The following is a 57296-nucleotide window of genomic DNA, read 5'->3' on the forward strand; positions in this document are numbered from 1 at the left end:
TCCCGGCATAGAACATGGCCCAGCGAAGGCCGAAAGCAAAAATGAGCGAGGCGATCATCGGATGCAAACGCGCTTCGCGATGTGACCGCGCATCTCCCGAAACAGCAAGCGAGATCAGAGCAAAGACAAGAGGAAGCGCCCAGTCTGTGAGACGGCGATGCAACTCCGCCCGGTAACTTCCTGGTTTGGCTATGACATCTTTGTCGTCGGGGTCAGGACGCAACAGAAATGCCAAGTTGCGATCGCTTGCGCGCAGCGTCGCCGTACCCCGGTTCTGCGTAAGGTCCGACAGATCGAATGAATAGGAATCGAATTTGATGACGGAGACGTTGCCGTCGACTGTTTTGCGGTGAACCTCGCCATCATGCATGATGAGCGATGTTCCGGCAGCATCGACGGCTCCCTCGCGCGCGTAGTAGATAAGCTCGAACTGAGGATCGCGTTCATCGACGACAAATAGACCCTTCAGTATCCGGCCGGAAAGGCGTTCGGAGATCTGAACATAGAGGTTATCGTCGATGCGCCTGAAATTCTTCTCTTCAATCACTGTCGAGAGAAGATCCGCGTAGGCAGCGGCAATCATCTGCCTCGCGCCTGTTTTGGCCACGGGCTCGATAAAGTTGTCAGTCACAAAAGAAAAGGCGCTGATGACCGATGCGAGGATGAGGATTGGCCGAAAGAGAATGCTCCTCGGCGCGCCCGCAGCATCGATGACTGTCAGCTCCGAATCATTGTTCATCGTCGTCAGTGTTTGCGTGATGCCGATGACCAGAGCAAAGGGAAGAACGACGGGAATGATTGAAGGCAGGATGAGGGTCGCGAGCTTGGCAAAGGAGCCGATCGACTGACCACTATCTGTTACTAGGTTGATACGCTGAAGCACCTGGGTGGTCCAGATGATGGCCAGCACGGGCAGCAGCGCCACGAAGAACATCTGTCCTACGCGCCTGACGATATATGTCTCGAGTAGTCTCATGCCTGCCTTTGAACGCCCATAAGCATCGCCCTCATGTGCAACGCGAAAATCCTCTACGCTGTTTGGCTGGCATTTGCGATATTTCCTTGGTGAAATTTATGGGTTCTTCAATTTTTTTTGTCATGTGTGACCATTCTGTGAACAGCGCCCTGATGGGCCTCACATCCAGGCCGTACGTCACTTATCGCCGTTTTGAACACGGCGTGACTTGTACTTGCCGCTCAAACGCTGGATGAATGCGCTGAAGGATTTTCATCAATTCCTGAGCATGGAGACGTTATGCCCCGCAAACTCAATATAGCCTTTGTGACCTCTGCCAGCGCTGCAACGTCGGTTGCCATTTTGCTCAAAACCGTAGAAGCGGATTTGGCGTCCGGCGCTTTCGTTGTCGATCCAGCCAGTGTCATAGCAAGGGCTGGAGGAATTGCACGGTTCAAGGGTAAGGCCCTTTCGGCGCTTGATATTATCGCACCTCAAGGATCCGAAGCAGAACGAATCTTCGTTCTTGGCCTTGGCAAGCAGGCAGAGGTGACGCCGCATGACTGGTTGAAGGTGGGCGGCTTGGCCATGTCGAAAATCAAGTCCGCGACAAAAGCTACCGTGTTTCTCGATGTGCCCGGTTTGGAGCTATCGGCTGCGGCCGCTGCCGACTTTGCGCTTGGCATGTTGCTGCGAAGCTATGCATTCGACACCTACAAGACGAAAAAGAATGAAGACGAGGACAAGGCGGCTGATGAGGTCGTTGACATCCAAGTCGTGACGTCTGTTGCACAAGAGGCGAAGGCTGCCTTCTCCGATCGTCAAGCGGTCGCAGATGGTGTCGTGCTTGCACGCAACCTCGTCAACGAACCACCGAATGTGCTGGGACCGATTGAGTTTGCTGAAAAGGCGCAGGATCTGTCAAAGCTTGGAATGTTGGTTGAAATTCTCACCGAGAAGGAAATGGCAGACCTTGGCATGGGAGCGCTTCTCGGCGTCGCCCAAGGTTCGGTTCGACCGCCGCGCCTTGCAATCATGCAGTGGAATGGAGGCGCAAAAGATGAAAAGCCGCTCGCCTTTATCGGCAAGGGTGTGGTTTTCGACACTGGTGGTATTTCCATCAAGCCGGCCGCGGGCATGGAGGACATGAAGGGCGATATGGGCGGCGCGGCCGCCGTCATCGGCTTGATGCATGTTCTGGCAGCGCGCAAGGCAAAGGTGAACGCCGTGGGCATCATCGGTCTTGTCGAGAATATGCCGGACGGTAATGCGCAGCGGCCAGGCGACATCGTGCGCTCCATGTCCGGTCAGACGATTGAGATTATCAACACCGATGCCGAAGGTCGGCTCGTCCTTTGCGATGCCCTTTGGTATTGCAATGATCGCTTTGCGCCCAGGCTGATGATTGATCTTGCGACGCTGACGGGCGCGATCATGGTGGCGCTTGGAAGTCTACATGCCGGCCTGTTTTCCAACGATGACGAACTAGCAGCGCATTTGCTTTCGGCCGGTAGCGCCACAAATGAAAAGCTTTGGCGCATGCCGCTGAGCAGTGATTACGACAAGATGATCGACAGCAAGTTTGCCGATATGAAAAATACCGGAGGGCGATACGGTGGATCGATTACTGCCGCGCAGTTTCTGAAGCGCTTCGTAAAGGAAACGCCTTGGGCGCATTTGGACATCGCAGGTACGGCGATGGGCGCGCCGAATGACGAAATCAATCAATCCTGGGGTTCGGGCTTCGGCGTACGTCTCCTGGACGCCTTTGTTCGCGATAACTACGAGCGATGACAGAGATCCTTTTCTATCATCTGACCGAAAGTCGCGTCGAGGATGCGCTCCCGCCGCTCCTCGATAAGTCTGTGGCGCGCGGCTGGCGCGTCGCGGTACAAGTTAAGGAAACGGCGCGCCGCGATCTCCTCGATGCACATCTTTGGACATTCCGTGACGATAGCTTCCTGCCGCATGGGACGGATGAGGATGAATTGGCAGAGCACCAGCCTATTCTGATTACGGCCTCGTCCTCAAACCCGAACAAGGCCACGGTGCGGTTTGTTGTCGACGGAGCTGAGCCGCCGCCGCTGTCTGATTACGAGCGAATCGTCTTCATATTCGACGGCTACGATCAGGATCAGCTCGAAAAGGCCAGAATGCACTGGAAGAGCTTTAAGGCCGAAGGGCATTCGTTGACCTATTGGCAGCAAAGCCAGCACGGTCGATGGGAGCGCAAGGCCTGACGGCAAAACGCCTGCCAGCAAGCGCAGGCAGGCGTTTGTTTCGTATCGTTTTAAGACTTTTCACGACGCAACAGAATTGCGCCGTGCTATAAAACATCAGTCGATGAAGGCTTCGACAAACTTGCGGCGTCCCAGCATGAACGCGTCTGCAACATGGCGCAGAGGTGCAATGTCGACATCGGATTGGCCGGCGCGAACGATTTCGGCAAAACGCTTGTAGAGCGAGGGATATTCTGCTTCCGGCGCTTCAAAGGTAAGCTTGCCGTTGATCGAAAGCTTGGAGCCGCCTTCGGCAAGTTCCATGTTGCCCGCAGCGGTTTCGGCTATGATGTCCCAGCTTTGCTTTCCCGTCTGACGCCAGTCGAATTCGGCGTGAACAGGAACACCTTCGGCGTTTTTGAAATGCAGGTCGGCAGCAATTGGAGCGTCGCGATTTTCAGGAAACTCCAGCGTCGCACTCGTCAGGAAAATGGCCTTTGGGAGAATGTGAGTGATGATAGACAGCGCGTTGATGCCCGGGTCGAACACACCGAGGCCACCGGCTTGCCAGATCCAGTCTTGGTTCGGATGCCAGTGTCGAACGTCTTCCTTCCAGATTACATGAACGTTCTTGATCGTTGTCGAAGCGAGAAACTCTTTCGCAGCTTCCACGGCGGCAGCATAGCGTGAGTGCCAGCTGGCAAACAGGGATACGCCCTTTTCCTTGGCAAGCTTTTCAAGATCGGCGACTTCGCTGAGGGTTGCACCCGGTGGCTTTTCTAGGAAAACATGCTTGCCAGCGGAAAGCGCCTTGTAAGCGGCATCATAACGATATTGTGGCGGCATGCATAATGAGACAGCGTCGATCTCCGGCATGGCGGCCAGCATCTCGTCGATAGCTGTAAAGCTGCGAACGCCCTCAACCGTGCCGTGGCGGCTCGCAGTTGCCACAAGTTCGAAATCGCTGTTGGCGGCGATGGAAGGTAGGTGTTGATCGCGGACGATTTTGCCCACGCCCACGATGGCGAGTTTAATAGCTGGCATTGGAGGTTCCGTTCGGTGCTTCGCTCAAAAGTATGATTATTATGCTCGTTTTAGCAGAATGTCGTAAGCGGGCAAGTACACGAGCGACGGCGCCGATGTTCATCCTGTGCAAGATGCGTCACGAGGCGGCGATTTCCGAGGTTGGTCTCTTTTTGAACTTCAGCGTCACAACCTTGTATCCCTCTGATTCCAGCTTTGTCAGAAAGGTCGGTAAGAAGCCCGCAGTGCGCAAGTGAATATCATGCATCAAGACAATGCCCCGACCCTTTTTGCGAACCACGTCCATGGTGCGCTTCATGACGGCTGACGGTGACACGCGATAGTAATCCTTGCTGTCGATATCGACATCCATCACGATCATATCTCGCATTGTGACAGCAGCGCGCAGCTTCCGGCTGTCGGCGAGATACGGGAATCGAAAGAAATTGACGTCAGCGCCCGTTGCTTTAGTCACGGCCGCCTGACCTCGAACAACCTCGGCTAAAGCCGCATCGAAATTGAGTGCGGCCAGATTGGCGTGCTTAAAGGTGTGGCTGCCAATGGTGTTGCCGTCTCGCGCCACTTCCTTGGCAAGATCTGGATGCAGCGCTGCCATTTCCCCTACCATCATGAAGGCGCCCTTGACGCCGAATTCGTTCAGCGTAGCGAGAACCTTCTCGGTTCTTCCGGGAATAGGGCCATCGTCGAAGCTTAGGATCAGTTCCTTCTCTGCAAGTTTGATGTCGGCGATGGACGAAACCACAAGCGTTCTTCCCACAAGATGGTGTGACCGAGCTGGGTTCAAGCCGCCAGGTGCAGGCGCGTTCGCTTGTGATACGCCTTGGATCGCTCCCGTCTTAATAGAGCGGTCAGGTTCGGGATGTTTCACAGATTGGCATCCAGCAAGAAGAAGCGAAAGCAAAAAGCCGGAAAAAAGGGGAAGGCGGCGCATCGGGAGGGCTCAACAAATCAGTGTGAAAGGTTGAGCCAACCTTTCGAATTATGGTTAACGATCCGTTGATGCTGTGGTGCGAACCGTTAATTTCGTACAAATCACCAGTGCTATTTCACAGCAGGTGTGGCTATCCGGCCATGGCCTCTTCATATTCGCTTGAAAGCAACAGCCACTCTTCTTCTGCCGCAGTCAGTTTTGACTGCGCTTCTCCGCGTTGCTTGGCAATCTCTGCAGCTTTTGCCGGTGCTTTTTCATAGAGGAGCGGATCTGCAAGTTGTGCATCAAGCGTCTGAATCAGTTTCTCCAGCCGCGCAGTCAAGGCCTCGATTTCATTGATCTTTTTCTTGATCGGCGCAAGGGCCGTACGCTTTTCTGCATTGGCCTTGCGCAGCTCTGCCTTGGAGTTGGTGTCTTCGCTCTTGGGCGTGCTCTCGTCTTTCTTCTTTCCGGAAGAGACGATCAGTTCGCGATAATCTTCGATATCGCCGTCAAAGCTTGTGACGGTTCCATCTTTGACCAACCAGAGTCGGTCGACGGTTGCTTCGATCAGATGCCGATCGTGTGAAATGAGGATAACGGCGCCTTCATAATCGTTAAGAGCCTCGATCAAGGCGCGCCGGCTGTCGATGTCCAGATGGTTTGTCGGCTCGTCGAGGATGAGCAGGTTAGGGGCGTGAAATGCCGCCAGTCCCATGAGAAGACGCGCCTTTTCACCACCCGACAAATCCTTTGCGGCAGTCGACATCTTGTCGGTTCCCAGACCCATTTGCGCAACGCGCGAGCGCACTTGAGCCTCTGGTGCCTCGGTCATCAGCCGTCGGACATGATCGACCGGAGACTGCGATGGAATGAGGTCGTCCAATTGATGCTGCGCAAAGAAACCTATCTTCAGGCTGGGCGCAGTTTTGAGATTGCCGCTTTCAGGCGCAAGTCGGCCGGATATGAATTTCGCAAAGGTTGATTTGCCGTTACCATTTGAACCGAGAAGGGCAATCCGATCATCGTTGTCGATGCGCAGGTTCAACTGCCTCAGAATTGGTTTGCCTGGCGTATATCCGACGACGCCTTGTTCGACGGCAACGATGGGCGAGGCGGGCTGCTTTTCAGGCTTTGGAAACGTGATCGGCTGCACATGGTCTTCGACCACCGCCGAGACAGTCCCCATCCTCTCGAGTGCCTTGATGCGGCTTTGGGCCTGTCTTGCCTTGGAAGCCTTTGCTTTGAATCGATCGATAAAACTTTGCAGATGCTTTCGCGCGGCGTCGTTCTTCGCTTTCGCCTTCATCTGCAACTCATCGGCCTCGGCCTTCTGCCGTTCGAACTGATCGTAGCCACCACGATAAAAGGTGAGTTTCCGTTGATCGAGGTGAACGATCGCGTTGACGGCGTTGTTCAGGAGGTCTCGATCATGGCTGATGATGATGACGGTGTGCGGATAGCGGCGCACATAATCTTCAAGCCACAAAGTGCCTTCGAGGTCGAGATAGTTGGTTGGCTCATCGAGAAGAAGAAGATCGGGCTCGGCAAAAAGGACGGCTGCAAGCGCGACACGCATGCGCCACCCGCCGGAGAAGGACGACGCAGGCCGATGCTGTGCTGCTTCGTCAAACCCCAACCCAGCCAAAATGGCAGCGGCACGCGCTTCCGCAGAATGTGCATCGATGTCGACCAGCCGCATCTGGATTTCCGCGATCCGGTTTGGGTCCGTTGCCGTTTGCGCCTCTTTGAGGAGCGCCGAGCGTTCTTTGTCAGCAGACAGAACGATTTCGATCAGGGGCTGTTCGGTCCCGGGTGCCTCCTGTGCAACCTGACCAATTCTTGCTTGGCGCGGTAAGGTGATTGCCCCTGTTTCGGAAGCCAATTCACCCGTAATGATCCGAAACAGCGTCGACTTGCCTGCACCGTTGCGTCCGACAAGTCCGGCTTTTGTCCCGGCAGGCAAGAACACGCTCGCATTTTCGAGCAGCAGGCGTCCGGCGATGCGGGCGGAAATATCGGAAATCGTAATCATGGCGGCGTTTTTGGCGGAAACCGATGGACAAGGCAAGTGCCGCCACTGCTTTGCCGTATGTCCCCCGGAAAGTTTCGAAAAACCTGATAGGTTGATCACAAATCATCATTTGATTGCCGGTCCGCTTAGCTCTCTATTATGGCTATCAAAGGAGATCGTATGACGCGGACACTTTATTCTTTATGTGGCGCAAGCCGGGCCCGCTTGTTTTCCCCGCATTGCTGGAAGGTCGTCATGGCGCTGGCGCATAAGGGCCTTGATTTTGAGGAGGTCGCCTTGACCTTCACGGAAATTCCTGAGGTCGGGAAAGGCGCTTCCGCGACCGTGCCCTTTCTTAAGGATGGCGAAACCATCGTGTCGGATAGCTTTGCCATCGCCAGGTACCTTGACGAGATCTATCCCGACCGGCCGTCCCTCTTCAAAGGCGAGGGCGGGATTGCGCTTTCGCGCATGGTCGAGGGCTGGTCGCAAACGCAGCTCCATCCGGCCATCGCTCGCATCGCGCTTCTCGACATTCACGATATTCTAGATGAGCAGAACAAGGCCTACTTCCGCGCGAGCCGTGAAAAGTCCTTCGGCAAGCCGCTCGAGAGCGTCGTTGCAGACCGCGCGGCGGAAGAGGCTGCCTTTCCAGGAAGGCTCCAGCCTTTACGGCACATGTTGAAGTTCCAGAATTTTATCGGTGGAGATACCCCCCTTTTTGCGGACTATATCGTCTTTGGTGCTCTACAGTGGCTGAGGGTCACAAGCAGTCTCGAGTTCATGGCCAAAGATGATCCGGTCATGATCTGGTTTGATCGTTGCCTTGATCTGCATGATTGCCGAGGACGAGCCGTCAGCCTATCGTGAAATTCCCGTGACCCCCTTGTTTTCAGGCGTTCGGGCGGGTAAAGACCGCCCACTTTTGCTCTAAAACAAGGGATACTCACCCATGGCGATTGAACGCACTTTCTCGATGATCAAGCCGGACGCCACAAAGCGCAACCTGACGGGCGCCATCACCAAGATGCTCGAAGATGCCGGCCTTAAAGTCGTCGCTTCCAAGCGTGTATGGATGAGCAAGCGCGAAGCTGAAGGCTTCTACGCCGTTCACAAAGAGCGTCCTTTCTTTGGCGAGCTCGTTGAAACCATGACGTCTGGGCCGACCATTGTTCAGGTTTTGGAAGGCGAGAACGCGATCTTGAAGAACCGCGAGATCATGGGCGCGACCAATCCGGCACAGGCTGCTGAAGGCACGATCCGCAAGACGCACGCTCTGTCGATCGGTGAAAACTCTGTTCACGGTTCGGACGCGCCGGAAACGGCTGCTCAGGAAATCAAGTACTGGTTCTCCGACACCGAAATCGTCGGCTAACAGACATACAGCATCAGAAGATCGAGCCGGGGCTTTTGCTCCGGCTTTCTTTTTTGGATTTTCCATCGTTTTCACGATGCCGGACAGATATCCTTGCCATAGTCCGTCGTGCCGTCCGCTTTGAAGACATCGGGATTTCGGTCATACAACGGTCCTGCAATCAGTGGCTTGGCTGGTAATACTTTCTGCTGATCGACATCAGATACGACCTTGGTCGATAGCTCTTGCAAAACCTCGCCGGTCTGCATCAAGAGTCGGATTTTGACCGTGTAGGGGCGATCCTTTCGAATGCAATGCATCGGAGGGCTCTGGAGAACGATCTTATCGTTCCCTGGAAAAATCCTGTCTTGAAAGGTGACTGGGGCCCCGCCCATTGGATTTTCGAAGTCCGCTGCAACATCGGCCCCGTCGGGGATCGGTCCGGTCTTACGCAGTGTTACAAGATAGGTTGCGGTGGCCACGCGGTAGTTGAACACGAACAGATGGCCGCTGACCTCGACCATCTTCTCGGCGGGTCGCTGACAACCCGCGAGAAAAGCCAGACCTGCCATGATCAGGATCCCGAAAGGCTTCATGTCTCGTCCTCGCGATTACGACGATAATGGCGGCTGGCCTTGACGCGATTTCCGCAAACCGACATGTCGCACCATGTCCGGCTTTTGTTTTTGCTGCGATCTAGAAAAAGCCAGCCGCAATTCCCGCAAATTTTGATCCGTTCCGGTTCGTCGGTCGCCAAAAGCCGAAGTGTCGAGTGGACCGTCGCTCGGTCGAGAGAAGAGGCAGAGGCGTGTCGCAACACGACCGCTGAGGCTTCCAGCAGTTCGGATAGCTTCTGATCACAAGGCTCTGCGCTGGCTAGGCTGCGGAAATAGTCGTCGACGGCTTCGCGAAGCCGCAAGAATGCAGCCTTTCGACCGGCGGGCACAATCCCGATTCGGCCCAATCGCTCCTTCTCCGCGCAAAGCTCTGCGGCTGCCTGCGCGAAGTTCGCGAAGTTATCTTCGTCCTCGAATCGATCGATCCGTCGCTGAGGGTCGTGACGAAGCACGACGCTGTTGGCCACATCAAAGGCCAAGGCGCCGCCAGAAAAGCGATGTTGGTTCCAGGTGAAAGTCATCTAGATTATTATAACTGGTAAAATCAGTTTTGATAGTTAAAATGCTGGAGGAGGATACAATGCCCTATTTTCTTCAGCAGCTCGCGAATTCGTTGCCAGCGGCATCGTTGTACGCCGCTTTGGCGTTCGGCTATGCGCTGATATTTGGCATCACCCGCCGCGCCGATATCAGCTACGGCGCTCTTTATGCCTTTTCGGGCCAGGTTTTGCTGCTGTTTGCAAATTTCGCGTATAACGGCCTGTGGTTGGTCATGCCGGCGGCTCTTGCCTGCGGTTGTATTGCTGCACTGCTTTACGGAGCAGGCACCGCTTTGGTGAATGCCCGCCACGTCATGCGGCCGTTGTTCTCCCAGGCGGCCAACGGCGTACTCGTTGCCGCGTTGGGGATTGCTATCTTCTTGATGGAGATGGTGCGGCTCGCGGCCGATAGCCATTTGCTCTGGCTCCCGCCGCTTCTGGACACACAGATAGTCTTCTTTTCGGCAAATGACTTCCATGTCGTGCTCACTCAGATGCAACTCATCGAGACTGTCGGTTTTTGGGCCCTGGTCTGGATCGGCGCTGTTGCCCTAAAATACACAATCCTGGGCCGTGTGTGGCGGGCTGTGGCCGATGATCCCGATGCAGCCGCGCTCTGCGGGATCAATGCCGGGCGTGTTTTTGTGATCACTTACAGTCTTGCTGGCCTGATCGCTGCCTCTTGCGGCGTGCTCGCAACGCTTTATTACGGGACCATGGATTTTGGTGCCGGTCTCTTCTTCAGCCTTAAAATCCTGATGGTAGCGGCCGTCGGTGGCTATTCAAACCCTATGCGCTCCGCAATGGGGGCTGCTCTTCTCGGTGTGACCGAGACACTATGGGCGGCCTACGCCTCCTATCTCTGGCGCGACGCTGCAATATTTTCACTACTTGTTCTTCTGCTTGTCCTTAGCCGCAGAGAACGACTAAACCCTTAGGCATTGGACTGCCTGGACGCCAAAGCAGACGAAATCCCGTCTAGGGTTGTTGCCAGCGCCTCAATGCTGCATCATCGACGTCCTTTGCGCTGACCCACGCACCAGGACCGTCCGCGGCAGCATGTTCTTTCTTCCAGAAGGGAGCCTTCGTCTTCAGGAAATCCATGACGAAATTTGCTCCATCAAAAGCAGCCTGGCGGTGGGACGCTGCCGAAAGAACAAGAACGATATTGTCGCTCACTGCGATCGTTCCTGTCCGATGGATGATTGTGAGCCCGAGCAGGTCGAACCGCTCGGCTGCAAGATCGGCAATCTTCTTCAGCTCTGCTTCTGCCATGCCGGGATAGTGCTCAAGCTCAAGCGCCGTCAGACGTCCACCTTCATCGCGGCAGATGCCCGTAAAGCTCACGATCGCTCCGATGCTGCTTGTTGCTACGCGTATCCGTTCCATCTCGCCGGAAAGATCGAAGTCTTCAGTCTGAACGCGGATCGTTGCGGAGATGGACACGAACTTTTCTCTCACTCTCAACCAAATGACGGGAGGCGGTTCAAGGGTATAACATCGCCCCTTCGCACGCTTTATGATGGTAGTAGCGCATCTTAGCCACCGGTCATGGGCGGGAAAATGCCGATCTCTTTGGCCCTGCCGATCGCCTCGTGACGCTCTGCATGTTCTTGATCGAGAGCAACGCGAATGACGTCAGGGTAAAGGAGCGCTGCTTCGTATTCTTCACCTCGCGTTTTCAAGAAACCGAGCAAGTCTCCCACGGTCACCACCGTTTCAGGTAGCTCGATATCTTCCTCATGTTTCCCGATCCGCTCACGAACCCAGGAAAAATAGACGAGCCGGGTCATTCGTCATCCTCTACGATATGCTTCAGTCCTGCGCGGAAGTAGTCATAGCCGGTATAGATCGTCAAAATGGCGGCGACCCAAAGCAGCAGGATCCCAAGTTGGGTTGTGTAGGGCATGATTTCGTCGCCGGCGGGACCGGCAAGAAGAAACGCGATTGCGACCAACTGCACCGTGGTTTTCCATTTTGCGATGCGGGTAACAGGAACGCTCACCTTCAGTGCGGCCAGATATTCCCGCAGGCCAGATACCAAGATTTCTCGGCAAAGAATGGTGATCGCAGCCCATATCGACCAGCCTGCGATCGTCTGATCGGCCGCAACCAGAAGCAGGATCGAAGCGACCAAGAGCTTGTCTGCAATCGGATCGAGCATGCGCCCAATATTCGACGTTTGGTTCCAGATACGGGCGAGATAGCCGTCCAGAAAATCCGTGAGCGAGGCAATGACAAAGATCCAGAAGGCAACCCAGCGCGCCGTGTTGCTGATGGCAAGCTTACCTTCGATGAAGAAACAGATGACGATCGCCGGCACCGCCAATATGCGGCCATAGGTCAGTAAGTTCGGAATATTGTAAGCACGCGATGCCATGAAATCTTCTCTGAATTGATGCCGCTTTAATTGACGATTTCGAACCGAAACCGTCAACATGCTTTCCATTTTTCTGCTTCGTTTGCGTAGAATTTGCGACTGTTATCGCTTATTTCGCGGCATCCTCATGAAAATGATTGTAAACCTGCCGCGCGACCGCTTCAGAAATGCCTTCGACAGCCATCAAATCGGATAGTGCCGCACGCGAAACAGCCTTTGCGGTGCCGAAATGCTGAAGCAGGGCACGCTTTCGTGAGGGGCCGATGCCGCCGATTTCGTCCAGTGGATTCTTGATCATTTCTTTCTTGCGTCGTGCCCGGTGCGAGCCAATCGCAAATCGATGCGCTTCGTCCCGCAAGCGTTGAACAAAATAGAGAACGGGGTCGCGCGGCGGCAGCGAAAAGTCGCTTCGATGATCCATGAAGAATCGTTCGCGCCCCGCTTCGCGGTCAGCCCCTTTCGCAATGCCGATCGCCGTCACCACGTCGCGAATCCCAAGATCGTCCAAAATGGCGCGCACCGCCGTCATCTGTCCCTGACCGCCGTCGATCAGGATGACGTCCGGCCATGCAGGGAAGGGCAGGTCGCCCGCCTCGGCTATAGATGGGCGGGTTGATCGATCCGGGATACCCTCTTCTTTGATGAGACGGTTAAAGCGACGCGTCATCACCTCGCGCATCATCCCGAAGTCGTCGCCCGGCGTAATCTCCGTCGATTTGATGTTGAACTTGCGATATTGGTTCTTCATCAGGCCATCGGGACCCGCAACGACCATGCCGCCAACCGCATTCGTGCCCATGATATGCGAGTTGTCGTAAACCTCGATGCGCTGCGGCGTGAATGATAATCCGAAGGTTTCGCGAAAACCCTCTAGCAGTCTTGCTTGAGAGGCTGTTTCGGAAAGTTTGCGACCATGGGCCTCGCGCGCATTGGCGACAACGTGATCGACGAGATCGCGTTTCTCGCCCCGCTGGGGCACCAAAATGGCAACCTTGTGACCCGCTTTCTCGCCCAAAGCAGCCGATAGCAGGGCCATTTCCTCCACGGGCTCGGAAAGCAGAATTTGTCGTGGAACGGGCTTGTCGTCATAGAACTGCGCGAGAAAAGCGTTGAGGACTTCGGCGCCACTCAATTGCGGATCTGCCTTGGGAAAGTAGGCGCGGTTGCCCCAATTCTGTCCTGTGCGGAAAAAGAAGACCTGGATACAGGATACGCCACCCTCATGATGAATGGCAAAGACATCCGCTTCATCCACGCCGGCAGGATTGATCCCCTGATGGCTTTGCACATGCGAGAGTGCCGCAAGCCGGTCGCGATAGATTGCGGCGCGCTCGAAGTCGAGTTCCTCTGAGGCAAGGTTCATCGCCGTTGCGATATCGGCTTTCACCTTTTGGCTCTTGCCGGACAGGAAATCCTTCGCCTCGTTCACGAGCCGCGCATAATCGGCATCAGAGATTTCATGCGTGCAGGGTCCAGAGCATCGCTTGATCTGATAAAGAAGGCAGGGGCGGGTGCGCGTTTCGAAGACGCTGTCGGTGCATGTCCGAATCAAAAAGGCACGTTGCAGCGAATTGATGGTGCGACCGACTGCGCCCGCTGAGGCGAAGGGACCGAAATAATCGCCTTTGCGCGCCCGCGCGCCCCGATGCTTAAAGATCGCAGGTGCCCTATGGTCGCCGGTGATCATGATATAGGGAAATGACTTATCGTCACGCAGCAGAACATTGTAGCGAGGGCGCAACCGTTTGATCAGGTTCGCCTCGAGAAGCAAAGCCTCCGTCTCGGTCCGAGTCGTCACGAATTCCATATGCGTGGTCAAGCGCACCATCTGCGCCAGACGGTTCGAGTGGACCCTGCCCAAGGCATAGCTCGACACCCGCTTTTTGAGATTGCGCGCCTTGCCGACATATAGAACATCGCCGGCTGCGTTAAGCATGCGATAGACACCCGGCGTATTGGGAAGGCGCTTGACGAATTCTCCAATTAGGTCTGCACCGACAAGGTCCGTCGCCTCAAGCCCGCCCTCGTTCCAGTCGACGGGTGTTGTCGGCGTTTGGCCTGCTTCTGCTTCGACGATGATATCCTCTTCATCGTCTTCCATATCGTCATAAACGACGCCGCCTTCCGGCAGCTTCTTTGCATTCATTCCCGAATCTCCGCCACGTCCGGCGTCTGCCAGGCGAGGTGCTGCCCTCCATCAAGGGCGATCATTTGTCCAGTAATGGAAGGCGTTTCATAAAGAAAACGGATCGCTCGCCCGAATTCCTCCAATCTTGGTCCCGCCTTCATAATAAGCCCGTCGACCTGCGCCTTGAAGTCCTCTTCGGATTGTCTCTCGCTACGAATTGTTGGGCCTGGGCCAATGGCGTTCACTCTAATCCTCGGCGCAAAGCTTTGCGCCATGGTTTGAGTGGCAGTCCATAGTGCAGCCTTCGACAATGTATAGGAATAGAAAAACGGCGTCAGCGACCAGACACGTTGATCGACGATATTGACGATCATGCCCTTTGCATCTTCCGGCAGCATTCGGGCGAATTTTGCCGAAAGGATGGAGGGAGCCCGCACATGAATCGAAAAGTGACGATCAAAAGCTTGGGCATCGAATGTGTCTGCGGAGTCGTTCTCGAAAACCGAGGCATTGTTGACCAGCAGGTCCACCGGCCCGAGAGCATCGGCAGCAGCTTCCAAAAGATTTTCAGCTTCCGCTTGATCAGAAAGATTGGCTCTGAGCGCAATTGCCGATTTCCCTTGTTGCCGCAATGCGGCCGCAATCTGCTCAGCCTCATCGAGCGAGCCATTGGCATGTATGGCGACGGAAAAGCCGTCTTTAGCTAGATCTTCAATTATAGCCCGACCGACGCGCTTCGCCGATCCTGTTACCAATGCAGTTCGAAAAGATGATTTGCCCAAGACGGTGCCTTCTATCGCCGATGTTCATTTTTGTTCTATATATGTAGCCGGAGACACTAGACAAATATCAAGGCGAACAACCGCGGCCTTCAGTATTATTTGAATTATACGTTTAATATAAATCGTATAAAACATGTATTCTTATGTTAATACATAATTAGGGTTAATATATTCCCTGTTGCGGTCAAACAACATCTAAAATCTGCCGCCGACAAGCCACAATATTTTCATATTTTGGCTCTTCCAAATCCGCAATTTGGGTCCAACTTCCCTCTCGATCCGCGAGGAACATCGAGAATTTCTCGTGAATGCTTCAAATGTACACAGTGAGCGTCACGAGACTGAAAGGAGCACTTTAATGCGTACACTCATCACCAGCCTCTTGGCATCTGCGGTTATCTTTGCTGGCGTTTCTGCCGCAAATGCAGCCGATGCGATCGATCAAGTTCCTGAAGCGCCTGTCGCCAACGATCCGGTAAAGCCAGCTGGTAGCTGGGAAGGCTTTTACCTGGGCGGTGCTGCGACCTATAACATTGGCGGCGACCAGAAGTATAACATGCATGCGATGGGCGGCCAGCTCTACAGCGGCTACAACTGGCAGAGCGGTCAGATCGTTTACGGCGTGGAAGGCGACATTGGCTATTCCGGCAATGACGGCGCTGCAAACGGCGGCACGCTGAAGAACGGCATCAATGGTTCGTTGCGCGGTCGCGTCGGTTACGACCTAAACCCGTTCCTGCTTTATGGCACGGCTGGTGTTGCTGTCGCCAACAACAAGTTCTCGAACGCTGCTGGCTCTGACGAGCGCGGCGCGTTTGGCTACACGGTCGGTGCCGGTGCGGAAGCCATGGTAACCAACAACATCACGGCGCGTATCGAATATCGCTATACGGATTACCAGAACAAGGACTACGACGTCGGCGGCGCAACGTTCTCGCGCGGCTATGACGAGCACAGCGTCAAAGTCGGTCTCGGCGTAAAGTTCTAATATCCGTCTAGCTTGAATAGCAATATTTGAGCGATCGGGTATGGACAGTAGAATTTGTTGCAGTAAGGCGCGCTCTAGCTGGGTGCGCCTTACTGCATTACAAGCAGGCTTTGTCCGCCGTCAGCAGCAGAGCGTAAACAGCCGCCGACGTCGTGGGTACACCGGGTAAAAAAGAGATGTTCTTCAGGCTTGCGGCTTGAGCTCTGCAAAGGCAGGGAAATGTTTCTCGAACTTCCGCAGCCAAGCGATCAATGCTTCATGCTCCGCCTCCCACTGGCCTTCAAAACGAAGGTTGAGGTATCCCAACGTTGCCGCAAGGGCAAAGTGGCCGCCATGAAGTTTGCGTCCCAGCTTAGGTGGTTCGGCATTCAAGTGGTCGAGCGCCTGCACCACCTTTTTCCATTGCCGATCGATCCAGGGCTGGTGAACTTTTTCTTCATCCCGGAAGCGTCTTTCGTAGACGATGGCGAGCAAGCAGTCGCTGATCCCATCCGCTAGTGCCTCCAGAACCTCGGCTTCGGTCCGCTTGGATTTCTTGGACGGGTAAAGTTTCTTGCCCTTCAATCGGTCGAAATAATGCATGATGGCCGCGCTGTCGAAGACCGCGACGCCATCATCCGTTATTAACGTCGGGATCTTGCCAAGAGGGTTGTTGTCGACGAGAAGGGTCGGCCCCGCATTCGTGTCTACGCGCACATCCATGACATCGAGGGCAAGGTGGCGGGCGGCCATGCGAACTTTGCTGGAGTAGGGGGAAGCAGGCGCACAAAGGATCTTCATAACGGCTATCTTTCGTTTCGAATGAAATTCTTCAGCTAGTTTTCTGGCCTATTCGTTCTTACCGCTGCTTTTGCCTTCGCCCTTCAGCCAGAAAGCACGCTGCGATCCAAACCGGTCCTGCGCCAACACTTCTCGAAGAACTGGTAGAAGAACGTGCAGTTCTTCCTTCAGCGTGAAGGGCGGATTGACAATGATAAGGCCCGAACCGATCAATCCTGCCTCTCCGCGATCGCTTTTGATGATCAGTTCGGCACAAAGCATCTTTGGAATATCGAGAGCTTGCAGCGCTTCATAAAATTCATTGAGCGGAGCAGACTTCTTGATCGGATACCAAAGGCAATACGTGCCGCCAGAGAACCGCCGATAGGCTTTCGACACGCCGTCGGCCATCCTCTCGTACTCTCCAGCCTCCTCAAAGGGTGGGTCGACTAGGACGAGGCCGCGCCGCTCCTTGGGCGGCAAATGCGCGCCTAGCGCCAGCCAACCATCCAAGTGCGTAACACGCACGTGGTGGTCGCCTTCGAACAAACGCGCCAGGCGCGCATGATCCTCAGGATGAAGTTCCATGGCCGATAGGCGATCTTGCGGACGCATAAGCTGGCGTGTGAGCTTGGGAGAGCCAGGATAAAAGCGCATGCCGCCACCAGGATTAAGAGCCTGTACGGCTGTCAGGTAAGGCTGCAACAGGGCCTGCGCCTCCGCTGGAATCTCGGCGGCAAGCAGCTTGCCGATACCCTCGCGCCATTCGCCGGTCTTTTGCGCTTCTTCTGACGAGAGGTCATATAGACCAATCCCCGCATGAGTGTCGAGAACGCGAAAGGCGGCGTCCTTCTTCTGCATATAGCTGATCAAGCGCGCCATCACGGCGTGCTTCAGGACATCGGCAAAATTGCCCGCGTGGTAGATGTGCCGGTAATTCATGAAAAGCCGATCCCTATTTAGCTTTTCCGGAGGCTTCCGGAGAGCTTGTCTCTGGCTTATAGAAAACGCATGAACATTGCGACCCCCATCCAAGACACAAGCCCGTCGTCCAAGCCCCTCATCGGCCATACGGCATGTCCGCACGATTGTCCCTCAACCTGTGCGCTTGAAGTTGATCTTATGGCAGAAGGGCGCATTGGCCGCGTGCGCGGCGCGCCCGACAACAGCTACACGGCAGGCGTGATTTGCGCAAAAGTAGCGCGATATGCGGAGCGGCTTTATCATCCGGAGCGGCTTTTGAAACCCTTGAGGCGCGCAGGGGAAAAGGGGAGCGGCAGCTGGCAGGAGATCAGTTGGGAAGATGCGTTGGACGAAATTGCTGAAGCGTTCGTCAAGGCAGAGGCGGCGCACGGATCACAGGCGGTATGGCCTTACTTTTACGCCGGTACCATGGGGTGGGTGCAGCGCGATTCGATCGAACGGCTGAGGCATGCCAAGCGTTATTCCGGTTTCTTTTCTTCCATCTGCACTAACCCCGCATGGACCGGTTATGTCGCGGCAACCGGCGCGCTGAGAGGCCCGGATCCGCGCGAGATGGCAAAATCAGATTGCGTCGTTATCTGGGGAACCAATGCGGTTGCAACCCAAGTCAACGTCATGACGCATGCGATCAGGGCCCGCAAGGAGCGCGGTGCCAAGATCGTTGTCATCGACGTCTATGACAATCCCACGATGAAGCAGGCCGATCTGAAATTGATCCTTCGTCCCGGCACCGACGCAGCGTTGGCTTGCGCCGTCATGCATATTGCTTTCCGCGATGGTTATGCGGACAGAGCATATATGGCCGAGTTCGCTGACGATCCTGCCGGCCTTGAGGCTCATCTTCAAACGCGTAGCCCGCAGTGGGCGTCCTCGATTACCGGTCTCACCGTTGACGAGATCGAGCGCTTTGGTGCGTTGATTGGAAAGACCTCCAGAAGCTATTTCCGCTTGGGCTACGGCTTTACCAGACAACGCAATGGCGCTGTGGCGATGCATGCGGCCGCTTCGGTTGCGACCGTGCTCGGATCATGGAAACACGAGGGCGGTGGCGCCTTCCATTCCAACAACGACATTTTCCGGCTGGATAATTCCACGCTTGTTGGCCGCGGCATGCGCGACCCCAGTATTCGCATGCTCGATCAATCGCAGATCGGCCGCGTTTTGACGGGCGATTCAACGGCCCTGCGACACGGCGTCCCGGTCACGGCGATGCTGATACAAAATACCAATCCAGTGAATATCGCCCCGGAACAGCGTCTCGTCCGCCAAGGCTTTGCACGAAATGACCTCTTCGTCGCAGTGCACGAGCACTTCATGACGGAGACGGCCGAAATGGCCGATATTGTTTTGCCAGCCACCATGTTCGTCGAGCATGACGATCTTTATCGTGCGGGCGGGCAGAGTCACATTTTGCTGGGCCCGAAGCTTGTAGAGCCGCCGCCAACCGTCAGGACGAACCTTCATGTCATTGAGGAGCTTGCCAAGCGTCTCGGCGTTGCCGATATGCCGGGCTTCGGGCTGAATGAGCGGCAGATGATCGATCAAATCCTTGCAGCCAGCAACGTGCCCGACTACGAGTGGTTCCTCGAGCATAAGTGGTTTGACCGGATACCTGCTTTCGAAGAAGCACATTACCTTGACGGCTTCGCGCATCCGGGCAAGCGGTTCCGTTTCAGGCCTGACTGGTCTCATCAGCCAGCGCCCAACCGCCCGCCAGAATCTGTCGGGCTTCTCGGCCCTGCGGCTGAGATGCCGGCGTTCCCGGATCAATTCGATGTCATCGAAACGGTCGATGCGGATCATCCCTATCGGCTCGCGACGTCGCCGGCACGCAACTTCTTGAATTCGAGCTTTGCCGAGACGTCAACCTCACGGCAAAAAGAGGGAAGGCCGGAGGTGATGATCAATCAAGCCGACGCTACGGCCGCTGGCATTGCTTCAGGCGATATCGTTCGGATCGGTAACGGGCGGGGTGACCTGCGCATCCATGCGCGTGTCACCGATGAAGTCAAGCCGGGCGTTCTGGTGGCTGAGGGGCTCTGGCCAAATAAGGCGCATCTTGATGGCGAAGGGATCAACGTCCTCACGGGGGCCGATCCCGTGGCTCCGTATGGTGGAGCGGCCGTTCATGACAACAAAGTGTGGCTGCGAAAGGACGCATGATGACCATTGCCAATCAGGCGAAAATTGAAATCGTCGAGGAAAAAGTCCTCTCAAATGGCTGGACGAAGCTCAGCACGTTCGACGTCGCTTATACCAGCTCAAAGGGTCATACCGACCGCCTGAAACGGGAAATCTACCATCGCACGCCTGCCGCTGCCGTTTTTCTCTATGACCCCACGCGCGATATCGTCGTCCTGGTTCGTCAGTTTCGGTTGCCTGTCTATTTGCATGAGAAGCCGGGCTTCACACTGGAAGCGCCCGCTGGTCTTCTGGACGAGGATGCGCCGGAAGAGGCGATCAGGCGAGAGGTTCTGGAAGAAACGGGCTACCGTGCGAGAGATGTGCGGTTCCTTTTTAGAGTGTACAGCTCGCCTGGCGCAGTCACCGAAACCATTCATCTTTTCGCGGCTCTGGTCGAACCTTCCGACCGCGTGGCTGCTGGCGGCGGGCTCGCCGATGAGCATGAGGATATCGAGGTGGTCGAGATGTCGCTCCGAGAGGCGCTCGATATGATCGATAGCGGCGAAATCATCGACGCCAAGACCATTATTCTCCTGCAATGGGCGATGCTGAATCGCGACCGGCTCTGTAGCTAGTCCGGCGGACCGATCCACGACTCGATCCATTCAACTCAATGAACCGTCGCGTCATATGACTGTCATCGAGCGGCTTTACCGGATCGGCGCGTTCGTTTTTTTAGGAGAAGTCTAATGTGGCTCGGCAATTTTATCCTCGTCCTTGCCGACGAGGTCGTCAAAAGCGGTTCTGTCCGCGTCGAAGACGGAGTCATTGCAGAGATCCGCGACGTGCCTGTTGAAACACCCGACATCGATGGCGGTGGTCGCTACCTCATGCCGGGTTTCATCGATCTTCATGGCGATATGATCGAACGCGAAATTGCGCCACGGCCCAATGCGAGAATGCCGATCGACTTTGGCATTCATGAACTCGACAAGAAGTTGACGATCGCCGGCGTGACGACTGCCTTTGCGGCCGTGTCCTTTGCAACGGACAGTGTGTACGGGCATGTACGCCAGCTTTCGACAACATCGGCGGTGATCGAGGAGCTTCGCCGCCTGCGCGAAGACCTCCTAATCGACCATCGGGTTCATGCACGATATGAAATTACCAATGTTGATGCGGCGCCCGTCTTGGAAAAACTCTTGGGTGCCGGTCACGTTGATATGGTGTCCTTGACCGATCACACGCCGGGGCAGGGGCAATATAACGACCTCGAAAGCTATATCCTGAGTATATCGGAACGCCGCGCCATGACGCGTGAAATGGCGGCCGAGATCGCGGCAGAACGTATCGCCCGTCGGAATAATCCGCTTATTGACGCCAAGCTCACTGAAATCGCGTACCAAGTTCGTCGTCAAGGTCTGTCGCTTGCGTCACATGATGATGATAGCGTCGAGAAGGTTGCCCAGATGCACGATCTTGGAGTGACGATGAGCGAGTTTCCGGTCACCCTGCCGGCGGCCTTGGAGGCGAGACGGCGTGGTTTATCGACATTGATGGGAGCGCCGAACGCTCTTCGCGGGCAATCTATGTCCGGCAATCTCAGCGCGCTTGATGCCGCAAAACAAGGCGTTCTTTCAGTCATTGCAGCTGACTATCATCCGCCGGCCTTCATTCCGGGTATCTTTCGGCTCGCGGAGCTGGTGGGTCTTCCGGCCGCGGTTGCGATGGCGACCAAGAATGCTGCCGAGGCAGCGGGCATGAGCGATCGAGGCGAAATTGCTTTCGGTAAGCGTGCCGATCTCGTTGCCGTCGAGCGTGGCAGCGTGCATCGATTGCGTGCCACATTCCGCGGAGGGCGTTTCGTTTATAGTGACGGCACGTTGCACTGATGGCGTGCGCCAGCGTCCATCACCCGCGATTGCCGGAAACTAGAAGTTCTTGTCACCAATCAGTGAAATGAACCCCGGAGCTGGGGTCGTCTCGGAGAAATCGACAGCAACAGCCCGGCCGTCTTCCATCTTGACCTTGCCTTCAGCAACACGCCTTAAAGCGGGCGCATAGATCTGATGTTCGACAGCGAGGACACGGGCTGCCAGGATCTCTGCCGTGTCGCTCGACAAAACGGGGACTGCTGCCTGCCCGATCACAGGTCCCTCATCCATACCTTCGGTGACGAAATGCACCGTGCAACCGGCCACCCGCATGCCTGCATCGATCGCGCGCTGATGCGTATGAAGGCCAGGGAAAAGCGGCAGGAGGGACGGATGGATATTCAGAATGCGCCCTTCGTAGCGACGGATGAATTCGCTGGAGAGCAGGCGCATATAGCCAGCAAGACACACAAAATCCGGGGCGAGTTGATCGAGCGCTCCGAATATTGCCGCCTCATGCGCTTCTTTGCTGTGGTACTCTCGGCGTGGAAAGACGAAGGTCGGAATGCCCTCGGCCGCCGCCTTGGCGATGCCGCCAGCTTTCGCCTTGTCCGACACAACGCCGACGATCTCGACCGGAAAATCGTCAGCTTTTGCAGCGGCGATCAGGGCAAGCATGTTGGAGCCGCTGCCCGAGATCATCACGACAACGCGCTTGGGATTGCTCGTCATAGTGACAGGCTACCCGTGTAGACAGTACCGGCATCGCCTTCGTTGCGCGCAATCATGCGGCCCAAGGTAAAGACGCTTTCGCCTTCCGCCTTCAGCGCGCTTGCAACCTCGTCTGCTTTATCGGCAGGAACAACCGCAATCATACCGACTCCGCAGTTGAACGTGCGCAGCATTTCCTTGGCTTCGACGCCACCTGTCTTTGACAGCCAGCCGAAGACAGCCGGAGCGCTGACGGCGTCGAGATTAATCTCGGCTGCGAGATGTTTGGGCAGAACACGTGGGATATTTTCAGGAAAACCACCGCCGGTAATATGGGCAAGCGCCTTGATCGCCCCCGTCTCGCGGATCACCTTGAGCAGCGGCTTGACATAGATGCGGGTAGGAACGAGAAGCGCTTCGCCCAAAGTCTTGCCGTCTGCAAACGGGGCGGGCGCGTCCCAGCCAAGGCCTGAGATTTCAACGATCTTGCGAACCAGCGAAAAGCCGTTTGAATGAACGCCGGAAGATGCAAGCCCCAGGATGACATCGCCCTCTGCGATGTCGCCGGATGGCAGCAAGGCACCGCGCTCGGCCGCGCCGACGGCAAATCCTGCCAGATCGTAATCTCCGGTGGCGTACATGCCGGGCATTTCAGCTGTCTCTCCGCCGATCAAGGCGCATCCTGCATCCCGGCATCCTGTTGCAATGCCATTGACGATCGCCGCGCCTTGGTCGGGGTCAAGTTTACCTGTTGCAAAATAGTCGAGAAAGAAGAGGGGCTCGGCGCCCTGAACGACCAGATCGTTCACACACATTGCAACGAGGTCGATGCCCACGGTGTCGTGATAATCGGCATCGATCGCGATCTTCAGCTTCGTGCCAACGCCATCGTTAGCCGCCACCAGAACCGGATCTTTGAAGCCAGCCGCCTTCAGATCGAAGAGGCCACCAAAGCCGCCGATCTCTCCATCGGCACCTGGCCGGCGAGTTGAGCGCACGGCGGGCTTTATCTTTTCGACCAGCAGATTGCCGGCGTCGATATCGACTCCGGCATCGCTATAGGTAAGGCCATTTTTTCCAGACTGGCTCATGCTCTTCTCCAGCGGTCCTTGGAAGGAAGCTTAAGCCTCCACGACATGTAGGTCGCAATTGCATGACAGGCCGGTTTATGCAAGGCGCGACGTTATGAAAGCCCGGATTTTCAGTGATCTGAACGAGTGAACAAGCCTCTACCTGCGGTACGCACTATGATCCAGTGCGGATAATGGTCAGTTTTTGGTCTTCGAACGGGTGAAGAAGATGGGCAGGACAGTTCTTCTCGACGATCATTGCGTCCGCGTTGCTGATCGCCGCGACCTGGTAGGCAGAAACCGATCCCAGTTTTTCCTGCGAGGCAAGCAGAATGGTTTCCGCTGATTGGCGGTTGATGGCTCTCTTGATCGCCGCCTCTTCGCGGTCACCAGTGGTAAGGCCATATTCCATATGAATACCGGTGACACCCATGAAATAGAGATCCGCGCGGATCCTAGAAATACCCTCGATGGCCGCAGCGCCGACGGCCACGTTCGAGTGTTTGTAAATTTGTCCGCCGATGAGTTCCAACTGAATACTCGGATGATCGAGAAGTGCACCAACGATATCCGGGCTGTGCGTGACGACGGTGAGGCTCAGTTCCCTGGGCAAAGCCTTTGCAACGGCAACAGCGGTTGTGCCACCGTCGAGAAAGACGATTTGTCCTTTCTTGACGAGAGCGGCTGCGGTTTTGGCAATCGCCGCTTTCCCGCTAGCCGACACGCTTCGCCGTGTCGCAAGATCTGCAAGCGCTTTTGAAGCGGGAAGCGCACCGCCGTGAACGCGCTGCAACAGCCCTTCTGCCGCCAGTTCGCGCAGGTCGCGGCGGATTGTATCCTCAGAAAGTTCAAATCGTTCACTCAGATCCTTCGCAACAACGCGCCCGTCCTTTCGAAGCGTTTCAAGGATCAGCTTCTTTCTCTCGACTGTCAGCATGCTCGCTCCTTCGCAGTTGCACGATATTGCACGAAAAACAGAATCGTGCAATATCGTGCATACATCAAATGGAGGAACTGCCGATGACGATGTCGCAGCGCGTTAAAATCGAAAATGTGATCACGCTTTCCGATGACTGGTATGTTCTTAAAAAGACGACCTTCAGCTTTCTGCGTGCGGACGGAACATGGCAACGCCAAAGTCGTGAAACCTACGATCGCGGCAACGGTGCAACTATTCTTCTGTACGATCTGCAGCGCCGGACAGTCGTGCTGACGAGGCAGTTTCGCTATCCCGCTTTCGTGAATGGCCATGAGGACTTGCTCATCGAAGCGCCTGCAGGATTGCTGGACAATGCTCGGCCGGAAGAGCGTATCAAAGCGGAAGTCGAGGAAGAGACAGGCTATCGGATCAGCGATGTCCGGCAGATCTTCGACGCCTTTATGAGCCCCGGCTCGGTGACGGAACGTCTGCACTTCTTCGTCGCGGCTTATACCCCGCATGACCGCGTCTCCGATGGCGGCGGAAATATAGAGGAGGGCGAGGACATCGAGCGCCTCGAGCCGACGATCGAGGAAGCTCTGGAAATGATCGAAGACGGGCGGATCAGGGATGGTAAGACCATCATGCTCTTGCAATATGCTGCCCTGCAGATATTCGGGAAATGACAGGTAAGCACCGTTTATGCATTCTTGCCCACGACATCGCCAGTGGCGAGCGCCCTTCCACTGGCTCTGAATAGATCTAAAGCCGTCAGGCTTGACGACCTTCTCTCGCGCGTCCTATCTGCATAGGGCGCCTGCCTAAACGCGGCTGCGGTCTCATGAGGGAAAGCAATGACAGGGCAGGTAAGCGGATCGGGTTTGAAGCGGCAAGTCGTTTTCTGGTTGATCGCGCTTGTCGTCTTCATTGTTTTTCTCCTGGTTTTCAGCTCGATCCTTTTGCCCTTCCTTGCCGGAATGGCGGTCGCCTATTTTCTTGATCCAATTGCCGATCGTCTAGAGCGAGTTGGTCTCAGCCGCCTGATGGCAACGATCGTCATCCTGGTTTCCTTTATTTTGATCATCGCCCTTGCCCTGATGCTGCTGATCCCTGTGCTTGTGACGCAGTTGACGGAGTTTGCCGGGCGTTTTCCGAGCTATATTGATCAACTGCAGGATTTTCTTGCCAACTCCAAAAATTGGGCCATGCCGGCGTGGCTCAAAAATCAGATCGGCACGATCCGAAGCAATTTCTCAGGGATCTTGTCGCAGGGCATTGGCTTCATGACGGGCCTTGTTGCCAGCGTCTGGAGTTCGAGCCTTGCGATTGTAAATCTGGTGTCTTTGATGGTGGTGACGCCGGTCGTGGCTTTTTACATGCTTCTGGATTGGGATCGTATGATCGCTCAGATCGACCGCTATATCCCACGCGCGCACGTCAAGGATGTTCATCAAATCGCTCGCCAGATCGATCGGTCGGTGGCCGGCTTCATTCGCGGCCAGGGATCTCTGTGCCTGATCCTTGGCGTCTATTATGCAGTCGGCTTGTCGCTGATCGGACTTAATTTCGGCCTGCTGATCGGCTTTTTCTCGGGCATGATCAGCTTCATCCCCTATGTCGGCTCCATGGTGGGCCTCATTCTGGCCGTTGGTGTTGCGATCGTGCAGTTTTGGCCGGATTACCTTTGGGTGGGCGCGGTTCTGGCTGTCTTCTTTTCCGGGCAATTCATTGAGGGCAATATTCTGCAGCCGAAGCTGGTTGGGCAAAGCGTCGGGCTCCACCCAGTTTGGCTGATGTTTGCTCTTTTCGCGTTCGGCGCCTTGTTCGGCTTTGTGGGCCTTCTTGTTGCCGTTCCGGCAGCTGCCATCATTGGCGTTCTTGTGCGCTTTGCGCTTTCACGTTACCTTGAAAGCGATCTTTATGCCGGCGGAGCACCACGCGCCAGCGCCGACACAACAAGATATGAGACAAGAAAAATCGATACAAAATGAACGACCCTAAGAAGGCCGGCTTCAAGCGCAGCGCCGCAGAACAGCTGCCGCTTGCCTTTACTCATGATTCTGCACGTGGGCGCGAGGATCTGCTCGTCTCGGAGCGTCTTGCCGCAGCCGTCTCTATTGTCGACGCATGGCCAAACTGGTCATCGCCCGTCGTCATCATAACCGGACCTGCAGGTTCTGGAAAATCGCACCTTGCGCATATCTGGAAAGAGCTAAGCGGTGCCACAGCTATCAATGCGCAGGCTGAAGGAGACGGCGCTCTTGTCGCAGCCGCGGGCCCTGTCCTGATCGAAGACGCAGATCGACGCGGTTTCGACGACCGGGAGCTATTCCACGTGATCAACAGCGTGCGGGAAAATGGCTTTAGCCTGTTGATGACCAGCCGCTTGTGGCCGATGTCTTGGCCGGTAGAACTTCCCGATCTGCGCTCTCGGTTGAAGGCCGCGACGACCGTCGAAATCGGCGAGCCTGATGATACTTTTCTGACCCAGTTCATCATAAAGCTCTTCGCCGATCGCCAACTTTACATAGATGACAAACTTGTCCTTTATATCGTCCATCGGATGGAGCGTTCGCTTCAGGCCGCTCAAACGATTGTCGAGCGTCTCGATATGCTGGCGCTTTCCAGGGGAACGCGAATAACAAGGACCTTGGCGGCAGAGGTTTTGAACGAGCTTGAGGGAAGTGCCACGCTTGAGTAGCTGCTGTCACAGTTCTGTCTTTAAACTGTTATAATTCCCAATGAATCGAAAAGCTTAAGGGTGGAGAACATGGACGGAGCGATCGAAGCAGCAGTCACCGCGCAAGACGGCAAGCCTGCCGAAACCGCTTCGCCTATTGATGTCGAGGAGCTCCTGAAGAGCCCTGAACGCTTCATCAATCGCGAATTTTCCTGGCTTCAGTTCAATCGGCGCGTTCTTGAAGAAACGCTGAACGTGGAGCATCCACTCCTGGAGCGCGTCCGCTTCCTGTCCATTTCCGCCGCCAACCTCGATGAATTCTTTATGGTTCGCGTCGCAGGGCTGGAAGGCCAGGTCCGCCAGAACATTGTCGTGCGCACACCCGACGGCAAGACACCGGCAGAACAGCTCGATGCCATTTTGCACGAAATCGACAATCTGCAGATGGAGCAGCAGGCGTCTCTGGCCGTGCTGCAGCAATATCTGGCCAAGGAAGACGTGCTTATCGTACGCCCAGCCGCACTGGACGATGCAGACCGCGCTTGGCTCGCAAGTGAATTTGAACAGCAGATATTCCCTGTATTGACGCCGCTGTCGATCGATCCGGCCCATCCGTTCCCATTCATTCCAAACCTCGGTTTTTCGATCGGTTTGCAGCTGGTCAGCAAGACGGGCCGCGAGCCAATGACGGCGCTTCTGCGTCTGCCTCCGGCGCTTGATCGTTTCGTTCGCCTGCCGGACGCGGAGGGTGCGATCCGGTATATTACGCTCGAAGATGTCGTCGGTATCTTCATCCACAGGCTCTATCCTGGCTACGAAGTCCAGGGCGCTGGAACGTTTCGTCTTATTCGAGACAGCGATATTGAAGTCGAGGAAGAAGCCGAAGACCTTGTCCGTTTCTTCGAGACTGCGCTAAAGCGCCGTCGTCGCGGCAAGGTCATCCGTATCGAGACGGATTCCGAAATGCCCGCGTCTCTGCGCCAATTCGTGGTTCAGGCTTTGGGCGTGCCGGATAATCGCGTGGCGGTTCTGCCGGGGCTGCTGGCCCTTAATACACTGTCCGAAATTACCAAAGCCCCGCGCGATGATCTTCGCTTCCAGCCCTATAATGCCCGATTTCCCGAACGCGTCCGCGAGCATGCAGGCGACTGCTTTGCCGCCATCCGCGAAAAGGACATGGTGGTTCACCACCCCTATGAGAGCTTTGACGTCGTTGTCCAGTTTCTGCTCCAGGCTGCGCGAGATCCTGATGTTTTGGCGATAAAGCAGACGCTTTATCGGACATCCAACGACAGCCCCATCGTTCGGGCTCTTGTTGATGCGGCCGAGGCAGGCAAATCCGTAACGGCCTTGGTGGAGTTGAAGGCTCGGTTCGATGAAGAGGCGAACATTCGTTGGGCAAGAGACCTTGAGCGGGCCGGTGTGCAAGTCGTCTTCGGCTTCATTGAACTCAAGACCCATGCCAAAATGTCGATGGTCGTCCGCCGCGAGGAGGGCAAGCTGAGGACCTATTGCCATCTGGGAACCGGCAACTACCATCCGATCACCGCCAAGATTTACACCGACCTTTCGTTCTTCACCTGCAATCCGGTCGTCGCCCATGACATGGCCAATATCTTCAATTTCATCACGGGCTATGGTGAGCTCGAAGCCAGCATGAAGCTTGCCGTCTCGCCATATACTTTGCGCTCGCGCATTGTCGGCTTGATCCGCGAAGAGGCAGAGCATGCTAAGGCTGGACGGCCGGCAGCGATCTGGATGAAAATGAACGCCTTGGTCGACCCGGAAATCATCGATGCTCTTTATGCCGCCAGCCGAGCTGGGGTCGAAATCGATCTGGTGGTACGCGGCATTTGCTGCCTGCGTCCGCAGGTGCCAGGCCTTTCCAACAATATCCGCGTGAAATCGATCGTCGGCCGTTTCCTGGAGCACAGCCGCATTTTCTGCTTCGGCAATGGCCATGGACTGCCGTCCGATAAAGCTTTGGTTTATATCGGGTCAGCGGACATGATGCCTCGCAATCTCGATAGACGTGTCGAGACCTTGGTGCCACTTATTAATCCTACCGTCCATGAACAGGTCCTCTCACAGATTATGCTGGGCAATATCATTGACAATCAGCAAAGCTACGAGATATTGCCCGACGGTACATCCCGCCGCATGGAGGTGCGGAAAGGCGAAGAACCGTTCAACGCGCAGCAGTATTTCATGACCAATCCAAGCCTGTCGGGACGTGGTGAAGCCTTGAAATCCAGCGCGCCGAAGCTGATCGCGGGCCTGCTGTCAGGTCGCATGAAAAGATAAATTGGACCTGCATGGTTGAATCTGAAGCCCAGGGGCGTCTGCCTGGAATTGCCCCTGTCGCCGTCGTTGACATTGGTTCCAACTCCGTTCGCCTCGTGGTGTACGAAGGATTGTCACGTTCACCCACGATCCTGTTTAACGAAAAAGTCCTCTGTGGACTTGGCAAAGGCATAGCGGCGACTGGCCGTATGGACGAAACCAGCGTCGAACGCGCCCTGGCGGCCCTTCACAGGTTCAAGGTACTGGCAACACAGGCGCGCGCCTCCACCGTTTATGTCCTGGCAACCGCGGCGGCACGCGAAGCGGAAAATGGACCCGCTTTTATCCACAGTGCCGAAACGATCCTCGGCCGGAAAGTTCGTGTGCTCTCTGGAGAAGAGGAAGCACGCTTCTCCGCTTTCGGTATCATCAGCGGCTTTCATCACCCCAATGGGATCGTGGGAGATCTTGGCGGCGGTTCCCTTGAACTGGTCGATATCGTCGAGCACAAGATCGGTGCAGGTATCACGTTGCCGCTGGGCGGTATCCGGCTGTCCGAATATGCCGATGGATCTCTGGAAAAAGCCCGCAGTTTTGCGCGCAAGCATGTCCGCTCGGCCAAGGTCCTCGAGGGCGGGGCAGGGCGAACCTTCTACGCCGTAGGCGGAACCTGGCGAAACATTGCAAAGCTTCATATGGAGCTGACGAATTATCCGCTGCATATGATGCAGGGCTACGAAGTCGGCCTGGAAGAAATGCTCCGATTTTTGGAACAGGTGGAAAATTCGAAGGACTCAAAGGAGCCTGCCTTCCAGAATGTTTCCAAAAACAGGCGTGCGCTTCTGCCTTATGGCGCCGTTGCGATGCGCGAAGTCCTTACCATCATGCGGCCGTCAGTCGTTTCCTTTTCTGCGCAGGGTGTGCGGGAAGGGTATCTCTACTCGCTTTTACCGGACAGCGAACGCAGATCGGATCCTTTGCTCGCTGCGGCCGGGGAACTTGCCATCCTTCGCGCCCGCTCTCCTGAACATGCGCGGGAGCTTGCGGAATGGACAGGGCGGATGATGCCATTTTTCGGCATCGCCGAAACTGAGGAAGAGCAGCGGTATCGAAAGGCGGCGTGCCTTCTGGCTGACATCAGCTGGCGCGCTCATCCGGACTACCGTGGCCTCCAGGCACTCAACGTGATTGCTCACACATCTTTTGTCGGCATCACACATGCTGGCCGGGCTTATCTTGCGCTTGCCAATTATTATCGATTTGAGGGTCTGCGCGATGATGGAACGACAGACTCGCTTGCAAAGATCGCAACACCCCTGTTCGTAGAGCGGGCAAAACTTCTGGGCGGACTGCTGAGGGTGGTTTATCTTTTCTCGGCATCCATGCCAGGGATTGTGCGCAAGCTGACGTTTGCAACATCGAGCAATCCGGATCTCGACCTGGAATTCGTCGTTCCTGCTGAATATCGCGATTTCGCCGGAGAGCGGCTCGATGGACGTCTGCAGCAGCTCGCCAAACTCACGGGTAAGCGCCTGGCTTTTCGCTTCGAGTAGACTACGGCAGCTGCAACCGCTCCCGTTTTCGAAACACAATCCTGTCGATCATGCTTCACTTAAACGAGGGGTGCGCGCACCCCTCGTAAATCTTGAAGGCCATTGAGAATAGTTCTTATTTCGCCTGCAGAAGCGCACTCGCTTCAATCAGGCTGAATTCATTGTCATCGGCTTTATTGGTCTGACGTCCCGCAGAAAATGGCAGGTTGTTGTCGTTGCCGATGATGATGTGCGTTTCGTCGACCCGATCGACATTTTCAATTGTGACGAATGGCATGTCATAGAAGTCTTTGCCGTTATCGACGCGCTTCTTCTTATCCGGATCCTGAATATGCAAGAGGTCGATAAAACCGATCTTGCGGACGGCCTTGCCGACATTGCTGTCGTCGAAGGCAATCTTGTAAACACGCTTCAACTGGGCAGGCGCCTCAAAGCAGTCCGGGCCTGGAGCTTTGGGGTCGGGGCAGGCTTTATCCGTGGTTCCTTCGCCTCCGTCGCGCTCTATGACGAGAGCTGTTCCACGATCAAGAAGGTTGAAGTCTCCGATCGAGACGCCCTTATCTTCAAAAGGATAGAGCCAACTCCGGCCCGTCCATGCTTTCGACGCGACATCGAACTCCACGATACGAAGAGCGGTATGTCCATCCGCTTCCTCGGCTTTGCCATTTTGGAAAATAGGCCCTTCCAGAAGCCCGTAGAGTTTGCTTCCATCTTTCGCCATTGCCAACCCCTCGAAGCCGTTTGAGCGACGCAGATTAAAAGCAGGAAGGCTGTCCGTCGGCTTTGAAGGCAAGGACAGAACCGGATTATCGGGAGACATGACAGGCTTTCCATCCACAACGGTCGAAATGACGTCTGTCAGCTGCCCCTGTTTGCTGAACTTAAGAAGATAAGGTCCAAACTCTTCCCCAATCCAGAAGCCGTCTTCAACCGGCTGGATGGATTCAATGTCGAAATCCGCCCCGGTCAGATAACGCTTGTTCGCGCCTTCCATCACAATAGGAAAGGGCGCTTTTTTATCGGGGTCTGACAAGAAGACATTTTCGATGACCTCGTAGGTCCCCTTATCCCACTCAAAGCGCATGTGATGAAGAAAGAGCATGGCGTCACTGGAGTTAGCTTTGGAGCCGAAGCCATTGTCGGTCAACGTCCAGAATGTACCGTCGCTCATATGTTTGATCCCGGAAAAGCCCTGAAGGGGTTGCCCGTCGAAGGGCAGAGATAGGCCAGTCGGGCGTTTTCCATCCATGCCGGGAACCGTTCCCAAGGCTTCCGTTCGCTTCCGATCCGGCGTCGTGAATTTTCCGGAGTGTCGGAGGAACTCGGCAGCGTCGGCCGGCGCAGGCACCATCGTGTTGGCAGGAATGACCACTTGTCCGGCGAGCATTGCGGGAAACTCCTGCTGGTCCGCAAAAGCTTGTGTGGAAAGAATCGCAAGAAGCGAAATGGAGCCGAGAAGAAAGCGCGACATCATATTCCCCTGAAGTGAGTGACCGTTCGCGCTTAACAGTCTCTCCATGTCGGCACGTTGACGCTTCTATGAAGGTTTCCTAACAGAAGCTTCGCTAGCGGCGAAAGGAGTAGCAGAGCAGGTCTCTGTCGAGGTGCGCCGTGACAGGGCGGTCACTCCAATGTTCTGGTCTCGCCCTTTCACTGAATGAGCGCCAAGATCTTCTGCGATAACATCTGCTGGTAGCTCGATTTGCTGAACGAGTTCGGTTGAAATCAGGAAGGGCCTGTCCAACGTCCGGCAGAGCGTTTCAAGGCGTGAGGCAATGTTGATAGTGTCGCCGAAATAGGTGATCTTGCGGTGATCGACGCCAATCTCTGCCGTGATGACGTCGCCTCCGTGAAGGGCGGCGCGAAGGCTTGGCACCTGACCGAATGCATTGAGCCAGTGGTCGGCATCTCGCTCGATCTGATCCAGAATATCAAACATGCATCTGACGCACCTTGCCTTTTGCGTCCCTAGCCGCAGCGGCCAGCTGATGATCACCGCATCGCCGATATAATCGTCGATTGTGCCTTTATATCGACGCACTGGCTCGTCCATCGTCGCGAACAGAGCGCCGAGCAGTTCCTGCGTACGCATGTCGCCAAACTTTTCGGCAAAAGCCGTGGAGCCGACGAGGTCAATCGAGAGGAACACTCTCTTCTCGCGGAGGGGGACACGATATCGACTGACGAGCATGCTCATGAAAACTTCGCGGCCCAGAAGTTGGCGCACGCGCAGCACGAAAATCACGAGGATGCAGACCAGAAGCGCATAAATGAAAACGTTGAAGGGCAGGACAAGCGTGTGAACCCATGAGCGTGGATGGATGAGCCCAATGCTGGACAGCAATATTCCTGCCAGAGCATAGCCCGTGCTCATCAGGATTTCGTAGATGAATAGCGCCGCCAAAAGAAATGTCGGCGTTGGAAGACGCCGGATCCTGCGATGTATCCGCTTCAGGAAGATGCCGCGCTCGAACGCAAGAATCGGCATGCTGATGAAGAGCGCGAAGATTGCTCCGACTATGGGATGGGACTGCTCAGAGAACAGCTGATTGTAGATGATCCCACTTACAGCAACGACGGCAGAGATAAGCAGCCAGTTTTGAGCGGGGGAAATCTCGCGCATCTCACGACGCCGCCCGGAAACCATGAATAGCCTCATTAAAACAATGATCGGCGGCTTGAGCACGAAATGATCGACCGCAATCTCCAGACGCTGCCAAGCCTTATAAATTTATCGAATATTCTTTTCTGCCAATACGGACCGATTTAAGGAATTAAGGAAACTATCGCCGATACCAACGTTAAATTAGCATCGACAGGCGGCACCAATATGGCGGCACACCTGTCGGCAATTGTCTGGCAGGCATACCTCTTTGCGGTTCTATCGCTTAAAGCGCGACCGTCTCCACCTTCCTACCGCTGAATCTCAACGCGACCTGACCATTGATCAACTGTAGTGCCGGCTCGCCGAAGAGCTCGCGTCGCCAACCGCTCAAGGCGGAAACCTCAGCATTCTCTCCTTCGGCCGCAATCCTATCCAGGTCATCGGTGCTCGCAATGACTTTTGCCGCCACGCCGTGCTTTTCGGAGATGAGCTTCAATAAGACCTTCAAAAGCTCTACCGCTGCTGCAGCCCCTTCCGGAGGCTGCTGCTGTCTTGGAAGATGCGGCATATCGGCCTTGGGAAGCGCGAGCGCGGCATTAACGGCTTCGACCACGGCGGCCCCGGCCGCCGAACGTTCCCAGCCTTTAGGAATGGTTCGCAACCGGCCAAGAGCTTCCGCATCCTTGGGCTGCTGCTGGGCAATTTCGTAAATCGCGTCGTCTTTCAAAACGCGCGAGCGCGGGACATTTCGCAAGCGCGCCTCTCTTTCGCGCCAGGCGGCAACGAATTTGAGAATGGCAAGTTCTTGCGGCTTGCGAAGCCGCATTTTCAGACGCTGCCAAGCATCGTCAGGATGCATGTCATAGGTTTCGCGCGATTCCAAGATGTTCATTTCTTCCGACAGCCAGGAGGAGCGACCTTCGCGTTCGAGCTCCGCCTTCAGATAGAGGTAGGCTTCGCGCAGATGAGTAACGTCGGCCAAGGCGTATTCCAGCTGCTTTTCTGACAGAGGGCGCCGGCTCCAGTCCGTAAACCGAGAGGTCTTATCGATATGGACGCCTTTGGTCCGGTTGATAAGCTGATCATAGGAAACGCTATCGCCAAAGCCGCAGACCATGGCAGCGACCTGGGTGTCGAAGATTGGATGTGGGATCAATCCGCCCAGATGATAAACGATCTCGATATCTTGGCGTGCAGCGTGAAAGACCTTCAAGACAGCCGAATTCGCCATCAATTCGAAGAACGGTTTCAGGTCGATGCCCTTTGCGAGCGGGTCGACGAGCACTTCCTTTGTCGGACTTGCCATCTGGATCAGGCAAAGCTCAGGCCAAAACGTCGTCTCCCGCAGGAATTCGGTATCGACGGTGATGAATTCCGACGTGGCCAGCTCTTTGCAGGCCGCCTCCAGCTCGGCGGTTGTTTCGATCATTTCAATCCGGTCTTCAGGAAAAACATGGTCCTCCTTCCTTCTCCTTTCGCCGGGCATTGTCAATATCTATGGCAGCGGCTGGTCGGGTTGAAGGCATACTCCTGGGGACAGCGCGCTAGGTCACGCGGATATAGCTGGCCATGCCTGTCTTCTGGTGTTCGATAATGTGGCAATGCAGGAGCCAGTCGCCTGGGTTATCGGCAACGAGGGCAAGCTCCACCTTTTCATCCGGCTGAATGAGATAGGTGTCGGAAAGAAGCGGCAGGACCTTGCGTGTCGAGGAAGAGACAACGCGAAAGCTCATGCCGTGAAGATGGATCGGATGGGTATGAGGCGTGACATTTTCCATCCGAATGAGGTAACTGCGGCCGAGCTTAAGCTCTGCAAGAGGTGCTGTCGGATCGGGGGTGTCGCCCGGCCATGGCACCTTGTTGATGGCCCAAAAGCTGTATCCCAGCGAGCCGCATATACTGTTGGCCGATACGTTTTCAGCTGTCGCGCTGAGAACTAGCGGAATTGGGGAGGCCGAATTTGCATCAAAATTTGGTTCCGGATTGGCGCCGAGCGGACCCAGGTCTCTGATATCGCGCTTGCGTGAGCTGCCCGTCGCCCGCAGCGTCAAAATTGTCTTGGGCGCTGTGCCACGGATATCCTGTAGTGTGGCAAGGGCACCTTCTTCATCGGGCATACGAACCGCGAGTTCGACGCGCTGCCCAGGCCCGACTAAAAGCAGATCGAGAGAAAAACGCTCCGGCACCGGATTGCCATCGAGAGCGATGACTTTTGCGCTTGCTCCCTCCATTTTCAACGAGAAGATGCGGGTCACATCGGTAATCGCCAGTCGCAAACGCACGATGCCGCCGGCCGGGGCGTCATATTGCGGTTCCTGCTGCCAGTTGGCTGTCCGAACGGTGCCATAGGTCCCGGCCTTGGCCGCGTCGCGCGGTTTAAAGGGTGCGATGAACTGTCCGTCATTGCCCAATCGCCAATCGCGCAAGTTTGCAACGACTTCCGCGTCGAATGCCGGATCTTGCGGATGCTCGACCACGAGCACGCTGGTCATCCCATGCCCCATCTGCGTCAGCGTGTTGCAATGCGGGTGATACCAGAATGTACCGGCATCGGGCGGGGTAAAGCGATAATCGAAACTATCGTTGGTATAGACATAGGGCTGGGTGACGAATGGGACGCCATCCATCTTGTTTTCGATCCTGAGTCCATGCCAGTGGATCGTCGTCGGTTCGTCCAATCCATTGACCAGTTTGGCGGCAAAAGGCTTATCCTTCGTGAGGCGGAGAACGGGCGGCTGGGCACCACCGTCCGAGCCACTTGCGGTCCACGTCATGATGTCTTTCGTCGCCGCGTTCGCAGTAAGCTTAGCCTCAGTCTTTACCGACTTCAAAAGCAATGGCTCTGCTGCTGCCTCGGCATGGTTGAAGCGCCCTGCAATAGCCATTCCACCTGCATAGGCGCCGACAACGGCAGTTGCTTTTAAAAAGCTGCGACGTGAAAACATTGACATGATGCTATTCCAAAAAGATCGAACATCTCATCTTTAAAGTTGACAACAAAAATCATCAATATCTTCCTGCGTTTTGGATTGCCGCAAAATGGCGAGCGTGCTGCGATCGACCTCCCGGGCACAAATCCAATCAACGGGGCTGGAAGTCTTGACAAATCGGAGCGACCATGCGCTTTTCCGCCCGATTTTATTGTCGGCGCCGGAGAGCCTTGTGAGCCCCAGCTGCCGTCTTTAGCCGACGATCAGGATTGGATCCAAAATGCATCGCTACCGCAGCCACACCTGTGCCGCCCTCCGTAAAACGGATGTTGGCTCGACCGTCCGCCTTTCGGGATGGGTTCATCGCGTTCGTGACCATGGCGGCGTTTTGTTCATCGATTTGCGCGACCATTACGGCATGACACAGGTCGTCGCCGATCCGGACAGCCCTGCTTTCAAGGCAGCTGAGTCGGTGCGTGGCGAATGGGTCATTCGCGTCGATGGCGTCGTCAAGGCGCGTTCCGACGATACGGTCAACGCTGGTATGGCGACCGGTGAGATCGAACTTTACGCGCAGGATATCGAAGTTCTCTCGGCAGCGAAGGAACTGCCGTTGCCGATTTTCGGTGAGCCCGATTATCCGGAGGATGTGCGTTTGCGCTATCGCTTCCTCGATCTTCGCCGCGAGACGCTGCATAAGAACATCGTCAAGCGCACTCAGATTATTTCGGCCATGCGGCGCGAGATGGGCGATGCGGGCTTTACCGAATATACGACGCCGATCCTGACTGCCTCGTCGCCGGAAGGCGCGCGCGACTTCTTGGTCCCGAGCCGCATCCACCCCGGCACCTTTTATGCCCTGCCGCAGGCACCGCAGCAGTATAAGCAGCTTCTGATGGTGGCAGGCTTTGATCGCTACTTCCAGATCGCGCCCTGCTTCCGTGACGAAGACCCTCGCGCTGATCGCCTGCCGGGTGAATTCTATCAGCTTGACGTTGAAATGAGCTTCGTTACCCAGGAAGACGTGTGGAACACGATGGGTCCGATGATGACGCGGATCTTTGAATCCTTTGCGGATGGCAAGCCCGTTACCAAGGAGTGGCCGCGTATTCCTTATGACGAGGCAATCCGTAAATATGGCTCGGATAAGCCTGATCTGCGCAACCCGATTATCATGGAAGCTGTGACCGATCACTTTGCCGGATCCGGCTTCAAGGTCTTTGCGAACATGATTGCCTCCAACTCTAAGGTCGAAGTTTGGGCGATCCCGGCAAAGACCGGCGGCTCGCGCGCTTTCTGCGATCGCATGAATGCCTGGGCGCAAAGCCAGGGTCAGCCAGGACTTGGCTATATCTTCTGGCGCGCCGAAGGCGAGAAGCTCGAGGGCGCCGGTCCTCTCGCCAAGAACATTGGCGAAGAACGCACGGAAGCAATCCGGACGCAGCTTGGCCTCGGCGCGGGCGATGCCTGCTTCTTCGTGGCTGGCGAACCTTCGAAATTCTACAAGTTCGCGGGCGAAGCAAGAAACCGTGCTGGCGAAGAGCTCAATCTGACCGATCGCGACCGCTACGAGCTTTGCTGGATCGTGGACTTTCCGTTCTACGAGTGGAACGAAGACGAGAAGAAGGTCGATTTCGCCCACAACCCGTTCTCGATGCCGCAAGGTGGCATTGAAGCGCTGCATAGTCAGGATCCTCTGTCGATCAAGGCTTATCAGTATGACGCGGTCTGCAACGGCTTCGAAATCGCCTCCGGCTCTATTCGTAACCAATCGCCAGACACCATGGTTGCAGCATTCGAAAAGGTTGGTCTTAGCCAGGCGGATGTCGAGGAGCGCTTTGGCGGGCTTTATCGAGCATTCCAGTACGGCGCACCTCCGCACGGCGGATGCGCTTTTGGGATCGACCGCATCGTGATGCTGCTGGTGGGCGCGCGCAACTTGCGCGAAATTTCGCTCTTCCCGATGAACCAGCAGGCCTATGACCTGTTGATGGGAGCGCCGTCGCCGGCACTTCCAGCCCAATTGCGCGAGCTGCATCTGCGGCCGATTCCGCCGCAGAAAAAGGATTGATCTCCCCACGCAGGAACAGTGTCGTTCGCGTCAAGGGATATTATCGACAAGCGCTTGAACGCCGCGTATTCATTGGAATGCGCGGCGTTTTTCGTCGTCGATAAGTAGAGCGAGATACCCTTTGTTCGACTTAGCGATCTTGGCTTATGAGCGAGCAGACGCGACTTATTTTTGCGCGCCTTTCAACGATGATGGATGGCGCGCTCGTTTTCATCGCAGCCGGTCTATCTCGGAACCACGTAAAATGTCCGGCGGACCTCGAGCCGCAGCCAAATCTCAACTGGATTGATCAGGCATCCGGTTATCGATGAAATACCATTGTTCGGGATGAGCAAGCACCATTGGCTCAATGACGGCATTGAGCAGCGCGACATCGTCAAGCAACCCACCGATTTGCTCGCTTTCCGGGGGCAGTCGAAAAGGCTCCAAGACATGGAGGGTAAACTCGGCGCCTCCCTCACGCACAATATAGAGAGGATAGATTAGCGCGTTGGTTTTACGGGCCATACGGGCAATGACAGCATAATTGCCCTCCAGATGCGGCTTTTGATTGAAAAACGGGGCGCGAATCTGGCCGTTGAAGCCTTCATCGCAAAACATGAGAAGATTGCCACCTTGTTCGAGGATACGAAGTGCCGGCCGCACGAAGCTGCGCCCTGGCTTGAGTATTCCAAGACCGGCACCTTTGCGTAGACGGTTCACGATATAATGACGAGAACGCCGCTTGGGTGGATCGTAATTCATGGTCACCGCAAGGCCGAGATCAAGAAGGCAATGCCAGAGAACTTCCCAATTGCTCACATGCGGCCCTATGAAGATCACGGGACCCTGCCTGCACGTCTCCACCAGCTGTTCGATGCCGAGCATGCGGACATGGCTTTTCGCGAGGCGAGGGACAACAGAATATTCAGCCATCTGTCGGCCTTGAGAATCTGCATAACGCTCGAGGAGCGCCTGAAGCTCGGTATCCGTCAAATCTGGTTTAATGTGACGCAGGTTGGCGGCAGCCCGTTTCTGTGCCGACACATGAAAGCGCGGAACGGAAAAGCGCCCCATCCAGCCGCCGAGCGCTGAACAAGCGCGCGCAGGCAGGAGCTTAAACGAAAAATAGAAAAACAGATCGATGACGTTGTCGATGTTTTGATGAACCCAATATCGCAAGAAGGCTTTGCGCTGGTCCCCGCCTGCCCAAAATGCCGAAAGAGGAGGGGCCTCAGGCGGCGCATAGGTCCATGCTTTCCGCTTCGGTGCAGACGCCCGGCTTGGAGACTTCTCTTCAACCATTTTCAACGCCGATGGAGCGTGACCGGCATTCCGCCGCGAGGGCGCAACGTCAGCCTGCACTGCGGTTCGACCTTGTGGCCTTCCTTCAGTCTCACACGGAATCGCTGCGCCAGAATGGCAAAACAAAGAATGGCTTCCGTCATCCCGAACTGCAGCCCTGGGCAGACCCGCGGTCCGGCGGCGAAAGGAATATAGCTGTAAGGGGTTGGCCTTTCATTGCCCAGAAACCGCTCCGGCTTGAAGAGATGCGGATCTGCGAAGAGGGATTCGGTTCGATGAAGGATCCACGGAACGATCATGATGAGCGCGGCCTTGCGAACTTTCACGCCACCAACCTCATCGGCTTCTGTCGCCTGCCGGGCAAGGATTGGCACGGGCGGATAAAGTCTCAGCGTTTCTTCAATGACGGCGCGGCACCAGTCAAGTTTCGCCACATCTTCAAGTCCGGGGACACGGTCCCCGCACACAGCGTCGATCTCGCGGTGAACAGCCTCCTCAACCCAGGGGGCGCCCGTCAGCAGATACCAGGCCCATGTCAGCGTGGCCGCAGTCGTTTCGTGTCCTGCCATAAAAATCGTCGAGGCTTCATTTCTAAGAGCGACAACGTCGAGTTTCAGTTCAGGATTGCGCTGCTGGCGACGGATCAGCAGATCCACCATGGAGCTGTTATCGCCCTTGCCGGCCAGATGATCTTCGATAACCTGGTCGATGATGCGGTGAATGCGCTTGACAGAGCGGCGCAGGCTTGGGGTCTTCAGGATTGGCAGTCCATCATCGAAGCCGAGGAAATAGCCAATGTTGATGGAATCCACGAGCGATTGGTATCCCGCAAAACCCTCGGTCACCGCATTGGCGCTTTCCTCGCCAAGATCATTGCCGAAAACGCTTCGCGAGATGATCTCTGCAGTAAGGCCTGCCATTTCGTAAAGCGCGTTGACCTCAGCGCCTTCGCCAAGTTTCAGCCAGCGCTCGACCAATTCGCTTGATGTACTCTGCATGATCCCGCCAAAGGCCGGAACTCGGTTTTTATGGACGATGTCTGACACCAGCGGCCGGCGCTGCTTCCATGTCTCCTTGTCGGAAATGAAGAGACCGTCGCCGAGCAGATATTCGAGTGCACGCCGCATCTGCGGCGTCTTGCGCTCGAAATTTTCATGGCGCTTCGCCACGACATAACGAATGGCTTCTGGCGAATTGACGATAACCAGCTGACGCCCGAGCAGCTTGAATTCGGCAACATGTTCTTTGTAATCTTGCCGTCGCCATATCGACAGAAAGTCGCTTCTGGCCTGCAACAGAAGCTTTAATGGCTGGCCTGGCTTGCCGTTGTAATAGGCTGCATGGGCAGGCTCGAAAAGCCGCTCTTCGGGAGCGGCTCGTTCAAGAATCTCGGTTTTCTGATCAAGCCAGGCAAGCATCTAAAGCATAACTTTCGCCGACAAGCGGCCAGAAGGATGAGTGTCGCAGATCGTCGCCCGACGATCCCGCGCCACTATATTGATTTCGTCCTCGTGGAAAAGAGTGCTTTTCGTGCAATGCAACAAGTGTGAACTGCAATGCGAAAGCCCGCCCCGAAAAGAGGCGGGCTATGGCTATAGATATATCAAAAGATTAATCGGCGGAGTTTGCCGAAATCTTCAGACCTATAACATTGGGGATCGTGTTGGGTGCGCCCATCGCCGCCCCCATGATGGTCGGCAGGGGTACAGGCTTCGGCGGTGCGACCGCAACGGTAAAGCTCTTGGGATCATCCATATAGGTGTTGACGGCTGCCGAGACCGCGTTCTGAAGATCAGGCATATTCAATTGGCCCATCATCAGTGGAACGATGCCCTTGATAGATGCCGCCATTTGCTGTCCGGAAACGTTCTGCATGCTGCCGGCGTAATCAAGGGCGCGCTTGGTTATAGAGGCATCGTCAAATCGAATACGCGCGCTGTCTAGTGTCAACTGCTGCATCAGGCCGAGCATTGCCATTCCAAGCGCTTGCTGAGCCTCGCCCTGGTTGGCATTCTGCTTTGCCTGCTCGGTTGTTTCTTGCAGCGACTTCAAGAAAGCGAGCGTATAGCCGGAAAACTTGAGCGATATGTCGAGCTTTCCTACATTGTTAAAGCTAAAGGCGAGGGACGAAAGGTCGATGGTTCCGGGGCCAAGATCCCACGAGCCTTTCGTCGTCACGTTCCCCGTGATGTTTTGAATAGACATCTTCTGCACGGCATCGTGTGCTTGAGGATCCGTCACGATTTTATCGAGCTTCGCCTTAATGTCTGCCACTGTCCCGCTGAAGTCGAAGCCGGACTTATCCGAGCGCAGGTCGCTGCTGACGTCAAGGCTGCTGAAAGAGACCAGTTCGGCATCGGCTTGCTTGACGCTGGCCGCACCTGTCTTGATCGACCGTGCGTAGAAGAAGCCATCGATGCCTTCTTTGTTGGGATCGCCAGGGATGGCAATGTCGCCCATTTCAAAGCCGGAGATCTTGGCATTCACTCCGTCTTGCAAGAAGCCGAACTCGGGGAATGAGGCTTTGCCGACGCGATAGCCGCCATCGGCGTTTTCTTGCACGTCGGAAAGTGTGACATCGCCGACGTTCAACGGGGCTTCATCGCCTGCCGGCTTGGCCTGCAACCCCTTGAGAACAATCGTATTTCCCTGCACCTCGATTTTGCCGGCGGACAAGGTCGCTCCCTGTTTGCCATAGGACGCATTGATCTTATTCAGTAAATCTTGCCCGTCGAGCGCGAGTGCCTGACCGGCGAAGGCGCTCGTCGTGGCACTCAACAACAACACATAATTGATATGACTGAACTTCAAACTCAAAACGTCCTCCTGATGGCTAATCGTGCCGTCTCTAAACACGAACAATGATCTCAATGAGCCTTTGTAGCGTTCGAAATGAGAAAGGCAAACCTATCGAGGTGTTGAAGAGGCCGACGAGATCACGTTCATCCACAGCAGAACCCCCTGCTTTCCTTGCCCGGAATCGGCATTTCGGTTAGTCAAGGCCTATGGGACAAGAGATTTTACCGCCCTCTGGCGGAGATGATGACAAGATACTGCCGGTTGACCTCAAGGCGGCGCTCGAAGAGCGTTACCTCGCCTATGCATTGTCGACGATTATGCATCGTGCGCTGCCGGATGTACGCGACGGTTTGAAGCCGGTTCATCGCCGTATCGTTTACGCCATGAATGATATGGGCCTGAGGCCAAACGCGGCTTTCAGGAAATGCGCGAAGATCGTCGGCGAGGTGATGGGTAATTACCACCCCCACGGCGACCAATCGATCTATGATGCACTGGCGCGCCTCGCGCAGGATTTTTCCCAGCGTTACACCTTGGTGAACGGTCAGGGCAACTTCGGCAATATCGACGGCGATAGCCCTGCTGCCATGCGCTATACCGAGTCGAAGATGACGCTCGTGTCCGAGCTTCTGCTCGAAGGCATCAACGAGGACGCGGTTGATTTCCGCGATACCTATGATGAATCGAACAAGGAACCGGTCGTCCTTCCCGGTGCTTTTCCAAACCTGCTTGCCAACGGCTCGTCAGGCATTGCCGTCGGCATGGCAACCTCGATACCGTCGCACAATGTTCATGAGATTTGCGACGCTGCCTTGCATCTCATTCGTCATCCAGATGCCACTGTCGAGAAGCTTGTAGAATTGATGCCGGGCCCGGACTTTCCGACTGGCGGCCTGATCATTGAAAGTCGGGAAAGCATCCTTGAGAGCTACCGCACCGGACGCGGCGGTTTTCGTGTCCGCGCCAAATGGACGACCGAAGACCTTGGGCGTGGCGGCTATCAGATCGTTGTCACCGAAATCCCCTTTCAGGTGCAGAAGTCCCGTTTGATCGAAAAGATTGCGGAGCTCCTGATTGCCCGGAAGCTACCGCTTTTGGAAGATATCAGAGACGAGTCCGCAGAAGACATCCGGGTCGTTCTCGTTCCAAAAAGCCGCACCGTCGATCCTACAATTCTGATGGAATCGATGTTCAAGCTCACCGAGCTTGAAAGCCGCTTTCCGCTGAACATGAACGTTCTGTCGATGGGGCGCGTACCGCGTGTCATGGGCCTGAAGGACGTATTGCGCGAATGGCTCGATCATCGTCGTGAGGTGCTGCAACGTCGATCACGCTTCCGCCTTGCAGCCATCGACAGGCGTCTTGAAATTCTCGCAGGCCTCCTGATTGCCTACCTCAATATTGACGAGGTCATTCGCATCATCCGCGAAGAAGATGAGCCCAAGCCTGTCATGATGGCGCGATGGGACCTGACGGATAATCAGACCGAAGCGATCTTGAACATGCGCTTGCGGTCCTTGCGCAAGCTCGAAGAATTCGAGATCCGCAAAGAGTTCGATGAACTCACCAAGGAAAAGGGCGAGATCGAAGCGCTTCTCGCGTCTGAGGAAAAGCAGTGGCAGACCGTTGCCTGGGAAGTTGGCGAGGTCAAAAAGAAGTTTGCAAAGGCTACTGAAGTCGGTCGACGCCGAAGCGAATTTGCCGAGGCGCCTGAGGCTGATGAGACCGCTATCCAGCAAGCAATGATCGAAAAGGAACCGATCACCGTTGTTATCTCGGAGAAGGGGTGGATCCGCGCTCTCAAAGGCCACATTGCCGATACATCGACATTGACCTTCAAGGAAGGGGATGCCCTCAAGCTCTCCTTCCCGGCACAGACAACGGACAAGATCCTCATCGTAACGACCGGTGGCAAGGCTTTTACCCTCGGTGGCGATAAGCTTCCCGGTGGGCGTGGTCATGGCGAGCCGCTGCGGATCATCATCGATATGGAAAACGAGCAGGACGTACTAACGGCCTTCGTTCACGATCCGGCGCGCAAGCGGCTTGTGGTATCCACCGCCGGCAACGGTTTCGTGGTGCCCGAAAGTGAGCTTGTTGCCAACACGCGCAAGGGCAAGCAGATCATGAACGTCGCAATGCCCGAGGAGGCAAGGCTGGTGGTCGTTGCAGAGGGCGATCACGTCGCGGTGGTTGGTGAGAACCGCAAGCTCGTGATTTTCCCACTCGAGCAAGTGCCGGAAATGACGCGTGGCAAGGGCGTACGCCTGCAACGCTACAAGGATGGCGGCATTTCCGACGTCAAATGCTTCAGGATGGATGAAGGTCTTTCCTGGTCTGACAGCGCTGGCCGTGTCTATAATCGCAAGCGTGAGGAACTGACCGAATGGCTTGCCGATAGAGCTGGCACTGGGCGCTTGGTACCCAAAGGCTTCCCCCGCAACGGCAAATTCATTGGCTAGAATTTGCAGCATTGGCCGGCGACTTGCGCGGGTCGATGCCTTCATGCTGCGGGCGGATAGGGGCGCAGCCTGTGTTAAGGCTTAGTCTCCAAAGTGCCGGGATCGAAGCGTTCCCATCCGCGCGCGGTTAGATGCTCCTGCGGCAAATAGCGCGTTTTATATTCCATCTTTCGTGAACCATGCACCCAGTACCCGAGATAGACATGCGGTAGTCCAAGTGCTTGCGTTCGCCGGACATGATCGAGAATCATGAACGTCCCAAGAGAGCGCGCGTCTGCATCCGGATTGAAATAGGAGTAGACCATCGAAAGGCCGTCGCTCATGACATCCGTCAGCGCTGCCGCCAGTAACTCGCCTTTAGGGCGCGTCTCCAGCCCTGAGCCTTCTTCGCGCCGGCGATACTCGATGATCTTGGTGTTGACATGCGTGTCCTCGACCATGATCGCATAATCGAGCACCGTCATGTCTGACATGCCGCCATATTGATGGCGGTGATCCAGATAGTGGCGGAACAAGGAATATTGTTCGCTCGACGGTTGGGCAGGAAAATCTGTCGAAATCAGATCGCGATTTTTCGCAAGAACGCGCTTCATCGACTGTGTCGGTTCAAATTCCTGCGCAAGGATCCTCACAGACACGCATGCTCGGCAACTCTCGCATGCCGGCCGATAGGCAATGTTTTGCGATCGGCGGAAGCCTCCCTGTGTAAGGATATCATTCATCTCGGCAGCACGTGGACCAACCAGATGCGTGAAAACTTTTCTCTCCATCTCATGCGGCAAGTAGGGGCAAGCCGCGGGAGCCGTCAGATAAAATTGTGGAGATGGGGTCGTCTGCGTATTCATAGGCTTCGGATTGATCCTTTTCGGATGAAGCGCCTTTTCATAAGGATGACGTAAGACAAAAAAAGGTCAACAGCCGGTATCGACGGTTTTGACGTTGTTGACCTCAAGTTGCTACCTTTTTAGGGCATGCAGCATTGTCGGCACGCTCAATCACGCTGTTCTGATGACGGCCGTGCCAGTTAAAAGGTCATGCACGAGACGATTTCGCTCGATGAACAGGCCCGCAAGCACGATGAAGGGCGTCAAGACAGCGTTCAAAATCCAGAAGATCGCCATATGAACGATGGCGGTTAGAAAGTCTAAAGACTTCCCATCCACACGGATCACCGCGATCCCCATGGCACGCATTCCAAGCGAGGCCTGTCTCGGACCGCCGATCGTCAGGCCGAAGTAGAGACCCGCGACAAGAATGAATAGGGTCGGATAGAAGAAAAACCCGATCCCGATCGTGGCGATCGACAGAAGCACGCAAATGACGGAAAGCATCAGATAGTCGATCATGAAGGCAAACACACGCCGGCTCAGCGTGCCGCTGTAGGCGCGCCAATCCTGCGGAACTCCATGAAGAGTATTGGAATTGATCGACATCTGCGGCCCTCCTTGGGTAAATCAACGCATTCAATATGGGAATCCGCAAGACGAATACAATGAGGCCGCCATCCTATCGGCGGGACAGAATCCTTGCCACCTCAACTGCAAAATACGTCATAATGCCGTCGCAGCCCGCACGCTTGAATGCCAGCAAGGTTTCGAGCATTGCGCGCTCTTCGTCGATCCACCCTTGCATGCCGGCGGCTTTAATCTGCGTATATTCGCCGGAGACTTGATAGGCGAAAATCGGCAGGCCAAAAGCTTCTTTCAGCCGCCAACAGATGTCGAGATAGGGAAGGCCAGGCTTCACGATCATCATGTCGGCGCCTTCTTCGACGTCGAGCGCGGCTTCCCTGACCGCTTCCATGCTGTTTGCCGGATCGATGTAATAGCTCTTCTTGTCACCCTTCAGCAGTCCGCCGGTAGAAATGGCTTCCCGGTAGGGGCCGTAGAAGGCCGATGCAAATTTCGTGGCATAGCTCATGACACCGACATTCTGGTGTCCTGCACTGTCGAGAGCCCGGCGGATGGCGCCGATGCGTCCGTCCATCATGTCCGATGGTGCAATGATATCGGCACCTGCATCTGCCTGGACGACCGCCGCACGCGCGATCTGATCGACCGTTTCATCGTTGATGATCTCGCCATCGCGCAAAATGCCATCGTGGCCGTGGCTGGTGAAGGGATCGAGCGCCACATCCGTGATGACGCCGATATTGCCGACGTGCTTCTTCAGCGCGCGACTTGCCTCGTTGATCAAGTTGTTTGCGGACAGACTATGGGAGCCGGTCTCATCTCGAAGATCCATGGCGATGTTCGGAAAGGTGGCAATTGCCGGTATTCCAAGATCGGCTGCCTCTTTTGCAGCTTCTACCAGTTTGTCGACGCTCATTCTGTTGACGCCGGGCATGGCCGCGATCGGCTCCACAACGTTGGTGCCAGGCACGACAAACACCGGCCAGATCAAATCATCTACGGTCAGACGATTTTCCTGTACAAGCCGTCTTGTCCAATCCGCTTTGCGGTTTCGCCGCATCCGGCGATGTCCGGTTACGTCGTCAACCAGATGAGTTTTGTCTTGCATGATCAGTCTCTCGGAAGTCGGGCCGCGCAACTCGTGGGCGGAATAGGTAGATGAGAGACCGTGCTTATCATAAAAGCGTCGCTTTACCAAAAGAGACCTTTGGTCGCGGTGCCCAAGCGGTAGCGAACGACAGCCGCTCGCTTTAAGATGGATAGTATGGAAGACGATTCTCACACGATACCTGGACGCACGCTGACCGATCTTCTGTTCGTCATATTCCTGCGCATGGTCGCTCTCTTCTGTTTCTGGTCGGGCCTGCAATATTGGGGAATGCTGGTCGGCTATTCAGAGGCCGGGGTGGGGCGGTTCGATCTCCTGAGCCTGCCATGGCGCGTTGCCAGCACCAGCCTTGCGGTGGTCTTTCCTGTCGCGTCCTTGGGCTTGTGGTTGACGGTCTCGTGGGGGCCCGTGGTTTGGCTTCTCGCTGCTGCCGGCGAGGTCGCGATGTACGGCGTCTTTCCGCACATCTATGGTCAGAACGAACTGGTGGTGATCGTGCATGGTGCGGTCGGCTTGCTATACCTCGTATTCCGGTTTCTTCTCTGGTTGGAGAAGCGCAAGCGCCGCGGGCAGGTAAGCACTGATTTACCGTAATACAACCACTTGTTTCGGTAAGGTGCTGTTAAGCCTGCAGTTTAAGTAGAATTTTATGTGTATTCGATAGGGTCTCTCACAAGGCGGGAAGAAAACCAACACCGCCAAACGAAACAGTGAGGCATCTATCATGAACACCAAGATTAAGCCACAGCAGGTATCTGGCGCTCGCGAGCAGGACCACGCAATCCGTGACCTCTACATGGAATCCCTTCATCTGGTTGAGAGGCTGCATCGCCGTCTCCTGGATGTCATCAAGGACGAGTTCGACCGTCAGGGACGCAGCGACGTCAACGCCGTCCAGGCCCTGCTTCTCTTCAATATCGGCAATTCGGAACTGACGGCTGGCGAACTTCGCTCTCGCGGCTACTACCTCGGTTCTAACGTATCATACAACGTCAAGAAGCTGGTCGATCTTGGTCTTATCAATCACCAGCGCTCGCGTGTCGATCGCCGCTCGGTTCGCATCAGCCTGACGGATGCAGGCGCGGATATCGCCGATACCGTTGCCAAGCTCTATGAGCGCCATATCGGTTCCATCGACAAGGTGGGAGGTATCGGCACGGACGAATTCGCGCAGATGAACAAGCTTCTACAGCGCCTCGACCGGTTCTGGAACGACAGCATCATGTATCGCCTCTAATGGCTGTGCATATGCTCTCGGATGCATAAAACTGGCCGGATCTTTAAGCCGCCGCCAGTTGTGCCGAAGATCAATAGGATTTTCGGGCCGATGCTGAAGTGCATGACAGCGACTTTGGACAAGGCCGCCGAAACCGAACGTACGCGTTTTGTCTCGGCCTTGTGACCGCGTCGCTTCTCTCAAAAGTGTGAAACACAAGGGACTGTGTGTGTCCCTTGTTCTTTAATTCCGACGCCTCCTTCGGAACGGCAACCGGTTGCGTTTCCCTGCGCATCCGGCTTTGCTGTTTTTGCCCAGCGCTGGCCAATGGTTGTTTCTCTTCGGCAACAGTAGCGGTCGGACCCATTCTCCTCCCGCGCCAGCGCGTAAATCGCATAAATATCTGAATACATTGATTTTTCGCTGGAAAGGCGGTCGCTAAGTTTTTGATCGGAAGCGTGAAGCCGAAACTGCCTGGACACGAATTGGCCATATTGGTATGGCAGCCGAGGAAGCATGAAAGAGATGTTGTCTCAGGGCAGCCTGCTGGTGATTTTGTCAGTCGCGATATCGTGATTGATGAAGCTTCTTTTTCCGGTTGTTCCATGCAACGAAAAGATCCATTCCGCGTTGCAGGGCGGTGCAAGGTCGCAGGTCTCTCAAGCTGCGACAGTCAGTGGTTGGGAAAATATGGCGAAGAAGAACGGAATTGAAATTCTTTCGCGGCGGTCTTTTTTGGCATCCGCTGCAACGATTGGGGCGGGTGCTCTTGCAACGCCAGCGCTGGCGCAATCTGCAATCGATTCATTGCTCAACGCGCGCGGTCGCGGCGATTGGGATGATCAGTTCGATGCAAAAGCCGCCTCACGTACAGCCGCCGCTACGATCTCCAATACGCCGATCCTCGGCCCGCATTCCGTCGCCAGCATTCAGCAGGGCATCGCCCAGTACCAGCAGATTGCCTCTGCCGGTGGTTGGCCGCAGGTCCCTATTGCCCAGCAACGCCTGCAGCTTGGCGCAAGCGATCCGATCGTCGCGACTTTGCGCCAGCGTCTTGCCGTTACCGGTGATCTGCCGCGCGAAGCCGGCATGTCGAATTCCTTCGACTCTTACGTCGATGGCGCCGTAAAGCGCTTCCAGGCTCGCCACGGCCTTCCCGCTGACGGAGTTCTTGGCGAATTCACGATGAAGGCAATGAACATTCCGGTTGATGTACGCCTGCAGCAATTGCAGACCAACCTCATCCGTCTTCAGACCTTCCCGGAAGATCTCGGCCGTCGCCATGTGATGGTCAATATCCCTGCGACCTATCTGGAAGCCGTTCAGGATGGCAGCGTCGCGCTGCGAAATGCGACGATTGTTGGCCGCATCAGCCGTCCAACGCCAATCCTGAATTCAAAGATTTTCGAAGTTATCTTGAACCCCTACTGGACCGCACCACGATCGATCGTCCAGAAGGACATCATGCCGCTGATGCGCAAAGACCCGACCTACCTCGAAAAGAACTCAATCCGTCTGATCGACGGCAAGGGCAACGAGGTCGCACCGGAAACCATCGACTGGAATGCCGAAAAGGCGCCAAATCTGATGTTCCGTCAGGATCCCGGCAAGATCAACGCCATGGCCTCGACGAAGATCAACTTCCACAACCAGTATTCGGTCTACATGCACGACACGCCGCAGCAGGGCCTGTTCAACAAGCTCATGCGGTTTGAATCGTCCGGTTGTGTGCGCGTTCAGAACGTGCGCGATCTAACGACTTGGCTATTGCAGGAAACGCCCGGCTGGAACCGCCAGCATATCGAGCAGGTCATTGCCAGCCGCGTCAACACGCCTATCGAGCTGTCGGAAGAGGTGCCTGTGTACTTCGTCTACATCTCGGCGTGGGCGATGCCGGATGGCGTCGTGCAGTTCCGCGACGATATCTACGAGATGGACGGCAATGCTCAGCTTGCGTTGGATACCACGCAGGGCACTGAGCAGCCGGTGCAATAACCAGGCATTGATTGGGTAAAGACAACAAGCCGCGGTGTTTCGACCCGCGGCTTTTTCACGCGCGTGGATTGCCTAGCAAATGTCGCTCCTCGTATTGCCCTTCAAGAAGCGGATCGTTAATAGCTTCACGCATGAACGTTGAGGAGCCACGACGATGACCATTGCTTCCACACAATCCTTCTTCAATCGCCCACTTGCGGAAGTCGATCCCGATATTTTCGACGCGATCGGCAAAGAGCTTGGTCGTCAGCGCCACGAGATCGAGCTGATCGCTTCGGAAAATATCGTTTCCCGCGCTGTTCTTGAAGCGCAGGGCTCGATCATGACCAACAAGTATGCCGAAGGCTATCCCGGTAAGCGCTATTATGGCGGCTGCCAGTTTGTCGATATTGCCGAAGAGCTGGCGATTGATCGTGCAAAGAAGCTGTTCGGCGTGAATTTCGCCAATGTGCAGCCGAATTCCGGCTCGCAGATGAACCAGGCTGTCTTTCTCGCGCTGCTTCAGCCGGGCGACACCTTCATGGGCCTCGACCTCAATTCAGGTGGTCACCTGACCCACGGTTCGCCGGTTAACATGTCCGGCAAATGGTTCAATGTCGTTTCTTACGGCGTACGAAAGGACGATCACCTGCTCGACATGGATGACGTCGAGCGCAAGGCGAAGGAGCATCGCCCAAAGCTGATCCTGGCAGGCGGCACGGCCTATTCGCGGACCTGGGACTGGAAGCGTTTTCGCGAGATCGCTGACGAAATCGGCGCTTATCTGATGGTCGATATGGCGCATATTGCGGGTCTCGTGGCAGGTGGTCAGCATCCGTCGCCATTCCCGCATTGCCATGTTGCCACGACGACCACACATAAGTCTTTGCGTGGTCCGCGCGGCGGCATGATCCTGACAAACGACGAGGACCTGGCCAAGAAGTTCAACTCGGCTGTTTTCCCTGGCTTGCAGGGCGGACCGCTGATGCATGTGATTGCAGCGAAGGCAGTTGCATTCGGCGAGGCACTGCAGCCGGAATTCAAGGATTATGCGGCTCAGATTGTCAAGAATGCGAAGACACTCTCGCAGACTCTCATCGAGGGCGGTCTCGATGTCGTGTCCGGCGGGACCGACAACCATCTGATGCTCGTCGATCTTCGTAAGAAAAACGCGACGGGCAAGCGCGCCGAAGCCGCTCTCGGCAGGGCTTATGTGACTTGCAACAAGAACGGCATTCCTTTCGACCCTGAAAAGCCATTCGTAACCTCGGGTGTGCGTCTTGGCACACCAGCCGGCACGACGCGCGGCTTCAAAGAAGCTGAGTTCAAGGAAATCGGAACGCTGATCATTGAAGTTCTGGATGGCTTGAAGGCTGCCAATTCGGATGAAGGCAATGCAGCCGTGGAAGCGGCTGTAAGGGAAAAGGTCGTCGCGCTGACGAACCGTTTCCCAATGTACGATTACATAGCCTGAGCTGAATCACGGCTGGCTGATAAGACAGCACTGGGCTAAAGGCTCGGCTTAACTAGATAGCGCTGCGTCTGCCGAAGGGGCGGGCGCAGCGCTTCGTTTGGCGTTGTGGGCGCCTCATCCCATATGTTAGATCCTCAAGGTCTTTATGCTTTGCGTCGCCAGACGGTCGATGGCAGGGAGAAAATGAATGCGCTGTCCGTTCTGCGGCTCGGAAGATACCCAGGTCAAAGACTCTCGTCCCGCGGAGGACAATACCTCCATTCGTAGACGCAGGATTTGCCCCGATTGCGGCGGACGCTTTACGACATTTGAGCGGGTGCAGCTTCGTGAGCTCCTCGTCATCAAGAAGACCGGCCGAAAAGTCCCGTTCGACCGGGAAAAACTGGTCCGCTCATTCGAGATTGCCCTTCGTAAAAGACCCGTCGATCGCGACCGCATAGAGCGAGCGGTATCTGGGATCGTGCGCCGCCTGGAAAGCTCGGGCGAGGTGGAAATCAGTTCCGAGCAAATTGGCCTTCAGGTGCTCGAGGCCTTGAAGACTTTGGACGATGTCGCCTTTGTGCGCTATGCCTCCGTCTACCGCGATTTTTCTCATGCGGAGGATTTTGAAAAGCTGATTGCCGAGATCAATGCGAAGATCGCGCGCGATCCTCTGGATGGCTAGTGATGAAACCGGATCGCGATTTTGACCGAAAGTTCATGGCGGAAGCTATTCAACTTGGGCTGACGCATCTTGGTCTGACTGGTTCTAATCCTTCCGTAGGTTGTCTCCTCGTCAATGAAGGTGTGGTGGTAGGCCGGGCCGTGACGGCGATGGGCGGGCGTCCACATGCCGAAACGCAGGCGCTCGCGCAGGCCGGCGCACGAGCGCGAGGCGCAACAGCCTATGTGTCGCTGGAACCTTGCTCCCACTTCGGAAAAACGCCGCCGTGCGCGAAGGCCTTAATCGACGCAGGTGTTGCCCGTGTGGTCGTCAGCGTCATGGATCCGGATGACCGGGTTGCTGGTCGTGGATTGGCTATGCTGGCCGAGGCCGGGATTGCTGTTGAGAGTGGCGTCATGGAAGAGGAAGGCAAGCGCTCCTTGATTGCCTACCTCACGCGGCAGACGAAAAGACGACCCTATGTGACTCTAAAGCTAGCGATTTCTGCAGATCGGAAAATTGGAAGACTGGGCGAAGGACAGATCGCGATTTCAGGTCCCGAGGCGCGGCTGGAAGTGCAAAGGCTAAGGGCTGAGACCGATGCTATTTTGGTCGGGATCGGGACAGCACTTGCCGACGATCCTTTGCTCACGGTTCGCCTACCGGGTGAAGAGGATCGATCGCCGCTCAGGATCGTCCTTGATCCTCAGCTTTCTCTACCCCCTTCCAACAAGCTGGTGGCAACGGCGGGCGAGGTGCCGGTGATTGCCGTCGCCACGGAGCCTCCCGGGTTCGACGATCAGAAAGATGAGGCATTCCTGGCGCGTCGGGCGACACTCGACGAAGCCGGCGTAGAGATCTTGCAGTGCGATCCGCAGCGGCTCGACATTCTTCTTTCGGCTCTCGCCTCGCGTGGAATTTCCTCGTTGCTCGTCGAGGGTGGGGCCAAGACAGCTTCCCGGTTTCTGGAGGCTGGACTTGTCGACCGCATCATTCTTTATAAGGGGCAGCTTGTCATTGGTGAACGAGGCATAGATGCGCCGGTGAGTGAGGGCGAGATACCAGAGGGATTTACGCTGCGGGATCAACGCCAAGTCGGTGCAGATCAACGCTACGAATTTGAGAGAGACATCTGATGTTTACAGGAATTGTGACGGATATCGGTACGGTTGAAGCGGTAACGCCTTTGAATGAAGGTGTTAAGCTGCGCATCAATACAGGTTACGATCCTGCGACAATCGATATCGGCGCATCGATTGCCCATTCTGGGATCTGCTTGACTGTCACGGGCCTTTCCGATGAGGCCAGCAATGTCCGATGGTTCGAGGTCGAAGCCTGGGAGGAGGCGTTGAGGCTAACGACCCTTAAGGCTTGGACAGCGGGCACGAAGATCAATCTCGAACGATCGCTGAAAATCGGCGATGAGTTGGGTGGACACATAGTTTCGGGGCATGTCGACGGCACAGCCCGGATTCTGTCCGTTACGGATGAAGGAGACGCCACCCGATTTCGTTTGCGTGCACCCGAGCATCTTGCCCGCTTTGTGGCGCCCAAGGGCTCGATTGCGCTTGATGGCACCTCTCTGACCGTCAATGCTGTGAGCGGCACCGACTTCGATGTCTTGCTGATACGCCACACGCTGGACGTTACCACCTGGGGACAAAGGGCCGCCGGCGACCACGTCAACTTCGAGGTCGATACAATGGCGCGTTATGCTGCGCGGTTGGCAGAATTTCCAACCTCATCCTCGTGAGGACGGGCGCTCCAAGAGAATAACATCGCCGTTGTAATCGGTACGTGTCACCTCTTGAAATCCCAGTTTATGAGCAAGCTTTAGCGAGCTGTCGTTCGCGGGATGGATAATGGCGGTCATTGATTTCGACGGAAAGCGTTGCTCTCCCCAAGAAATGAGAGCCCGCATGGCCTCTCGTGCGTAACCACGACCCTGATATTGCGGCGCGAGAAGCCATCCTGTTTCCAAAGTGCCTATGATGGATGGCGTCATTGCGCGCTTGACCTCGTGAAAACCGGCTTCACCGATAAGTGCGCCGCTGTCTTTTTCTTCGATTGCAAGGAAACCGAAGCCAAGGTGATGCCAATGGCCGGCAGCTTTGATGAGCCGCGCCCAAGTCTGTTCTACGGTCGAGGGAGTGCCGCCGATGTATCGCACCACTGAAGGATCGCTCCACAACGCGTGATAAGCATCGAAATCTTCCAGGCAATGCGCGCGAAGCACCAAGCGTTCGGTTTCGATCGTCGCAATATCAACCATGAAGCATGGCCCCTGTCGTTAAAAATCGGACACGACCATGTTTCATGAAGATGCGCAACTCTCATAGGCAAGAGCTGACGTCAGGCTCACCGCACATAAAAGGTGACGCTACCGTTGAGAGCCTTTTGGACGTTTGCGATGTTTTTCAATGCGACACCCTGATCTGCAAGCTTACGGCTAAGCGATTCATTCTCAGCGATCGATGCTCGGATGTCGTTCATCTCGGTTTCGGTGCGCACAGGCGCAGAGCGCGGGCCGTCACGTCGATCTGGCAGGCCATGCCAGTTGTAGACGTGTTCGATATTAAAGCCGCCATCAAAGCTGCGAAGAGCCTGCTCTATGGAAACTTGGCGACCGAAGCCGAGGTTCGACGCATAAGTTGTCTGACCTAAGCCAACTGAAAGGGTGAATGCGACAACGAAAAATTTGGCAGCGCGGTTCATGATCCTGATCCTTTTGTAAGAGCGGCGGTCGACTGCGGCAGGGGCAGGGGATCGTCATTGCGATGCACAATGGAGATGGCGAGATCGAAGCACGCCTTCAAGGCCTCAATGGCGCGAGACGCATTACATCTTCGTCACCTAGGCATCTTGATAAAGGGCCGGTATGATAGGTCAGGCTGAACCGTTGACTGACTCTGCATGACTGGTTGTCATGCTCGTAAACCGATATTGCAAGCGTGCCATGCTTGGAATTTGCTTGCCATTCGGCTCAATGCATGTTTTGACCCGCGCCTGCCCTCTGACTATGCCGTAAATCGAAGGTGAAGCATGTCGCATGACGCCCCGCATATTTTGATCGTTGAAGCCCGTTTTTATGACGATATGGCCGACGCCTTGCTTGACGGCGCGACCCATGCGCTGAAAGAGGGCGGGGCGACTTATGACATTGTCACGGTGCCTGGCGCACTGGAAGTACCGGCCGCAATCGCAATGGCACTCGATGCTCAAGATGATGGTGGTACCCAGTATGATGGATTCGTCGCTCTCGGTATGGTGATCCGTGGCGAAACCTACCATTTTGATATCGTCTCCAACGAGTCATGCCGCGCGCTGATGGATCTGTCGGTGAGTGAATCGCTGGCAATCGGAAATGGCATCATGACCGTCGAAAACGACGACCAGGCGTGGGTTCGGGTTCGTCGATCCGAGAAAGACAAAGGCGGCGCTGCCGCGAGGGCCGCTTTGGCCATGATCGCCCTTAAAAAGAAGCTGGGTGCCTGATATCATGAACGAGAATACCGATCGTCCGGTGAAAGTTGCCAATCAGCGCGGCGCCGCCCGCCTTGCCGCCGTACAAGCTTTGTACCAGATGGATATCAGCGGCGCTGGCGTTCTTGAAATTGTCGCTGAATACGAAGCGCACCGTCTCGGTCAAGAAATTGATGGCGAAACCTATTTGAAGGCAGACCCATCATGGTTCCGCTCGATCGTGTCTGGTGTCGTCAAGGAACAACGTCGTCTTGACCCCCTGATCGCTTCGGCACTCCAGGATGATTGGGCTTTGTCGCGCATGGACAGCACCGTGCGCGCTATCCTCCGTGCCGGCGTCTTCGAGTTGCTGGATCGTAAGGATGTACCGGTGCCCGTGATCGTGACGGAATACGTCGAAATCGCCCATGCTTTCTTCGAGGAAGATGAGCCGAAATTGGTGAACGCTCTTCTCGATCGTATTGCCAAACAAGTGCGCGGCGAAGCGAAGAAATAATCACGTCAGGCTTTTGATCTTACGATTCCAGGCCTGCAGCGGCATTTGGTAATGTTGTGCGGGCTTGACGCCATCGTGCTGCCACGCAATCTTGGCGGCAATCGCCTTTCGTGGGAGGAGCACGGAAGGTTGATTCTGGCGCAGCCGGAAGCGTCCTGTTCCGGCGTCTCGGGGAGGAGAGCCTAAATGCTTGTTCTTTTATGCGTGATCGCTTGTGGATTGTTGTCCATTGCTTATGCAATCTGGGCAACAAGATCGGTGCTGGCCGCCGATCAGGGCAATGCCCGGATGCAGGAGATCGCGAGCTATATTCGCGAAGGTGCCCAGGCTTATCTGGCGCGGCAATATCGAACCATCGCCATTGTCGGCGTTGTCGTTTTCATCGGAGCCTGGCTCCTGCTCTCGGCAACGGCTGCATTCGGCTTCCTCATCGGCGCGGTTTTGTCCGGGGC

54 protein-coding genes (2 of these 54 cut by a window edge) are annotated in these 57296 nt (G+C 55.6%); 26 read left to right on the forward strand and 28 right to left on the reverse strand.

Annotated elements, in window-relative coordinates:
* Positions 1–976, reverse strand: partial view of an LptF/LptG family permease gene (locus VQ830_RS02720; protein WP_337266505.1) — the 5' portion only. 203 nt of this gene lie to the left of the window's left edge; only the first 976 of its 1179 coding nucleotides appear in the window; its start codon is at positions 974–976; its stop codon lies beyond the left edge, outside the window.
* A gap of 279 nt (positions 977–1255) precedes the next feature.
* Here VQ830_RS02720 and VQ830_RS02725 point away from each other — a divergent pair, with 279 nt between their 5' ends.
* Both VQ830_RS02725 and VQ830_RS02730 read left to right on the forward strand, forming a co-directional pair.
* Entirely contained in the window at positions 1256–2749 is a 1494-nt protein-coding gene (locus tag VQ830_RS02725; protein ID WP_337266506.1) for a leucyl aminopeptidase, read from the forward strand.
* Positions 2746–3195 carry a DNA polymerase III subunit chi gene (locus tag VQ830_RS02730; RefSeq protein WP_337266507.1) on the forward strand — a complete coding sequence of 150 codons (450 nt, stop codon included), beginning with the start codon at positions 2746–2748 and terminating at the stop codon, positions 3193–3195. The genes VQ830_RS02725 and VQ830_RS02730 overlap by 4 nt, the downstream gene beginning before the upstream one ends.
* A 96-nt stretch (positions 3196–3291) precedes the next feature.
* On the opposite strand, the gene VQ830_RS02735 is transcribed toward VQ830_RS02730, so the two are convergent.
* From VQ830_RS02735 to abc-f, 3 genes are all read right to left on the reverse strand, one after another.
* The gene (locus VQ830_RS02735) at positions 3292–4218 is read right to left on the reverse strand and encodes a Gfo/Idh/MocA family protein (RefSeq protein WP_337266508.1); all 927 of its coding nucleotides are present in this window, start codon (positions 4216–4218) and stop codon (positions 3292–3294) included.
* Positions 4219–4336: 118 nt separating this feature from the next.
* On the reverse strand, positions 4337–5149 hold the full coding sequence (locus VQ830_RS02740; RefSeq protein ID WP_337266509.1) for a polysaccharide deacetylase family protein: 813 nt from the start codon (positions 5147–5149) through the stop codon (positions 4337–4339).
* Positions 5150–5279: 130 nt separating this feature from the next.
* Positions 5280–7163, reverse strand: coding sequence for a ribosomal protection-like ABC-F family protein (gene abc-f, locus VQ830_RS02745; RefSeq protein WP_337266510.1), 1884 nt, complete (start codon positions 7161–7163; stop codon positions 5280–5282).
* A gap of 159 nt (positions 7164–7322) precedes the next feature.
* Between abc-f and VQ830_RS02750 the strand changes: the two genes are divergently transcribed.
* Both VQ830_RS02750 and ndk read left to right on the forward strand, forming a co-directional pair.
* Entirely contained in the window at positions 7323–8012 is a 690-nt protein-coding gene (locus VQ830_RS02750) for a glutathione S-transferase family protein (RefSeq protein ID WP_337266511.1), read from the forward strand.
* Between the two features lie 82 nt (positions 8013–8094).
* Positions 8095–8517, forward strand: coding sequence for a nucleoside-diphosphate kinase (gene ndk, locus VQ830_RS02755; RefSeq protein WP_337266512.1), 423 nt, complete (start codon positions 8095–8097; stop codon positions 8515–8517).
* A 71-nt stretch (positions 8518–8588) separates the two neighbouring features.
* Here ndk and VQ830_RS02760 read toward each other — a convergent pair whose 3' ends face one another.
* Both VQ830_RS02760 and VQ830_RS02765 read right to left on the reverse strand, forming a co-directional pair.
* The gene (locus VQ830_RS02760) at positions 8589–9092 is read right to left on the reverse strand and encodes a hypothetical protein (protein WP_337266513.1); all 504 of its coding nucleotides are present in this window, start codon (positions 9090–9092) and stop codon (positions 8589–8591) included.
* Positions 9089–9634, reverse strand: a complete 546-nt coding sequence (locus VQ830_RS02765; RefSeq protein ID WP_337266514.1) for a CGNR zinc finger domain-containing protein — start codon at positions 9632–9634, stop codon at positions 9089–9091. The genes VQ830_RS02760 and VQ830_RS02765 overlap by 4 nt, the downstream gene beginning before the upstream one ends.
* Positions 9635–9693: 59 nt before the next feature.
* Here VQ830_RS02765 and VQ830_RS02770 point away from each other — a divergent pair, with 59 nt between their 5' ends.
* Entirely contained in the window at positions 9694–10590 is an 897-nt protein-coding gene (locus tag VQ830_RS02770; protein ID WP_337266515.1) for a branched-chain amino acid ABC transporter permease, read from the forward strand.
* A 40-nt stretch (positions 10591–10630) separates the two neighbouring features.
* On the opposite strand, the gene VQ830_RS02775 is transcribed toward VQ830_RS02770, so the two are convergent.
* The 5 genes from VQ830_RS02775 to VQ830_RS02795 all read right to left on the reverse strand — a co-directional run bounded on the left by VQ830_RS02775 (position 10631) and on the right by VQ830_RS02795 (position 14942).
* Positions 10631–11098 (reverse strand): molybdenum cofactor biosynthesis protein MoaE, encoded by a 468-nt coding sequence (locus VQ830_RS02775; RefSeq protein WP_337266516.1) that lies wholly within the window; start codon positions 11096–11098, stop codon positions 10631–10633.
* 92 nt (positions 11099–11190) lie between these two features.
* A complete protein-coding gene (gene moaD / locus VQ830_RS02780; protein WP_337266517.1) occupies positions 11191–11445 on the reverse strand; it encodes a molybdopterin converting factor subunit 1 in 255 nt (84 codons plus the stop codon).
* A complete protein-coding gene (gene pgsA, locus VQ830_RS02785; RefSeq protein ID WP_337266518.1) occupies positions 11442–12032 on the reverse strand; it encodes a CDP-diacylglycerol--glycerol-3-phosphate 3-phosphatidyltransferase in 591 nt (196 codons plus the stop codon). Before pgsA ends, moaD begins: the two co-directional genes overlap by 4 nt.
* Before the next feature lie 109 nt (positions 12033–12141).
* A complete protein-coding gene (uvrC, locus tag VQ830_RS02790; protein ID WP_337266519.1) occupies positions 12142–14178 on the reverse strand; it encodes an excinuclease ABC subunit UvrC in 2037 nt (678 codons plus the stop codon).
* Positions 14175–14942 (reverse strand): SDR family oxidoreductase, encoded by a 768-nt coding sequence (locus tag VQ830_RS02795; RefSeq protein ID WP_337266520.1) that lies wholly within the window; start codon positions 14940–14942, stop codon positions 14175–14177. The genes uvrC and VQ830_RS02795 overlap by 4 nt, the downstream gene beginning before the upstream one ends.
* Before the next feature lie 358 nt (positions 14943–15300).
* Here VQ830_RS02795 and VQ830_RS02800 point away from each other — a divergent pair, with 358 nt between their 5' ends.
* Entirely contained in the window at positions 15301–15930 is a 630-nt protein-coding gene (locus VQ830_RS02800; protein WP_337266521.1) for an outer membrane protein, read from the forward strand.
* A 183-nt stretch (positions 15931–16113) separates the two neighbouring features.
* On the opposite strand, the gene VQ830_RS02805 is transcribed toward VQ830_RS02800, so the two are convergent.
* Positions 16114–16710, reverse strand: a complete 597-nt coding sequence (locus VQ830_RS02805) for a glutathione S-transferase (protein ID WP_337266522.1) — start codon at positions 16708–16710, stop codon at positions 16114–16116.
* A 48-nt stretch (positions 16711–16758) separates the two neighbouring features.
* Entirely contained in the window at positions 16759–17631 is an 873-nt protein-coding gene (locus tag VQ830_RS02810; protein ID WP_337266523.1) for a 23S rRNA (adenine(2030)-N(6))-methyltransferase RlmJ, read from the reverse strand.
* Between the two features lie 69 nt (positions 17632–17700).
* Here VQ830_RS02810 and VQ830_RS02815 point away from each other — a divergent pair, with 69 nt between their 5' ends.
* From VQ830_RS02815 to VQ830_RS02825, 3 genes are all read left to right on the forward strand, one after another.
* Entirely contained in the window at positions 17701–19836 is a 2136-nt protein-coding gene (locus VQ830_RS02815; protein WP_337266524.1) for a molybdopterin oxidoreductase family protein, read from the forward strand.
* Complete coding sequence (locus VQ830_RS02820; RefSeq protein WP_337266525.1) at positions 19836–20432, forward strand: NUDIX domain-containing protein; 597 nt, start codon at positions 19836–19838, stop codon at positions 20430–20432. The genes VQ830_RS02815 and VQ830_RS02820 overlap by 1 nt, the downstream gene beginning before the upstream one ends.
* A 114-nt stretch (positions 20433–20546) precedes the next feature.
* The gene (locus VQ830_RS02825) at positions 20547–21689 is read left to right on the forward strand and encodes an alpha-D-ribose 1-methylphosphonate 5-triphosphate diphosphatase (protein ID WP_337266526.1); all 1143 of its coding nucleotides are present in this window, start codon (positions 20547–20549) and stop codon (positions 21687–21689) included.
* 39 nt (positions 21690–21728) lie between these two features.
* On the opposite strand, the gene purN is transcribed toward VQ830_RS02825, so the two are convergent.
* From purN to VQ830_RS02840, 3 genes are all read right to left on the reverse strand, one after another.
* Entirely contained in the window at positions 21729–22403 is a 675-nt protein-coding gene (gene purN / locus VQ830_RS02830) for a phosphoribosylglycinamide formyltransferase (protein WP_337266527.1), read from the reverse strand.
* Complete coding sequence (purM, locus tag VQ830_RS02835; protein ID WP_337266528.1) at positions 22400–23473, reverse strand: phosphoribosylformylglycinamidine cyclo-ligase; 1074 nt, start codon at positions 23471–23473, stop codon at positions 22400–22402. Before purM ends, purN begins: the two co-directional genes overlap by 4 nt.
* A gap of 154 nt (positions 23474–23627) precedes the next feature.
* Positions 23628–24389 (reverse strand): DeoR/GlpR family DNA-binding transcription regulator, encoded by a 762-nt coding sequence (locus VQ830_RS02840; RefSeq protein WP_337266529.1) that lies wholly within the window; start codon positions 24387–24389, stop codon positions 23628–23630.
* Positions 24390–24472: 83 nt separating this feature from the next.
* On the opposite strand from VQ830_RS02840, the gene VQ830_RS02845 reads away from it, so the two are divergent.
* The 5 genes from VQ830_RS02845 (at position 24473) to ppx (ending at position 30887) form a co-directional block, all read left to right on the forward strand.
* Positions 24473–25057: an NUDIX domain-containing protein gene (locus VQ830_RS02845; protein WP_337266530.1), complete on the forward strand. Its 585-nt coding sequence runs from the start codon at positions 24473–24475 to the stop codon at positions 25055–25057.
* Positions 25058–25225: 168 nt separating this feature from the next.
* On the forward strand, positions 25226–26362 hold the full coding sequence (locus tag VQ830_RS02850; protein ID WP_337266531.1) for an AI-2E family transporter: 1137 nt from the start codon (positions 25226–25228) through the stop codon (positions 26360–26362).
* Positions 26359–27072 (forward strand): DnaA regulatory inactivator HdaA, encoded by a 714-nt coding sequence (hdaA, locus tag VQ830_RS02855; RefSeq protein ID WP_337266532.1) that lies wholly within the window; start codon positions 26359–26361, stop codon positions 27070–27072. Before VQ830_RS02850 ends, hdaA begins: the two co-directional genes overlap by 4 nt.
* Positions 27073–27207: 135 nt before the next feature.
* Positions 27208–29355 carry an RNA degradosome polyphosphate kinase gene (locus VQ830_RS02860; RefSeq protein WP_337266628.1) on the forward strand — a complete coding sequence of 716 codons (2148 nt, stop codon included), beginning with the start codon at positions 27208–27210 and terminating at the stop codon, positions 29353–29355.
* Between the two features lie 11 nt (positions 29356–29366).
* Positions 29367–30887 carry an exopolyphosphatase gene (ppx, locus tag VQ830_RS02865; protein ID WP_337266533.1) on the forward strand — a complete coding sequence of 507 codons (1521 nt, stop codon included), beginning with the start codon at positions 29367–29369 and terminating at the stop codon, positions 30885–30887.
* Positions 30888–31002: 115 nt separating this feature from the next.
* Here ppx and VQ830_RS02870 read toward each other — a convergent pair whose 3' ends face one another.
* From VQ830_RS02870 to VQ830_RS02885, 4 genes are all read right to left on the reverse strand, one after another.
* The gene (locus VQ830_RS02870; protein WP_337266534.1) at positions 31003–32358 is read right to left on the reverse strand and encodes an esterase-like activity of phytase family protein; all 1356 of its coding nucleotides are present in this window, start codon (positions 32356–32358) and stop codon (positions 31003–31005) included.
* A gap of 66 nt (positions 32359–32424) precedes the next feature.
* Complete coding sequence (locus VQ830_RS02875) at positions 32425–33510, reverse strand: adenylate/guanylate cyclase domain-containing protein (RefSeq protein ID WP_337266629.1); 1086 nt, start codon at positions 33508–33510, stop codon at positions 32425–32427.
* A gap of 265 nt (positions 33511–33775) precedes the next feature.
* Positions 33776–34921: a ribonuclease D gene (gene rnd, locus VQ830_RS02880; protein WP_337266535.1), complete on the reverse strand. Its 1146-nt coding sequence runs from the start codon at positions 34919–34921 to the stop codon at positions 33776–33778.
* 115 nt (positions 34922–35036) lie between these two features.
* The gene (locus VQ830_RS02885) at positions 35037–36443 is read right to left on the reverse strand and encodes a multicopper oxidase domain-containing protein (protein ID WP_337266536.1); all 1407 of its coding nucleotides are present in this window, start codon (positions 36441–36443) and stop codon (positions 35037–35039) included.
* A 259-nt stretch (positions 36444–36702) separates the two neighbouring features.
* On the opposite strand from VQ830_RS02885, the gene aspS reads away from it, so the two are divergent.
* A complete protein-coding gene (gene aspS, locus VQ830_RS02890) occupies positions 36703–38493 on the forward strand; it encodes an aspartate--tRNA ligase (RefSeq protein ID WP_337266537.1) in 1791 nt (596 codons plus the stop codon).
* 276 nt (positions 38494–38769) lie between these two features.
* Here aspS and VQ830_RS02895 read toward each other — a convergent pair whose 3' ends face one another.
* The 3 genes from VQ830_RS02895 to VQ830_RS02905 all read right to left on the reverse strand — a co-directional run bounded on the left by VQ830_RS02895 (position 38770) and on the right by VQ830_RS02905 (position 42588).
* Positions 38770–39777: a lysophospholipid acyltransferase family protein gene (locus VQ830_RS02895; protein ID WP_337266538.1), complete on the reverse strand. Its 1008-nt coding sequence runs from the start codon at positions 39775–39777 to the stop codon at positions 38770–38772.
* A 2-nt stretch (positions 39778–39779) separates the two neighbouring features.
* Positions 39780–41195: a cytochrome P450 gene (locus VQ830_RS02900; RefSeq protein WP_337266539.1), complete on the reverse strand. Its 1416-nt coding sequence runs from the start codon at positions 41193–41195 to the stop codon at positions 39780–39782.
* Between the two features lie 193 nt (positions 41196–41388).
* A complete protein-coding gene (locus VQ830_RS02905) occupies positions 41389–42588 on the reverse strand; it encodes an aq_1923 C-terminal domain (RefSeq protein ID WP_337266630.1) in 1200 nt (399 codons plus the stop codon).
* A gap of 194 nt (positions 42589–42782) precedes the next feature.
* Between VQ830_RS02905 and parC the strand changes: the two genes are divergently transcribed.
* A complete protein-coding gene (gene parC, locus VQ830_RS02910) occupies positions 42783–45038 on the forward strand; it encodes a DNA topoisomerase IV subunit A (RefSeq protein WP_337266540.1) in 2256 nt (751 codons plus the stop codon).
* Between the two features lie 74 nt (positions 45039–45112).
* On the opposite strand, the gene VQ830_RS02915 is transcribed toward parC, so the two are convergent.
* The 3 genes from VQ830_RS02915 to hemB all read right to left on the reverse strand — a co-directional run bounded on the left by VQ830_RS02915 (position 45113) and on the right by hemB (position 47558).
* The gene (locus VQ830_RS02915) at positions 45113–45883 is read right to left on the reverse strand and encodes an arginyltransferase (RefSeq protein ID WP_337266541.1); all 771 of its coding nucleotides are present in this window, start codon (positions 45881–45883) and stop codon (positions 45113–45115) included.
* A gap of 150 nt (positions 45884–46033) precedes the next feature.
* Positions 46034–46471 carry an RDD family protein gene (locus VQ830_RS02920; protein ID WP_337266542.1) on the reverse strand — a complete coding sequence of 146 codons (438 nt, stop codon included), beginning with the start codon at positions 46469–46471 and terminating at the stop codon, positions 46034–46036.
* 73 nt (positions 46472–46544) lie between these two features.
* Positions 46545–47558, reverse strand: coding sequence for a porphobilinogen synthase (hemB, locus tag VQ830_RS02925; protein ID WP_337266543.1), 1014 nt, complete (start codon positions 47556–47558; stop codon positions 46545–46547).
* A gap of 156 nt (positions 47559–47714) precedes the next feature.
* Here hemB and VQ830_RS02930 point away from each other — a divergent pair, with 156 nt between their 5' ends.
* The 7 genes from VQ830_RS02930 to VQ830_RS02960 all read left to right on the forward strand — a co-directional run bounded on the left by VQ830_RS02930 (position 47715) and on the right by VQ830_RS02960 (position 54618).
* Entirely contained in the window at positions 47715–48152 is a 438-nt protein-coding gene (locus VQ830_RS02930; protein ID WP_337266544.1) for a DUF6163 family protein, read from the forward strand.
* Between the two features lie 130 nt (positions 48153–48282).
* Positions 48283–48795, forward strand: a complete 513-nt coding sequence (gene ldtR, locus VQ830_RS02935) for a transcriptional regulator LdtR (RefSeq protein WP_337266545.1) — start codon at positions 48283–48285, stop codon at positions 48793–48795.
* A 669-nt stretch (positions 48796–49464) separates the two neighbouring features.
* Positions 49465–50769, forward strand: coding sequence for a L,D-transpeptidase family protein (locus tag VQ830_RS02940; RefSeq protein ID WP_337266631.1), 1305 nt, complete (start codon positions 49465–49467; stop codon positions 50767–50769).
* Between the two features lie 154 nt (positions 50770–50923).
* Positions 50924–52222: a serine hydroxymethyltransferase gene (gene glyA, locus VQ830_RS02945; protein ID WP_337266546.1), complete on the forward strand. Its 1299-nt coding sequence runs from the start codon at positions 50924–50926 to the stop codon at positions 52220–52222.
* A gap of 187 nt (positions 52223–52409) precedes the next feature.
* The gene (gene nrdR, locus VQ830_RS02950) at positions 52410–52886 is read left to right on the forward strand and encodes a transcriptional regulator NrdR (RefSeq protein ID WP_337266547.1); all 477 of its coding nucleotides are present in this window, start codon (positions 52410–52412) and stop codon (positions 52884–52886) included.
* 2 nt (positions 52887–52888) lie between these two features.
* Complete coding sequence (ribD, locus tag VQ830_RS02955) at positions 52889–54001, forward strand: bifunctional diaminohydroxyphosphoribosylaminopyrimidine deaminase/5-amino-6-(5-phosphoribosylamino)uracil reductase RibD (protein WP_337266548.1); 1113 nt, start codon at positions 52889–52891, stop codon at positions 53999–54001.
* Positions 54001–54618, forward strand: a complete 618-nt coding sequence (locus VQ830_RS02960) for a riboflavin synthase (protein WP_337266549.1) — start codon at positions 54001–54003, stop codon at positions 54616–54618. The genes ribD and VQ830_RS02960 overlap by 1 nt, the downstream gene beginning before the upstream one ends.
* Here the strand turns inward: VQ830_RS02960 and VQ830_RS02965 are convergent.
* Both VQ830_RS02965 and VQ830_RS02970 read right to left on the reverse strand, forming a co-directional pair.
* The gene (locus VQ830_RS02965) at positions 54607–55137 is read right to left on the reverse strand and encodes a GNAT family N-acetyltransferase (RefSeq protein ID WP_337266550.1); all 531 of its coding nucleotides are present in this window, start codon (positions 55135–55137) and stop codon (positions 54607–54609) included. The genes VQ830_RS02960 and VQ830_RS02965 overlap by 12 nt on opposite strands.
* 86 nt (positions 55138–55223) lie before the next feature.
* Positions 55224–55580 carry a hypothetical protein gene (locus VQ830_RS02970; RefSeq protein ID WP_337266551.1) on the reverse strand — a complete coding sequence of 119 codons (357 nt, stop codon included), beginning with the start codon at positions 55578–55580 and terminating at the stop codon, positions 55224–55226.
* Between the two features lie 327 nt (positions 55581–55907).
* On the opposite strand from VQ830_RS02970, the gene ribH reads away from it, so the two are divergent.
* The 3 genes from ribH to VQ830_RS02985 all read left to right on the forward strand — a co-directional run.
* On the forward strand, positions 55908–56360 hold the full coding sequence (gene ribH, locus VQ830_RS02975; RefSeq protein WP_337266552.1) for a 6,7-dimethyl-8-ribityllumazine synthase: 453 nt from the start codon (positions 55908–55910) through the stop codon (positions 56358–56360).
* A 4-nt stretch (positions 56361–56364) separates the two neighbouring features.
* Positions 56365–56844: a transcription antitermination factor NusB gene (gene nusB / locus VQ830_RS02980; protein ID WP_438617143.1), complete on the forward strand. Its 480-nt coding sequence runs from the start codon at positions 56365–56367 to the stop codon at positions 56842–56844.
* A gap of 186 nt (positions 56845–57030) precedes the next feature.
* A protein-coding gene (locus VQ830_RS02985; protein WP_337266553.1) for a sodium-translocating pyrophosphatase crosses the window boundary here: on the forward strand, positions 57031–57296 show its 5' portion. 1870 nt of this gene lie beyond the right edge of the window; the window shows 266 of its 2136 coding nt (coding positions 1–266); it begins with the start codon at positions 57031–57033; its stop codon lies beyond the right edge, outside the window.

The sequence above is a fragment of the Oryzifoliimicrobium ureilyticum genome (assembly GCF_037199735.1).
Taxonomy (GTDB): Bacteria; Pseudomonadota; Alphaproteobacteria; order Rhizobiales; family Rhizobiaceae; genus Rhizobium; species Rhizobium ureilyticus.

Coding starts and splice junctions, on each gene's coding strand:
- VQ830_RS02725 (WP_337266506.1), top strand. CDS start 1,256: ATGCCCCGCAAACTCAATATAGCCTTTGTGACCTCTGCCAGCGCTGCA.
- VQ830_RS02730 (WP_337266507.1), top strand. CDS start 2,746: ATGACAGAGATCCTTTTCTATCATCTGACCGAAAGTCGCGTCGAGGAT.
- VQ830_RS02735 (WP_337266508.1), bottom strand. CDS start 4,218: ATGCCAGCTATTAAACTCGCCATCGTGGGCGTGGGCAAAATCGTCCGC.
- VQ830_RS02740 (WP_337266509.1), bottom strand. CDS start 5,149: ATGCGCCGCCTTCCCCTTTTTTCCGGCTTTTTGCTTTCGCTTCTTCTT.
- abc-f (WP_337266510.1), bottom strand. CDS start 7,163: ATGATTACGATTTCCGATATTTCCGCCCGCATCGCCGGACGCCTGCTG.
- VQ830_RS02750 (WP_337266511.1), top strand. CDS start 7,323: ATGACGCGGACACTTTATTCTTTATGTGGCGCAAGCCGGGCCCGCTTG.
- ndk (WP_337266512.1), top strand. CDS start 8,095: ATGGCGATTGAACGCACTTTCTCGATGATCAAGCCGGACGCCACAAAG.
- VQ830_RS02760 (WP_337266513.1), bottom strand. CDS start 9,092: ATGAAGCCTTTCGGGATCCTGATCATGGCAGGTCTGGCTTTTCTCGCG.
- VQ830_RS02765 (WP_337266514.1), bottom strand. CDS start 9,634: ATGACTTTCACCTGGAACCAACATCGCTTTTCTGGCGGCGCCTTGGCC.
- VQ830_RS02770 (WP_337266515.1), top strand. CDS start 9,694: ATGCCCTATTTTCTTCAGCAGCTCGCGAATTCGTTGCCAGCGGCATCG.
- moaD (WP_337266517.1), bottom strand. CDS start 11,445: ATGACCCGGCTCGTCTATTTTTCCTGGGTTCGTGAGCGGATCGGGAAA.
- pgsA (WP_337266518.1), bottom strand. CDS start 12,032: ATGGCATCGCGTGCTTACAATATTCCGAACTTACTGACCTATGGCCGC.
- uvrC (WP_337266519.1), bottom strand. CDS start 14,178: ATGAATGCAAAGAAGCTGCCGGAAGGCGGCGTCGTTTATGACGATATG.
- VQ830_RS02800 (WP_337266521.1), top strand. CDS start 15,301: ATGCGTACACTCATCACCAGCCTCTTGGCATCTGCGGTTATCTTTGCT.
- VQ830_RS02805 (WP_337266522.1), bottom strand. CDS start 16,710: ATGAAGATCCTTTGTGCGCCTGCTTCCCCCTACTCCAGCAAAGTTCGC.
- VQ830_RS02810 (WP_337266523.1), bottom strand. CDS start 17,631: ATGAATTACCGGCACATCTACCACGCGGGCAATTTTGCCGATGTCCTG.
- VQ830_RS02815 (WP_337266524.1), top strand. CDS start 17,701: ATGAACATTGCGACCCCCATCCAAGACACAAGCCCGTCGTCCAAGCCC.
- VQ830_RS02820 (WP_337266525.1), top strand. CDS start 19,836: ATGACCATTGCCAATCAGGCGAAAATTGAAATCGTCGAGGAAAAAGTC.
- VQ830_RS02825 (WP_337266526.1), top strand. CDS start 20,547: ATGTGGCTCGGCAATTTTATCCTCGTCCTTGCCGACGAGGTCGTCAAA.
- purN (WP_337266527.1), bottom strand. CDS start 22,403: ATGACGAGCAATCCCAAGCGCGTTGTCGTGATGATCTCGGGCAGCGGC.
- purM (WP_337266528.1), bottom strand. CDS start 23,473: ATGAGCCAGTCTGGAAAAAATGGCCTTACCTATAGCGATGCCGGAGTC.
- VQ830_RS02840 (WP_337266529.1), bottom strand. CDS start 24,389: ATGCTGACAGTCGAGAGAAAGAAGCTGATCCTTGAAACGCTTCGAAAG.
- VQ830_RS02845 (WP_337266530.1), top strand. CDS start 24,473: ATGACGATGTCGCAGCGCGTTAAAATCGAAAATGTGATCACGCTTTCC.
- VQ830_RS02850 (WP_337266531.1), top strand. CDS start 25,226: ATGACAGGGCAGGTAAGCGGATCGGGTTTGAAGCGGCAAGTCGTTTTC.
- hdaA (WP_337266532.1), top strand. CDS start 26,359: ATGAACGACCCTAAGAAGGCCGGCTTCAAGCGCAGCGCCGCAGAACAG.
- ppx (WP_337266533.1), top strand. CDS start 29,367: ATGGTTGAATCTGAAGCCCAGGGGCGTCTGCCTGGAATTGCCCCTGTC.
- VQ830_RS02870 (WP_337266534.1), bottom strand. CDS start 32,358: ATGTCGCGCTTTCTTCTCGGCTCCATTTCGCTTCTTGCGATTCTTTCC.
- VQ830_RS02875 (WP_337266629.1), bottom strand. CDS start 33,510: ATGCGCGAGATTTCCCCCGCTCAAAACTGGCTGCTTATCTCTGCCGTC.
- rnd (WP_337266535.1), bottom strand. CDS start 34,921: ATGATCGAAACAACCGCCGAGCTGGAGGCGGCCTGCAAAGAGCTGGCC.
- VQ830_RS02885 (WP_337266536.1), bottom strand. CDS start 36,443: ATGTCAATGTTTTCACGTCGCAGCTTTTTAAAAGCAACTGCCGTTGTC.
- aspS (WP_337266537.1), top strand. CDS start 36,703: ATGCATCGCTACCGCAGCCACACCTGTGCCGCCCTCCGTAAAACGGAT.
- VQ830_RS02895 (WP_337266538.1), bottom strand. CDS start 39,777: ATGGTTGAAGAGAAGTCTCCAAGCCGGGCGTCTGCACCGAAGCGGAAA.
- VQ830_RS02900 (WP_337266539.1), bottom strand. CDS start 41,195: ATGCTTGCCTGGCTTGATCAGAAAACCGAGATTCTTGAACGAGCCGCT.
- parC (WP_337266540.1), top strand. CDS start 42,783: ATGGGACAAGAGATTTTACCGCCCTCTGGCGGAGATGATGACAAGATA.
- VQ830_RS02915 (WP_337266541.1), bottom strand. CDS start 45,883: ATGAATACGCAGACGACCCCATCTCCACAATTTTATCTGACGGCTCCC.
- VQ830_RS02920 (WP_337266542.1), bottom strand. CDS start 46,471: ATGTCGATCAATTCCAATACTCTTCATGGAGTTCCGCAGGATTGGCGC.
- hemB (WP_337266543.1), bottom strand. CDS start 47,558: ATGCAAGACAAAACTCATCTGGTTGACGACGTAACCGGACATCGCCGG.
- VQ830_RS02930 (WP_337266544.1), top strand. CDS start 47,715: ATGGAAGACGATTCTCACACGATACCTGGACGCACGCTGACCGATCTT.
- ldtR (WP_337266545.1), top strand. CDS start 48,283: ATGAACACCAAGATTAAGCCACAGCAGGTATCTGGCGCTCGCGAGCAG.
- VQ830_RS02940 (WP_337266631.1), top strand. CDS start 49,465: ATGGCGAAGAAGAACGGAATTGAAATTCTTTCGCGGCGGTCTTTTTTG.
- glyA (WP_337266546.1), top strand. CDS start 50,924: ATGACCATTGCTTCCACACAATCCTTCTTCAATCGCCCACTTGCGGAA.
- nrdR (WP_337266547.1), top strand. CDS start 52,410: ATGCGCTGTCCGTTCTGCGGCTCGGAAGATACCCAGGTCAAAGACTCT.
- ribD (WP_337266548.1), top strand. CDS start 52,889: ATGAAACCGGATCGCGATTTTGACCGAAAGTTCATGGCGGAAGCTATT.
- VQ830_RS02960 (WP_337266549.1), top strand. CDS start 54,001: ATGTTTACAGGAATTGTGACGGATATCGGTACGGTTGAAGCGGTAACG.
- VQ830_RS02965 (WP_337266550.1), bottom strand. CDS start 55,137: ATGGTTGATATTGCGACGATCGAAACCGAACGCTTGGTGCTTCGCGCG.
- VQ830_RS02970 (WP_337266551.1), bottom strand. CDS start 55,580: ATGAACCGCGCTGCCAAATTTTTCGTTGTCGCATTCACCCTTTCAGTT.
- ribH (WP_337266552.1), top strand. CDS start 55,908: ATGTCGCATGACGCCCCGCATATTTTGATCGTTGAAGCCCGTTTTTAT.
- nusB (WP_438617143.1), top strand. CDS start 56,365: ATGAACGAGAATACCGATCGTCCGGTGAAAGTTGCCAATCAGCGCGGC.